Origin of the sequence: Pandoraea sp. NPDC090278, from assembly GCF_044772185.1 — a bacterium.
Lineage (GTDB): Bacteria > Pseudomonadota > Gammaproteobacteria > Burkholderiales > Burkholderiaceae > Pandoraea.
The window spans coordinates 230,497-288,167 of record NZ_JBIVYJ010000002.1 but is presented as its reverse complement, the minus strand read 5'-3'; the positions used below and the strand labels follow the sequence as shown (position 1 = coordinate 288,167).

The 57,671-nt window shown below is 62.3% G+C and carries 45 protein-coding genes (2 of these 45 only partly in view); 32 read left to right on the top strand and 13 right to left on the bottom strand.

Going from position 1 to position 57,671, the window contains the following annotated elements; genetic code table 11:
• The 4 genes from ACIQWO_RS09685 to ACIQWO_RS09670 form a co-directional block, all read left to right on the top strand.
• Positions 1–1,057, top strand: the 3' portion of a protein-coding gene (locus ACIQWO_RS09685; protein ID WP_402822524.1) for an MG2 domain-containing protein. 4,979 nt of this gene lie to the left of the window's left edge; 1,057 of the gene's 6,036 nt are visible here — the last part of the coding sequence; the start codon falls outside the window, past its left edge; the stop codon is at positions 1,055–1,057.
• A gap of 20 nt (positions 1,058–1,077) precedes the next feature.
• Positions 1,078–1,797: a lysoplasmalogenase gene (locus tag ACIQWO_RS09680; protein ID WP_402822521.1), complete on the top strand. Its 720-nt coding sequence runs from the start codon at positions 1,078–1,080 to the stop codon at positions 1,795–1,797.
• Between the two features lie 53 nt (positions 1,798–1,850).
• Complete coding sequence (pbpC, locus tag ACIQWO_RS09675) at positions 1,851–4,124, top strand: penicillin-binding protein 1C (RefSeq protein ID WP_402822518.1); 2,274 nt, start codon at positions 1,851–1,853, stop codon at positions 4,122–4,124.
• A gap of 208 nt (positions 4,125–4,332) precedes the next feature.
• Positions 4,333–5,304 carry a delta(1)-pyrroline-2-carboxylate reductase family protein gene (locus ACIQWO_RS09670; RefSeq protein WP_402822515.1) on the top strand — a complete coding sequence of 324 codons (972 nt, stop codon included), beginning with the start codon at positions 4,333–4,335 and terminating at the stop codon, positions 5,302–5,304.
• A 27-nt stretch (positions 5,305–5,331) separates the two neighbouring features.
• Here the strand turns inward: ACIQWO_RS09670 and ACIQWO_RS09665 are convergent, their stop codons facing one another.
• From ACIQWO_RS09665 to ACIQWO_RS09640, 6 genes are all read right to left on the bottom strand, one after another.
• The gene (locus tag ACIQWO_RS09665) at positions 5,332–6,171 is read right to left on the bottom strand and encodes a heme ABC transporter ATP-binding protein (protein WP_402823895.1); all 840 of its coding nucleotides are present in this window, start codon (positions 6,169–6,171) and stop codon (positions 5,332–5,334) included.
• A gap of 66 nt (positions 6,172–6,237) precedes the next feature.
• Entirely contained in the window at positions 6,238–7,380 is a 1,143-nt protein-coding gene (locus ACIQWO_RS09660) for a FecCD family ABC transporter permease (protein WP_402822512.1), read from the bottom strand.
• A 129-nt stretch (positions 7,381–7,509) separates the two neighbouring features.
• The gene (locus tag ACIQWO_RS09655) at positions 7,510–8,406 is read right to left on the bottom strand and encodes a hemin ABC transporter substrate-binding protein (RefSeq protein WP_402823892.1); all 897 of its coding nucleotides are present in this window, start codon (positions 8,404–8,406) and stop codon (positions 7,510–7,512) included.
• Positions 8,407–8,477: 71 nt separating this feature from the next.
• Positions 8,478–9,587 carry a hemin-degrading factor gene (locus ACIQWO_RS09650; RefSeq protein ID WP_402822509.1) on the bottom strand — a complete coding sequence of 370 codons (1,110 nt, stop codon included), beginning with the start codon at positions 9,585–9,587 and terminating at the stop codon, positions 8,478–8,480.
• Between the two features lie 120 nt (positions 9,588–9,707).
• The gene (locus ACIQWO_RS09645) at positions 9,708–12,080 is read right to left on the bottom strand and encodes a TonB-dependent hemoglobin/transferrin/lactoferrin family receptor (protein ID WP_402823889.1); all 2,373 of its coding nucleotides are present in this window, start codon (positions 12,078–12,080) and stop codon (positions 9,708–9,710) included.
• A gap of 371 nt (positions 12,081–12,451) precedes the next feature.
• On the bottom strand, positions 12,452–12,913 hold the full coding sequence (locus ACIQWO_RS09640) for an Lrp/AsnC family transcriptional regulator (RefSeq protein ID WP_039394177.1): 462 nt from the start codon (positions 12,911–12,913) through the stop codon (positions 12,452–12,454).
• A gap of 228 nt (positions 12,914–13,141) precedes the next feature.
• On the opposite strand from ACIQWO_RS09640, the gene ACIQWO_RS09635 reads away from it, so the two are divergent.
• Positions 13,142–16,759 (top strand): indolepyruvate ferredoxin oxidoreductase family protein, encoded by a 3,618-nt coding sequence (locus tag ACIQWO_RS09635; RefSeq protein WP_402822505.1) that lies wholly within the window; start codon positions 13,142–13,144, stop codon positions 16,757–16,759.
• A 155-nt stretch (positions 16,760–16,914) separates the two neighbouring features.
• Here the strand turns inward: ACIQWO_RS09635 and ACIQWO_RS09630 are convergent, their stop codons facing one another.
• Positions 16,915–18,111 (bottom strand): MFS transporter, encoded by a 1,197-nt coding sequence (locus ACIQWO_RS09630; RefSeq protein WP_402822502.1) that lies wholly within the window; start codon positions 18,109–18,111, stop codon positions 16,915–16,917.
• A gap of 342 nt (positions 18,112–18,453) precedes the next feature.
• Here ACIQWO_RS09630 and trpS point away from each other — a divergent pair, with 342 nt between their 5' ends.
• On the top strand, positions 18,454–19,494 hold the full coding sequence (gene trpS, locus ACIQWO_RS09625; protein WP_402822499.1) for a tryptophan--tRNA ligase: 1,041 nt from the start codon (positions 18,454–18,456) through the stop codon (positions 19,492–19,494).
• A 470-nt stretch (positions 19,495–19,964) separates the two neighbouring features.
• Here trpS and ACIQWO_RS09620 read toward each other — a convergent pair whose 3' ends face one another.
• The 6 genes from ACIQWO_RS09620 to ACIQWO_RS09595 form a co-directional block, all read right to left on the bottom strand.
• Positions 19,965–21,032, bottom strand: coding sequence for a hypothetical protein (locus ACIQWO_RS09620; RefSeq protein ID WP_402822496.1), 1,068 nt, complete (start codon positions 21,030–21,032; stop codon positions 19,965–19,967).
• A gap of 298 nt (positions 21,033–21,330) precedes the next feature.
• Positions 21,331–22,581 (bottom strand): amidohydrolase family protein, encoded by a 1,251-nt coding sequence (locus ACIQWO_RS09615; RefSeq protein WP_402822493.1) that lies wholly within the window; start codon positions 22,579–22,581, stop codon positions 21,331–21,333.
• Positions 22,582–22,646: 65 nt separating this feature from the next.
• Entirely contained in the window at positions 22,647–23,936 is a 1,290-nt protein-coding gene (locus ACIQWO_RS09610) for an MFS transporter (protein ID WP_402822490.1), read from the bottom strand.
• Between the two features lie 237 nt (positions 23,937–24,173).
• Positions 24,174–25,076: a LysR substrate-binding domain-containing protein gene (locus tag ACIQWO_RS09605; protein WP_402822487.1), complete on the bottom strand. Its 903-nt coding sequence runs from the start codon at positions 25,074–25,076 to the stop codon at positions 24,174–24,176.
• Between the two features lie 37 nt (positions 25,077–25,113).
• Positions 25,114–26,508 (bottom strand): class II fumarate hydratase, encoded by a 1,395-nt coding sequence (gene fumC / locus ACIQWO_RS09600; protein WP_402823886.1) that lies wholly within the window; start codon positions 26,506–26,508, stop codon positions 25,114–25,116.
• Positions 26,509–26,739: 231 nt separating this feature from the next.
• Positions 26,740–27,615, bottom strand: a complete 876-nt coding sequence (locus ACIQWO_RS09595; protein ID WP_402822484.1) for a LysR family transcriptional regulator — start codon at positions 27,613–27,615, stop codon at positions 26,740–26,742.
• A 171-nt stretch (positions 27,616–27,786) separates the two neighbouring features.
• Here ACIQWO_RS09595 and ACIQWO_RS09590 point away from each other — a divergent pair, with 171 nt between their 5' ends.
• From ACIQWO_RS09590 to atpG, 26 genes are all read left to right on the top strand, one after another.
• Positions 27,787–29,295: a CoA-acylating methylmalonate-semialdehyde dehydrogenase gene (locus ACIQWO_RS09590; RefSeq protein WP_402822481.1), complete on the top strand. Its 1,509-nt coding sequence runs from the start codon at positions 27,787–27,789 to the stop codon at positions 29,293–29,295.
• A gap of 135 nt (positions 29,296–29,430) precedes the next feature.
• Complete coding sequence (locus tag ACIQWO_RS09585) at positions 29,431–31,080, top strand: GMC family oxidoreductase (protein WP_402822478.1); 1,650 nt, start codon at positions 29,431–29,433, stop codon at positions 31,078–31,080.
• Between the two features lie 436 nt (positions 31,081–31,516).
• Entirely contained in the window at positions 31,517–32,296 is a 780-nt protein-coding gene (locus ACIQWO_RS09580; RefSeq protein WP_046290222.1) for an ABC transporter ATP-binding protein, read from the top strand.
• 8 nt (positions 32,297–32,304) lie between these two features.
• Positions 32,305–33,078, top strand: coding sequence for an ABC transporter ATP-binding protein (locus tag ACIQWO_RS09575; RefSeq protein WP_039394148.1), 774 nt, complete (start codon positions 32,305–32,307; stop codon positions 33,076–33,078).
• 76 nt (positions 33,079–33,154) lie between these two features.
• Positions 33,155–34,348, top strand: coding sequence for an ABC transporter substrate-binding protein (locus tag ACIQWO_RS09570; protein WP_402823883.1), 1,194 nt, complete (start codon positions 33,155–33,157; stop codon positions 34,346–34,348).
• Between the two features lie 128 nt (positions 34,349–34,476).
• The gene (locus tag ACIQWO_RS09565) at positions 34,477–35,361 is read left to right on the top strand and encodes a branched-chain amino acid ABC transporter permease (protein ID WP_402822473.1); all 885 of its coding nucleotides are present in this window, start codon (positions 34,477–34,479) and stop codon (positions 35,359–35,361) included.
• Positions 35,362–35,372: 11 nt separating this feature from the next.
• The gene (locus ACIQWO_RS09560) at positions 35,373–36,371 is read left to right on the top strand and encodes a branched-chain amino acid ABC transporter permease (RefSeq protein WP_402822471.1); all 999 of its coding nucleotides are present in this window, start codon (positions 35,373–35,375) and stop codon (positions 36,369–36,371) included.
• Between the two features lie 569 nt (positions 36,372–36,940).
• Positions 36,941–37,723: a sulfite exporter TauE/SafE family protein gene (locus tag ACIQWO_RS09555; protein WP_402822468.1), complete on the top strand. Its 783-nt coding sequence runs from the start codon at positions 36,941–36,943 to the stop codon at positions 37,721–37,723.
• Between the two features lie 160 nt (positions 37,724–37,883).
• Positions 37,884–39,029: an ABC transporter substrate-binding protein gene (locus tag ACIQWO_RS09550; protein ID WP_150574935.1), complete on the top strand. Its 1,146-nt coding sequence runs from the start codon at positions 37,884–37,886 to the stop codon at positions 39,027–39,029.
• Between the two features lie 257 nt (positions 39,030–39,286).
• Positions 39,287–39,784, top strand: coding sequence for a homoprotocatechuate degradation operon regulator HpaR (hpaR, locus tag ACIQWO_RS09545; RefSeq protein WP_039394138.1), 498 nt, complete (start codon positions 39,287–39,289; stop codon positions 39,782–39,784).
• A 201-nt stretch (positions 39,785–39,985) separates the two neighbouring features.
• The gene (locus tag ACIQWO_RS09540; protein ID WP_150663702.1) at positions 39,986–41,041 is read left to right on the top strand and encodes a branched-chain amino acid ABC transporter permease; all 1,056 of its coding nucleotides are present in this window, start codon (positions 39,986–39,988) and stop codon (positions 41,039–41,041) included.
• Between the two features lie 18 nt (positions 41,042–41,059).
• Positions 41,060–42,856, top strand: coding sequence for an ABC transporter permease subunit (locus ACIQWO_RS09535; protein ID WP_150660744.1), 1,797 nt, complete (start codon positions 41,060–41,062; stop codon positions 42,854–42,856).
• Positions 42,856–43,602, top strand: a complete 747-nt coding sequence (locus ACIQWO_RS09530) for an ABC transporter ATP-binding protein (RefSeq protein WP_402822461.1) — start codon at positions 42,856–42,858, stop codon at positions 43,600–43,602. Before ACIQWO_RS09535 ends, ACIQWO_RS09530 begins: the two co-directional genes overlap by 1 nt.
• Positions 43,603–46,301: 2,699 nt before the next feature.
• The gene (gene mnmG / locus ACIQWO_RS09525; protein WP_402822458.1) at positions 46,302–48,284 is read left to right on the top strand and encodes a tRNA uridine-5-carboxymethylaminomethyl(34) synthesis enzyme MnmG; all 1,983 of its coding nucleotides are present in this window, start codon (positions 46,302–46,304) and stop codon (positions 48,282–48,284) included.
• Positions 48,285–48,296: 12 nt separating this feature from the next.
• On the top strand, positions 48,297–48,974 hold the full coding sequence (rsmG, locus tag ACIQWO_RS09520) for a 16S rRNA (guanine(527)-N(7))-methyltransferase RsmG (protein ID WP_402822455.1): 678 nt from the start codon (positions 48,297–48,299) through the stop codon (positions 48,972–48,974).
• Positions 48,971–49,555 carry a lipocalin family protein gene (locus ACIQWO_RS09515; RefSeq protein WP_402822452.1) on the top strand — a complete coding sequence of 195 codons (585 nt, stop codon included), beginning with the start codon at positions 48,971–48,973 and terminating at the stop codon, positions 49,553–49,555. The genes rsmG and ACIQWO_RS09515 overlap by 4 nt, the downstream gene beginning before the upstream one ends.
• 153 nt (positions 49,556–49,708) lie before the next feature.
• A complete protein-coding gene (locus ACIQWO_RS09510) occupies positions 49,709–50,479 on the top strand; it encodes a ParA family protein (protein ID WP_150663697.1) in 771 nt (256 codons plus the stop codon).
• A 27-nt stretch (positions 50,480–50,506) separates the two neighbouring features.
• A complete protein-coding gene (locus ACIQWO_RS09505; protein WP_402822448.1) occupies positions 50,507–51,406 on the top strand; it encodes a ParB/RepB/Spo0J family partition protein in 900 nt (299 codons plus the stop codon).
• A 108-nt stretch (positions 51,407–51,514) separates the two neighbouring features.
• Positions 51,515–52,639, top strand: a complete 1,125-nt coding sequence (locus ACIQWO_RS09500; protein WP_402822445.1) for an SLC13 family permease — start codon at positions 51,515–51,517, stop codon at positions 52,637–52,639.
• A 243-nt stretch (positions 52,640–52,882) separates the two neighbouring features.
• Positions 52,883–53,383, top strand: coding sequence for an ATP synthase subunit I (locus ACIQWO_RS09495; RefSeq protein ID WP_150578086.1), 501 nt, complete (start codon positions 52,883–52,885; stop codon positions 53,381–53,383).
• A gap of 69 nt (positions 53,384–53,452) precedes the next feature.
• Positions 53,453–54,301, top strand: a complete 849-nt coding sequence (gene atpB, locus ACIQWO_RS09490; RefSeq protein WP_402822442.1) for a F0F1 ATP synthase subunit A — start codon at positions 53,453–53,455, stop codon at positions 54,299–54,301.
• Between the two features lie 83 nt (positions 54,302–54,384).
• Complete coding sequence (gene atpE / locus ACIQWO_RS09485) at positions 54,385–54,651, top strand: F0F1 ATP synthase subunit C (protein WP_010807762.1); 267 nt, start codon at positions 54,385–54,387, stop codon at positions 54,649–54,651.
• A gap of 124 nt (positions 54,652–54,775) precedes the next feature.
• A complete protein-coding gene (locus ACIQWO_RS09480; protein WP_402822437.1) occupies positions 54,776–55,246 on the top strand; it encodes a F0F1 ATP synthase subunit B in 471 nt (156 codons plus the stop codon).
• Between the two features lie 2 nt (positions 55,247–55,248).
• The gene (locus ACIQWO_RS09475; RefSeq protein ID WP_150578084.1) at positions 55,249–55,779 is read left to right on the top strand and encodes a F0F1 ATP synthase subunit delta; all 531 of its coding nucleotides are present in this window, start codon (positions 55,249–55,251) and stop codon (positions 55,777–55,779) included.
• Positions 55,780–55,824: 45 nt separating this feature from the next.
• Positions 55,825–57,366, top strand: a complete 1,542-nt coding sequence (atpA, locus tag ACIQWO_RS09470; RefSeq protein WP_039394102.1) for a F0F1 ATP synthase subunit alpha — start codon at positions 55,825–55,827, stop codon at positions 57,364–57,366.
• Between the two features lie 88 nt (positions 57,367–57,454).
• A protein-coding gene (gene atpG / locus ACIQWO_RS09465) for a F0F1 ATP synthase subunit gamma (RefSeq protein WP_402822433.1) crosses the window boundary here: on the top strand, positions 57,455–57,671 show its beginning. It continues 671 nt past the right edge of the window; the window shows 217 of its 888 coding nt (coding positions 1–217); its start codon is at positions 57,455–57,457; the stop codon falls past the right edge of the window.

Sequence of the window (57,671 nt, the reverse complement as noted above, 5' to 3'; positions counted from 1 at the left end):
GCCGACGTCGGCCGTGATCGACTGGTACGCGATCCTGCAACGACTGCCCGACGCACCGCAGCGTGCTGAGCGCATGGCGCAGGCCGAGCAGATTCTGCGGGCGCGCCTGTCGTATCAGGGCACGCGGGTGGGCTTCTCGACGCAGGGCACCGACGGGCTTTGGTGGCTCATGGTCGGTCCGGAGACCAACGCGGCGCGGCTGGCATTGCTGATGAACGCGAACCCGGCATGGCAGGACGACATGCCGCGTCTCGTGATCGGCTTGCTGGGTCTTCAGTCGCGCGGGGCATGGTCGACAACGACGGCCAACGTCTGGGGCGGATTGGCGGTGGACCGCTTCTCGGCGCGTTTCGAACGCGATACGCCGACGGGGCAGACCACGGTCCAGTGGCAGCGCGACAACCAGACGAGCGGCGGGGTGCAGAGCGTCGACTGGGACAAGCTCAAGGCAGGCACCGTGCCCCCGACCGTGTCGCTGCCGTGGCTGAGCAACGCGGCTGCCGGTACCGACAACGCGCGTGACGTGTTGCGGCTTGAGCAATCCGGCGTAGGCAAACCGTGGGCGACGATTCAGAGTGTCGCCGCAGTTCCGCTCAAAGCGCCGTTTGCGGCGGGTTATCGCGTCACGCGCAGCATTCAGGTGCAGGATGCGGCGGACAAGTCTGGCGACAGCTTCGTGCGGGGTGCCGTGTTGCGTGTGCGTCTCGATATCGACGCGCAGGCCGACATGCGCTGGGTCGTGGTGAGCGATCCGATTCCGGGCGGGGCGACGGTACTGGGTGGCGGGCTTGGACGCGACTCTGTCATTGCGACGCAGGGCCAAAATGGCGAAAAGAGCGAAGGCGCGATGCCTGCGTTCGAAGAGCGCGCGCAGGACGCCTATCGCGCGTACTACGACTATCTGCCGAAGGGGCAGCATCGTATCGAGTACACCGTGCGTCTGAACAACGTCGGTAAGTTCGCCACGCCGCCTACGCGCGTCGAAGCGATGTACGAACCTGCGATGTATGGCGAGACGCCGCACGCGCCGGTGCAAGTTGTACCGGCCAAGCAATGACGCATGGGGGACCGATTGCAATGACGTCGAACTTCTTTGCGCCTGCGGCGGCGCTGCCGCGCGAGGCACGCCGCTTCTGGTGGCTCGCGGCCGTGGCGGGGGCCGCCTACGCCGTCTCGTTGCGTGGCGCGCCGTATGCGGATCAGGCCATCGCGAAGGTGTTCCTGTGTGCGCTGCTGTTGTTCGCCGCGCTGTATCACCGGGTGCCGCGCGAGCGGGTCTGGCTCTGTGCGGCGATCATCTTCTCCGGAGCGGGCGATGTGCTGCTCGCGCTCCCGACGCTCGCGCAGGGCTTCGTGTTCGGACTGGGGGCGTTTCTGGTGGCGCACCTCGCGTACTTCATGCTGTTCTGGCGAGTGCGTCGGCCGTGGGCGCAGGTGCCGCGCTGGCATCGCGTCGCCATCGTTCTTGTGTGGATTGCGGCGGCGCTTCTGTATGCCCTGTACTGGTCCGGCATGGGGGCGTTGAAGGCGCCGGTCGCGTGCTACGTCGTCGTGCTCGCCATGATGGCCTCGGCGGCGCTACTGGCCGATGTCCCGGGCGAATGGGCGCCGGTCGGTGCGCTGCTCTTCACGGTATCGGATGCGCTCATCGGCACCACCCGCTTTGTGGGCTCGGTGCCCGCGCAGGAATACGCGATCTGGATTCTGTATGCGCTCGCGCAGTTGCTGCTCGTCGCGGGCGTCATGGCGATCCGTACGCCGGTGCAGGCACCGTCGCCGTTGAATGAGAAAGGATGAAGCCAATGTGCGCAGTGCCTGATGGGCGTCGTGGAGGCATTGTGCGTGGTGTCATGCGTCGAGTCGTGCTGAGTGTCGTGATGGCGCTCGGGCTGCTTCAGGCGCCGGTCGTCGCACACGCGGTGCCGTCGTTCGACGAGGTGCGCCAGGATTGGCGTGCGTCCGACTGGATTTTGCTGGATCGTCGTGGCGAGCCGCTGCAGCGCCTGCGCGCCGACATGCAAGCGCAACGCGGCGACTGGGTGACGCTGGCCGACGTGTCGCCTGCCTTCCGTGAGGCGCTGATCGTCTCGGAAGACAAGCGGTTCTACGAACATAGCGGGGTCGACTGGCGGGGTGTTGCCGCCGCCGCGTGGGGCAATCTCTGGCATTCGCGTACGCGTGGCGCGTCCACCCTGACGATGCAGTTAGCGGGCTTGCTAGACGACGATCTGCGTCCCAGTGCGCGCAACCGGTCGGTGACGCAGAAGATCGGACAGGCAGCGACGGCGCTCTGGCTGGAGCAGCGCTGGCGCAAGGACCAGATTCTCGAAGCGTATCTGAATCTCGTGCCGTTTCGCGGCGAACTCGTCGGCATCTCGGCCGTCTCGCAAACGCTGTTCGGCAAGCTGCCCGTCGGGCTCGACGCGCGTGAGGCGGCGATTGCCGTCGCGTTGCTGCGTGCCCCCAATGCGTCTGCCGGGCGCGTCTCCCAGCGCGCGTGCGGCATTCTGAAGGACATGGGACAAGGGGCCGATTGCAGCGGGTTGGAAGGTTATACGCAACTGGTGTTTTCGCGTCCCGCGAGCGTGATGGCGACGCGCGACGCCGTGAGTCTCGCGCCGCATTTCGCACGTCGCGTGTTCAGCGAAAGTCGTCCACCAGCGGGCACACGCATCACCAGCACGCTGGACGCGAATCTTCAGCGCATGGCGGTGAATACGCTGGGGCAGACGCTGCGCGAGTTGAGCACTCCGGGCCGTGCGCGCAACGTGCAGGACGGCGCGATTGTCGTGATCGACAACGCGAGCGGCGACATCCTTGCGTGGGTCGGATCGTCTGGGCCGTTGTCGTCTGCGGCGCAGGTGGATGGCGTGACGTCGCTGCGTCAGGCAGGCTCCACGCTCAAGCCGTTTCTCTACGCGCAGGCGATTGCCGAGCAGCGTCTGACGGCGGCGTCGCTCCTCGACGATTCGCCCATCGATCTGCCCACGGGCGGTGGCCTGTACATCCCCCAGAACTACGATCGTCACTTCAAAGGATGGGTCAGTGCGCGCACCGCGCTCGGCTCGTCGCTCAACGTGCCTGCTGTGCGAACGCTTGTGATGGTCACGCCGCGCCGGTTTGCGCAGACGCTCGTCTCGCTCGGTTTGCCGCTCACGCAAAGCGGGGATTACTACGGCTTCAGCCTGGCGCTTGGCAGCGCCGACGTGACGTTGCTGTCGCTCACAAATGCGTATCGCGCGCTGGCGAATGGCGGTACGGCGAGTGGCATTCGCCAGCGCATGCCTGAGCGTGTCGCGTCGACGTCGCGAGCGCGAACGGACGATAAGGCGGCGAGTAAGAAGGCTAAGGACGACAACCGCACGCATCCGGAGGGAGGTACCCCGGTCTTCTCGCCGCAGGTGAGCTTCATTGTGTCCGACATGATCGCGGACCGGCAGGCGAGAACGCGCACGTTCGGTCTCGACAGTCCGCTCTCGACACGTTACTGGACCGCTGTGAAGACAGGCACCAGCAAGGATATGCGCGACAACTGGGCGGTCGGATATTCGCGTCGCTATACCGTGGGTGTCTGGGTCGGTAACGCGGACGGCGCGCCGATGTGGGACGTCTCCGGTGTCTCCGGTGCCGCGCCGATCTGGCATCGCGTGATGGACTATCTGCATCGTCGAACCGCCAGCTTGCCGCCTGCGCCGCCACCCGGTGTGGAGCATGTCGCAGTGCAGTATGCCGAGCACGTCGAACCGGCACGCGAGGAGTGGTTTTTGCCCGGCACGTCGCAGAGCACGATTGCGTTGTCCGCACTCGCCACGAAGGCCCCGAGCGGCCCGCTCTGGCGCATTGCCGGGCCGACGGACGGCACCATCGTCGCACTCGATCCCGACATCCCGCCCGCCAACCAGCGACTGTGGTTTCAGGTGGCCGCAGCGTGGCCCAAAGGCGCGGCGTGGCGACTCGACGGCAAGCCGCTTTCGGGCACGTCGCGTGTGGGGTGGTTGCCGTGGCCGGGACGTCACACGCTTGAGCTGGTCGACGCATCTGGCACGGTGCGCGACAGTGTTCGCTTCGAGGTACGCGGTGCGACCGTCAACGACGACAAACGCATGCGCAATGCGAGCCGCTGAGCGCATGTGCGCGATGACGCATCGTTCGCACAGCGGTCTGAATCAGACGCGACGATACGAAATGTCACGATTAAATTTTGATGTGGCAGACGCGTTCACGCGATGCGCGCTACACTGAAATCAGACTTGGCAAAGCGTGACGCGATGCGACGACGACGAGTGCAAACTCCGCCGCCCGAAGGCGTACGCCCCGAAGCGGAGACAATCGATGATCACGCTGGATGCGCATCAAACCGCGCAGTTGTTGCCCTATCCTCAATTGGCCGACGGTATCGAGGCCATGCTCATGGAGATGCGCTCGGGCACCGCGCGCGCCCCGGAGCGTCTGCACTTTCCCCTGACCGAACCCGAACGCGGCCGCCGCACAGGCGTGCTGCTCGTGATGCCTGCTGTCAATCGGGATGTCGCGATGACCAAGCACATCACCGTGCATCCCGAGAATTGCCGTGCGGGCAAACCGTCGATCATCGGAGAGGTGATGGTGTTCGACCCAAACACCGGCGAGCGTCAGATGCTGCTCGACGGACCGACCGTCACCGGGCGTCGTACCGCTGCCGTCACGCTTTTTGCAGCGAGAAAGTTTGCGCCGCGTCCGAAGGGGCCGGTGCTGATCGTCGGTGCGGGTGTGCAGGCGAGGGCGCATCTGGAGGCCTTCGCGGCGGGCATGGGCACGCGTCATTTCATGATCTTCTCGCGTAGTCCGGAGCGCGCGCACGCGCTGGCCGATTACGCCGCGACGCTCGGTGTGGAAGCGACCGTGGTCGATGCCATCGAGCCCGTACTCAATACCGTCAGCATCGTGATCACGGCGACGACCAGCAGCGAACCGGTGTTGCCGGACAGCGACGTGACGCGTTGGCGCGACGACATCTTCGTTGCGGGCGTGGGCGCGTTTCGCCCGGACATGCGCGAGTTGCCGCCGCAACTATGCCGCGACGCCGCCGTGCGTGGCACGCTGGTGGTCGATACGTGGGAAGTGAAGCACGAGGCGGGCGATCTGCTGCACGCCGCCATCGATTGGGGACGCGCCGCACCCCTGATGGACGCCATCATCACACCCGACCGTTTCCGATCGAGCGGGCCGGTGCTCTTCAAGAGTGTGGGCTATGCGCTGTGGGATCTCGCGGCGGTGTTGTGCGCGCGCGCGAATCTTGCGAAGGATGGTGTGCCCGCCACCTGAGCAATTCGGCGGGCCGTTAGACGGACATTAGGCGGGCAACGCGAACGGCACGCCTGCGGATGCTCCCGTCGGCACTGGGTATCCCGATGCCGTGTCTGGCGTAATCACATGCACCGGCAGGCCCAGCGTCGTTTCGATCAGATCGGCACGCATCACTTCGCGTGGCGTGCCGGTGGCGAGAATGCGTCCGTCGGCAAGCAACGCCATACGGTCGGCGTGACGCGCCGCGAGGTTCACGTCATGCACGATGGCCATCGCACCAAATCCCCATGACTTTGCCAATGTGCGCGTGAGCGACAGCAGATGATGTTGATGGGCGAGGTCGAGCGCCGCCGTCGGTTCGTCGAGCAACAGATATCGCGGCACCGACGGGGCCGATGCGCTCTCGTCAGGCCACAACTGTGCAAGCACCCGCGCGAACTGCACGCGTGCCCATTCCCCGCCTGAGAGCGTCATCACGTCGCGATGGATCAGCGACAGCGCACCAGCCTGTTCGAGCGCGAGTGCGGCAATCTCCGTGTCGCTACGGCTCGCCTTCGGAAACGGCAGACGTCCCATCGTCACGATCTCCAGCGCACTGAACGGAAACGACAGCTGTGCCGTTTGCGGCAGCACGGCACGCAGGCGTGCGAGCGCCGCCGTCGAGTATTGCGAGAGCAGCGCACCGTTGAGCGTGATCGCGCCGCTCATGTGCGTGCGCGGCGGCAACGGTTCGCCCGCCAGCGCCTTGAGCAGGGTGCTTTTGCCCGCGCCGTTCCGGCCGAGCAACACAAGCAACTCGCCGGGACGAATGTCGAGCGAAAGCCCGTCGAGCACGGGTGAATCCGAGTGGGCGATGGTGAGGTCGTAGGCACTGAGCATGGCGATGTCCTGATGTTGGCCGGTGTCGTCAGTCGGCAGAGGCGGTGGTCGTCTGGCGAGCGCAAGCGCCCGTCACAGACCGAACTGCCCGCGGCGTCGCCACAGCAGCATGAGGAAGAAGGGCGCACCGAGCAGCGCCGTCAGAATGCCCAGCGGCAATTCGGCAGGCGCGACCCACGTGCGGGCAACGAGGTCCGCGAGCAGCGTCAGAATCGCGCCGAAGAGGGCCGCCGCAGGCAGCACGGCGCGCGGGTCGGGGCCGACCACCAGACGCACGATGTGCGGCGCGATCAGGCCGATGAAACCGATCATGCCGCTCGACGCCACCAACGCGCCCACGCACAACGCACACGCCACCATCACGCGTCGCTTGACCGATTGCACGGCCACGCCGAGGTGCAGCGCTTCGGCTTCCCCGAGCAACAACGCATTGAGTGAGCGGCACTGCGAGGCGAGGGCGACGATGCCCAGTGCGACCGGCCACACGATCACCGCGAGCATCGACCATTGCGCGCCGCCAAGACTGCCCAGCGTCCAGAAGGTGAGCGTGCGCAATTGCGTATCGTTCGCGAGATATGTCAGCAAGCCGATGGCGGCTCCGGAGACGGCATTGATGGCGATGCCTGCGAGCAGGAGCAATGGCAGGGCGAGACGGCCGCGTCCGGCGGCCAGACGATAGACGAGTGCCGTGACCCCCAGCGCACCCACGAACGCCGCCAGCGGCAGCATCCACAAGCCGAGTGACGCCGCGAGTGCAGCGGGCAGCAACACCCCGCCGAGCACGATCACGCCAGCGGCACCAAGCGCCGCGCCGCTCGCTACGCCGATCAGCCCTGGGTCGGCAAGCGGGTTGCGAAAGAGCGCCTGCAATGCGGCACCGGCCGCGCCGAAGCCTGCGCCGACAAGAACACCCAACACGATGCGCGGCAAACGGATCTGCAACATCACGTTGCGCGCCTGATCCTGCGCAAAGTCGCCCGTCGCGCCACGGAATAGGGCGGTGATGGCGTCGACGGGCGCGATGCGATATGCGCCGCCACACAACGCGGCCAGCACCGCGGCGGCGAGCAGGCCGACGAGTACCGTCATGACGATCCAGCGCGGCGGACGCCGACGTGCTGCGCCGGTATGGCGCGGCACATCAGGACGGTCGGTCGAGGCATTGGGCGTCGCGGTCCGGCTGCGGCTGGACGCGCTGGACGAACTTGACGACATGGGCTTCGGAATCGGAGGAGCGGCTGACATGGCAACGATGACTGGCGAGTGGCTGGCGAATGACGGGTTCGGGGCCGGAGGGAGGGGACGTCACGAAATTGCTCGTGACGTCACGCCTCGCAGCGGCCCTCAGGCGGTATGCACGCGCCTGGCAAGCTCGGCAACTGCTTGCGGCAGACGCGGGCCGAAGCCGAGCAGATACAGGGCATCGAAACTGACGACGCGTTTGGCGCGACCCGCCGGTGTGTTGGCGAGTCCCGGCTGCGCGAGCAACGTGGCGGCGGGGTCGGCGGGCGACGGTCCCGTCGTGGTCGTGAGCAGCACGTCGGGCTGCGCAGCGACAGCGGCCTCAGCGGTCAGCGGACGGTAGCCGTTGAACCCGCGCAGCGCGTTCTCGGCACCGGCGTAAGCCAGCATGGCATCGGCGGCGGTGTCCTGCCCCGCGACCATCACCTGATTGCCTGTGTGACCGAGGATGAACAGCACGCGCGGACGCTTCTGAATGCCGTACATCTCTTCGACCTTGCCACGCACCTGAATCCAGTCGGACATGAAACGTCCTGACACGCGCATGCCTTCGTCGTTCAGCTTCATCGCGTTCGCGACACCGCGAATGTTGTCGCGCACCAGCTCGGCCGTATAACCGTGCTTGAAGTGCTGCACGGTCACGCCTGCGGCCGCAATCTGCGACAGCACGTTGGGCGGCCCGGCTTCGGCGCCTGCGAGCAACAGATCGGGATGCAGCGAGAGCACACCCTCGGCCGAGAGCGTGCGCAGGTAGCCGATCTTGGGCAGCTTGGTCGCCGCTTCCGGATACAGGCTCGTCAGATCGTTGGCGATCACGCGATTCTGCGCGCCGAGTGCGTAGACGATTTCCGTCAGCGCGCCACCGGCGACGATCACGCGCTTCGGGCCGTCCTTGGCGACGGAGGCATCCGTTGCCGCATGCGCCGCGCCTACGAGGGCATGCGGGAACAGTGCGCCGAGCCATGCGCCTGCGGCGAGCGTCGCGCCACCGCCGAGCAGGGCGCGACGTGAAACGCGGGATGTCCCGCGTGCCTCGGATGCGTCGACCGGATTGTTCTCGTTGGGCTTGGTCACGCTGATGCCTCCGCGACCCCTTGCGAACCCTCCACACGCACCAGCGTCGCGCGCCAGTCTTCGCGTTCGGCCTGACCCGGCTTGCGCTCGCCGAAGAACATGGCGATCACCATGCCCGAGGCGTCGAGCAGTTCGAGCGACGAGACGATGCCGTCCGCCGTCGGCTTGCGCACGATCCATGCGGTGTCGACGAGGTCTTCGCGCAGATGCAGATTGAAGCCCGGATCGAGGATGTTGACCCACGGGCCCATCATGCGAATGTTCTTCACCGGGCCGGTGTGGATCTGGATCATGCCCGCATTGCCGACGAAGATCATGATCGGCAGATCGGTACCGGCAGCGTCTTCGAGCAGCGTACGGACGGAGGCGGACGACACGCGTTGCGCGTGACCGGCGGGCGCGAGACGCAATGCCTGCGCGCGCGACACACCGTGACGCTTGAGCATGTCGAAGAACTGGTGAGTGTCGGTCATCGCAAGCCAGTCGCGCTGGAAGGCGTCGGCGTCGATGTCGGCGTCGGGGGTCTCGGCCTTCGGGGCGTCGGCCGCGACAACGTGCTGACCCGGCGTCTGATCGTCGGCGCGGAAACGGGCGACGAGCGCTTCAAAGGCGGCGACGTCGCTGTGATCGCGCAGGAACATCTTGTGCACGGCGGTGCCGGACTTGTCGAAGAATTGCAGCGAGCGGCGCGGGCCGTTTTCCGCAGGTGTTTCGACGGCGTAACCGTAGGCCCACTGGTGATAGAAGATGCGCAGGTCGAGGTCCTTGCCCAGACCCAGACCGATGGTGCCCTGATGCGAGAGCTTTTCGTACTGACCGTCCTTCTCGTGGACGGCGGCGTTATTGCGCGTGAGCGCCATGACGCGTCCGAGCGCAGGCAGCGCTTCGACGATCTCGACGAATTCCGGACGCAGGCGCACGACGTGCTCGCCGACGAATGCTGCGACCGTCTCCCCTTCGGACACACCGAGTGCGGCGGCGGCGTCGCGATCGCGCAGGTTCTGTTCCGTCTTCACTCGTTGGAATTCGCTGCGCAGACGGGTGACGTCGGCGAGCGCGGGGAATGCCGGGCGGGCGGTGGAAGTGGCGTTTTGAGCGTTCATCATGGCAGTTCCTTGAATAGCGTGTTTGCTGGCGATAGCGGATGGCTGGCATGCGCCGACGGGGTGAAGCTCATACGTTGAGCTGTCCGCGTCGGCGCGGTTCTGACGACTGGTCCGGAAGGATCAGTACTGAAGCTTCAGGCTCACAGCCACGCTGCGGCCCGGTGCCGAATAGGCGTCCTTGACGTTGGAGTTGTCGGCGAGGTTGCGAACGTCCGACCAGTTCCAGTACTTGCGGTCGAACACGTTGTAGATCCCGGCGTACACCGTGGCGTGCTTGTTGATGTGATAGCCACCGGACAAGTCGAACACGATGGAGGTCGGCGGTGCCCAGCAGTTCTGGTTCTGCTGCGTACCGGCCGTGCAGGTCTTCGCGATCTGGCTTTGCGACTTGGCGGCCTGGAACATCAGGTCGGCCTGCGCGAACCAGGTGCTGTTCGGCTCGTAGCGCACACCCAGAACCATCGAGAACGGGTTGATGGTGTTGAGCGGCTGGCTCGCCGCGCCGTTGTCTTCGGTCGTGCCGTGCGTGTACGCCATGGCGGTGCGCAACGTAATGCCGCCCTTGAGCGCCCACGTCGCACGGCCTTCCCAACCCTGAATGTTGGCGCGGCTGAAGTTGACGTACTGGTAGATCAGCGGATCGTTCGGACGGCCTGAGCCGCTGATGTTCTGCTGCGAGATGAAGTTGCGGTACTTGCCCGCGAACACGGCGGTGCTGTACGTCACAGGGCCCAGCGTGGTGGCCAGACGGCCGCGCAGACCCAGCTCGATGGTGTCACTCGTCTCAGGCTTGAGGTTCGGATTCGCGATCGACATGTAGCCGAAGATCGGATTCGAGAAGCCGTTGTTGACCTGATCGGGCGTCGGCGTGCGGAAGCCGCGGGCGTATTGCACGTACGGAATCAGCGACGGTGCGATCTCGTACATCACGGCGATGCGCGGCGAGAAAGCGGAGTCGTTCGACGACGTCGGCTGCACGCGTGCGCCCGATGCCGTCTGCGAGACGTACAGCGGGTCGTTCTGCTTGGGCGTGAGCCAGTAGGCGTCGTAACGGATACCTGGCGTGACGGTCAGCGCGCCGTAACGGATTTCGTCCTGAAGGAACGCGCCGAAGAGCGTGTAGTTCGTGTCCGGGAAGGCCTTGTTCGGGAACGACTCGCCCACGCCCGGCACGGTGCCGTTACGGTAGCTGGTGATGTAGGCCAGGCTCGCGTCGGTGCCGTACACGAGCTTGTGCGCGAGCGGACCCGTCTCGAAGTTGCTCTCGGCTTGCAGCGAGCCGCCTACGGTGCGTTCCTTGTACGTGTTGTCGCGCGTGCGGTCGCCCGCCGTGCGTTTTTCGTACGAGTACTGGCTGTTCTTCGCGTCCTGGAAGTACACCAGCGCGTGTGCGTTCTGGATGTACGCCTGCGAGGCGTCGTTGAAGTCGTAATCGAGGCTGACGCGGTTGCGCTCCAGACGATCGCTCGTATGCAGGCCGAGCGTCGTGGGCGGATTGACGGCGGACAGCACGTCCGAATCCGTGCGGCGGCGCACGTTCTCGGCGGTGAGCTTGAACGTCGAGAAGGGCGTCGCCTTGAAGACGAGCTTACCGAGGATCGAGTCGCCGTTGGTGTCCTGCGGGTTCGCCGTCGTACGTGCGGTACTCGCGGAATTGTTGGAGCCCTTGCCGTCGAGTTCGTGGCCCTTGTTGCCGTCCACGATCAACATGCCTTGCCACTGTTCGCCACCCCACGCGGCCTGCGCGGTCGTGCCGAAGCTGCGGTCCATCGAGTTGTAGTACGGACGCAGCGAGAAGTAGGTGGACTTGCCGAACACGTCGAGCAGGTCCTGCGGATCTTTGGTGAGGAAGTTGACGACGCCGGTCAGACCGTCGCTGCCGTACAGCGACGACGCCGGGCCGCGCAGGATTTCGATGCGGCGCAGCAGATCCATGCCCATGTAGTCGCCACGACCGGCTTCGAGCGGACCGAACGAGTACGAGGAGGGCATGCGGATACCGTCTTCGAACAGCGCGACGCGATTACCTTCGAGACCGCGGATGTTGATGCTGGAGTTGCCATCGCGACCGCCACCGGCGGCAGCAGAGGCCGGACGATACGGCGCACGACGCACGGTTACACCCGGCTCATAGCGCAGCGCTTCCTTGATGTCCTGGGCCTGCTGTTCCTCGATGTCCTGATCGGTGATGACCGAGATCGAGGCCGGTGTGCGTTCGCTGGCTGTCGGTGTGCGCGTTGCCGTCACGTTCACTTCTCGCAGATTGGCTTCGGCGAGCTGGATCGGTGCGTTGGGCGATGCCTGCGCGAGTTGGATCGTCTGGGCGGACTGGACGGGTTTGGCAGGCTGCGCCGAACCGTCGGCCGGGGCCTGTTGCGCGAAAGCGGCAGGCAGCCAGAACGCGGCAAGCACCGCGCCTGCGAGCGGATGCAGACGCCGGCGTGACTCGGACGCCGGTTGGCGTCGCGAGGCTTCGGTTCGTGCGCCATGCATGGCGCTGGTTGAACCGTTGGCGCCGTGTTCCCGGCGCATGGACATGACAAAGGCGCGGCCCCCGCCGCTCGACGACTGCTTCACTGCTGGCTCCCAGTGCAAAAAACCCCGTTGCTGGCTGGCAAGCGCTCGTGGCAATCGGCGTGTGAGCGACGTCTCTCGACGCTTCACTACACGCTGGCAGGCGCGGCTGGCGAAAAAATCTCACGCCACCCGGCCGCAATGTTCGGCCTTGAGACGAAGAGCTTGGATAAAGACTTAAATGAGAATCATTTGCATTTTTAGCGAAGATTCCCCGGTCCGTCAAGTGGGGATGTTGCGCAATGTCAACGCATGGGAAGTTACGGAAAGCCTGCGGAAATCACCCGAAGTCAGATGGGCAAGCTCGTGTCGAACTTGATTTCACGCAGTACAACGCTGGTTTTAACGTTAGAAACAGCAGGAAGACGGAAGATGTGCTCATGCAGGAAGGCGTCGTACGCCTTGATGTCCGGCGCCACGATCTTGAGGATGTAATCCGCCTCGCCGGTGGTGCTGTAGCACTCGGTGACTTCAGGGCAGGTGCGGATCTCGCGTTCAAACTGCTCCGTGCCGCCTTCCGTGTGACGCGTGAGTTGCACGTGGGCGAGGGCGCACACATGCAGGCCGAGCTTTTCCCGGTCGAGCAGCACCGTGTAGCGCTGGATCACGCCACTTTGCTCCATGTCCTTGATGCGCCGCCAGCACGGCGTGGCCGACAGGCCAACGTTTTCAGACAGTTCCTGCGCTGAACGGCGCGAGTCGATCTGGAGCAGACGCAGGATTTGCCGCGCAAAGTTGTCGAGTAATTCCATTTCTCTAAATCGCCTTTTGCGAAATGAACGTTTCTTATTGTGCGCCGAAAGGAGTGAAATAGTAAAAATCTTTCTCGGGCCTCCCCATACACTGCTTCCATAACCGACGCGTTCACGCGCTATGCGCAAAGCCGTCGAGACGAACAGAACAAATGCCCCCGAAGCACCGCTGGCGCGTCGACATAGCGACGACGTTGCCCACCGGGCGCGGGGATCAGGAGATACCCGATGAATGCCCCCATGCGCGCCGCCCTTGCGTCGCCCACGGCCAACCCCCTGGCCCATCCCGATTACCAGCTCTCCGACGCGCTCACCGCGCGTAGCGGTCAGATTTTCCTGACCGGTACGCAGGCGCTGGTGCGCATCCTGCTGATGCAGCACCAGTTGGATGCCGCGCGCGGCCTGAACACGGCTGGCTTCATCAGCGGTTATCGCGGCTCGCCACTGGGCGGCGTGGACCAGCAGTTGTGGAAGGCGAAGAAGCTGCTCGATGCGGCGAGCGTCAAGTTCCTGCCTGCGATCAACGAGGAACTGGGCGGTACGGCCGTCATGGGCACGCAGCGCGTGGAAGCGGACCCCGAGCGCACCGTCGAGGGTGTGTTCGGCATGTGGTACGGCAAGGGCCCGGGCGTTGACCGCGCGGGCGATGCGCTCAAGCATGGCAACGCGTACGGCGCATCGCGTCATGGCGGCGTGCTGGTGGTGGCGGGTGACGATCACGGTTGCGTGTCGTCGTCGATGCCGCATCAGAGCGACTTCACGATGATGTCGTGGAGCATGCCGGTGCTCAATCCGGCCGATATCGGCGAACTGGTCGAGTTCGGTCTGTATGGCTACGCGCTGTCGCGTTTCTCCGGCGCATGGGCGGGCCTCAAGGCCATCTCCGAGACGGTCGAGTCGCGCGGCACCGTCGATCTCGACAAGATCCGTACCGACTGGGCCGAGCCGCTCGACTACGTGGCACCGGCGGGCGGTCTGCACAATCGCTGGCCCGATCTGCCGAGTCTGGCGCTCGAAGCGCGTCTGGCGGACAAGCTCGATGCCGTGCGCGCCTTCTCGCGCGTGAATAGCATCGACAAGTGGATTGCTCCGGCGCCCGAGGCCGACATCGGCATCGTGACGTGCGGCAAGGCGCATCTGGATCTGATGGAGACGTTGCGCCGTCTGGACATCACCGTCGACGACCTCGCGGCGGCCGGTGTGCGCATCTACAAGGTGGGGCTGTCGTTCCCGCTGGACATGTCGCGTCTGAACACTTTCGTCGCCGGGCTGAAGGAAATCCTCGTCATCGAGGAGAAGGGACCGGTCGTCGAGCAGCAGATCAAGCAGTACCTGTACAACCGCACCACGGGCACGCGTCCCGTCGTGCTCGGCAAGACCGACGCCGAAGGCCGTACGCTGCTCTCCGCGCTGGGCGAGCTGCGTCCGTCGCGCGTGCTGCCGGTGTTTGCCGACTGGCTGGCGAAGCATCGTCCGGCGCTGGATCGTCGTGAGCGCGTGGTCGATCTCGTGGCGCACGACATCCTGTCGAATGCGGCCGACGGCGTGCGTCGCGTGCCGTACTTCTGCTCGGGCTGTCCGCACAACACGTCGACGAAGGTGCCCGAGGGGTCCATCGCGCAGGCGGGCATCGGCTGTCACTTCATGGCGTCGTGGATGGATCGCGACACGACCGGGCTGATCCAGATGGGCGGCGAGGGCGTGGACTGGGCGGCGCATTCGCACTTCACGAAGCGTCCGCATGTCTTCCAGAATCTGGGCGACGGCACGTACTTCCACTCGGGGCTGCTGGCGATTCGTCAGGCGGTCGCGTCGAAGGCGAACATCACGTACAAGATCCTCTACAACGACGCCGTGGCGATGACGGGCGGACAGCCGGTCGACGGTTCCATCTCGGTGCCGCAGATCGCACGTCAGGTGGAGGCCGAAGGCATCGCCAAGCTGGTCGTGGTGAGCGACGAGCCGGAGAAGTACATCGGCCACGAAGGGCAATTCCCGAAGGGCACGACGTTCCATCACCGCAGCGAACTCGACGCCGTGCAGCGCGAATTGCGCGAGATTCCCGGCGCGACGGTGCTGATCTACGATCAGACGTGTGCCGCCGAGAAGCGTCGCCGTCGCAAGAAAAACGAATTCCCGAATCCGGATCGACGTCTGTTCATCAACGAAGCCGTTTGCGAAGGCTGCGGCGATTGTGGCGTGGCGTCGAACTGCCTGTCGGTCGAACCGGTGGAAACGGCGATGGGACGCAAGCGTCGCATCGATCAGTCGTCGTGCAACAAGGACTTCTCCTGCGTGGACGGCTTCTGCCCGAGCTTCGTGTCGGTCAAGGGCGCACAGTTGAAGAAGGCGCTGGCCGCAGCATTCGATCAGGCCGCTTTCGAGGGACGTCTGAACGCGCTGCCGCAGCCGGTGGCGCTCGCAGGCGATGCACCGTTCGACATCATGGTCACGGGCGTGGGCGGCACGGGCGTGGTGACGATCGGCGCGCTGATCACGATGGCTGCGCATCTGGAAGGCAAGAGCGCGTCGGTGCTCGACTTCATGGGCTTCGCGCAAAAGGGCGGTGCCGTGCTGTCGTTCGTGCGATTCGCGAACACGCCGCAAGCGCTCAATCAGGTGCGTATCGACACGCAGCAGGCCGACGTGCTGCTCGCGTGCGACATGGTGGTGGGCGCGAGTGCCGATGCGTTGCAGACGGTGCGCCGCGACCGCACGCGCGTGGTCGTCAACACGCACGCCATTCCGAACGCGACCTTCGTGCAGAACCCGGATGCGAATCTGCACGCGGGTGCGCTGCTGGAGAAGATGCGTCACGCGGCGGGCAACGACAAGCTCGACGCCTGCGATGCACAAGCCCTCGCACAGCGCTTCCTCGGCGACACGATGGGCTCGAACATCATCATGCTGGGCTACGCGTGGCAGTTGGGTCTGGTGCCGGTCTCGCTACATGCGCTGCAACGCGCCATCGAGTTGAACAACGTGGCCGTACCGATGAATCATCTCGCGCTGGCGATTGGTCGTCTTGCCGCAGGCGATCCTACTGCGCTGACGGAAACGACTGCGAAGGCGACGCATGCACCGATGCATGCGCCGGTCGCCGACGACATGACGTTCGACGCGCTCGTGGCACATCGTGTGGACTTGCTGACGCAGTACCAGAGCGCGGCATACGCATCACAATTCACGGCGTTCGTGAAGCAGGTGGTCGATGCGGAAACGCGTGTGGCTGGTTCGGCGGGACGTCTGTCGCGCGCAGTGGCGCAACAGCTCTCGCGTCTGATGGCTTACAAGGACGAGTACGAAGTGGCGCGTCTGTACGCGGCCACGACGTTTACCGATGCGTTGGGTGAGACGTTCGAAGGCAAGCCGGGCAGCGACTTCCGTCTGGAGTTCCACATGGCGCCGCCGCTCATCGCCCGTGGCAAGGACGGCGGTGTGCCGAAGAAAGTGACGATCGGACCGTGGCTGTGGCCGGTGCTGCGCGGTATGGCGAAGCTGCGTGGTCTGCGTGGCGGTGCGCTCGACGTCTTCGGTTATACGCTGGAGCGCCGCATGGAGCGTCAGCTGATCGCCGACTACCGCACGACGATCGAGCGAGTGCTGGCCGGTCTCTCGGCCGACACGCTGGCCGACGCGATTGCGCTGGCCGAAGCCCCGGCGAAGATCCGTGGCTACGGGCACGTGAAGCTGGCGAACCTGGCGATGGCCAAGCGCGTGGAAGTGACGATTGCGGGCCGTCTGGGCGTGACCCCGGCCACTGGCGACGCCGTCGAACAGGCCCTCGCTCACGCCCGCAGCAGCGGCAAGTCGCTCAAAGGCATTCCGGTGGTGACGTCGCGGTAAGTACCAGAATCATTTTCGCTGTTCGCAGCAGGAATGATTTGCTTTGAGAAGAGAACGGCGGTGGCGCAAGCGATACGAGTCGCTGTTCCACCGTCGTTTTTTTGTTGGTCGCGCCGCTCACTCTAGTGACACCTGACGGGTGTAGGGACGGGGGCTTAGTGGGCCGATGGAGTGCGTGAGATCGGGACCATTCGGGCAAATATCCCAAGGCCGATGGCGGTCATGCCTGAGCACAAGAAAACAAACTCAATGCTAGTCACGTTTGATAGAGCGCCCCCGAGCAGAGGCGCGACTATCATCAGAAGCAATTGTAGGCTTCTGCCCGTGGACGTGACCGTTCCCAATACTTCGCGCGGACAATATTGTTGGAACATGAGCATCACCAACATGACCCCCAGCCCGTACCCGAATCCGTTGCCGATCCACAATGAGAGCATTGCGAAGACAGGCACTTCGGTTTGTGCGAACACCATTGCTGCGGGCGTCAGTACGGTTAAGCCGAAGAGTATCGATGACACAGTTAGCAGGGTGGTCGGAGAGCATCGTTTGATTGCACTTTTGAAGGCTAGTGAGCCAATGATGGCACCCGCTGCGGTACATCCAACGATGCTGCCAAATGTGCCGTCGGGATAGCCTCTCGCCTTGAGAAACAGGGCTAACAATGCGTCGTAAAAGCCCAAAACGAATGCCTGGCAAAGCGTAATGGTGAATACGCGTCGTAGAAGGGGGTGGTCCCGCAGTACGGTATGGAACACTGCCCACACAGGACGTCTGTGGACGTTGGCTCTGACCTGCTTCGTGGACACTTCGCGTCCAGGAAGTAGAACGACACCCGCAAGTCCAAGTGCGGCAGACACTGCGAATCCTGGCAAATGCCATGCCGCTAGCATCGCGGCGATGAGTGGCGCGACGAGCTTGGCCACCTGGTCGATCAAGGTAACTTTGCTAGCGTTTCCGGCAAGCGCGTCATTGGAAAGCAGGCGGCGAAACAACTGCTGTTCGGCTGGGCCAGGAATCAGATTGGCCAGTCCTTTCATCGCCACACAAATCAGGAATAGCTGAAGCGTAGGCGCGAGCAAAAGGGCTATCGCGGCGACTGCGCGAATGACGTAGCTCCAACGAAGCATGACCCAGGGACAATGACGGTCAACGAAGGCACCGATCCATGGGCCAGCGAGAACGCCAGGAACTCCGTAGAACGTCATGGCTAGTCCAATGACTACAGCATCGGCATCCCAACGAAATGCGAGACTTTCGAAAATCAATGTGAAGTCTATCCAAAGGATCGACGCTCCAACCGCGCGGGACGCCAGCAGACGCGAATAGTCTTGTGTGCGAAAGGTGTGTGTCAAGGTTGATCTCGGGGGTGTCGATTTCGCGTCTTGCTTTCGCATGTAAGTGAGTTTTCCCGGCGCACATGTCATCCGGGAGCCGAATCTTGATATCCCGTGCCTGACGGCGCTATTCGATTTGAACGCTTCTTTTCGGTGCTAGCGACGGTGCCCGGTTAGGCTCCTATGCCCGGGGGAAAGAACAATGTTTTCTCTCGTTTTCGGGGCTTCGGCCCCCGTTTTTCATGGTGCGGTCAGCGTCGGCTTGGTCGTGCCGTCAACGTGTTGCGGGAAGGGGTTTCTGTACCGTCATCGGGCCGACGCGCTACCATTCGGAAACGACGCTTGATTACGGAGAGGAAAATGAGTGTTTCGAAGGCGCCTGCGGATCGCAAGGTGATCCTCACGGGTGACCGTCCGACGGGCCCGCTGCATCTGGGCCACTATGTCGGTAGTCTCAAGAACCGTGTTGCGTATCAGCACGAGTACAAGCAATTCATTCTGGTCGCCGACGCTCAGGCGCTGACCGATAACACCGACGACGAAGGCAAGGGCCGCGACAAGGTCCACCGCAACGTCTCCGAGGTGGCGCTCGACTATCTGGCCGTCGGCATCGAACCGGACGTCACGACCATCTGCGTGCAGACCTGGCTGCCCGAACTGACCGAACTCACGTTCTACTACCTGAATCTGGTCACGGTGGCGCGTCTGGAGCGCAACCCGACCGTGAAGCAGGAAATCTCATTGCGCAACTTCGAGCGCGACATTCCGGCCGGTTTCCTCACGTATCCCGTGAGCCAGGCGGCGGACATCACCGCGTTCCGCGCCACGCTCGTCCCCGTGGGCGAAGACCAGTTGCCAATGATCGAGCAGACGAACGAAATCGCACGTCGCCTCAATCGCATGGCAGGTCGCGAGATCCTCACCGAAGCAAAGGCGCTCGTGCCGCCGATCGGGCGTCTGCCGGGCATCGACGGCAAGGCGAAGATGAGCAAGTCGCTCGGCAACGTCATCAACATTTCCTCCTCGCCGGACGAGATCCGCGCGGCCGTGAAGAAGTGCTACACGGACCCGCTGCACCTGAAGGTCGAAGACCCGGGGCATCTGGAAGGCAACGTCGCGTTCGCCTATCTCGACGCCTTCGACGAAGACAAGGCAGGCCTGCAAGCGCTCAAGGACCACTACGTGCGCGGCGGTCTGGCCGACTCGAAGGTGAAGGCGCGTCTGGAAGAGCGTCTGCAGGAAATGCTGCGTCCGATGCGCGAGCGTCGCGAGGAATACGCGAAGAATCCCGACTACGTGTGGGACATGCTGCGCGCAGGCACCGAACGCGCCCGCGAGACGGTGTCGCAAACGCTCGACGACGTCCGCTCGGTATTCGTCACGCCGGGCTGGAAGAAGTAAATCACGCGTTACGCGTCGATAACTGACGCGTGACGCGTCGGCCCCCCGAAGGACTGGCGCTATCCCCAGTGCCCGGGGGCCGTTGTCCGGTCTCCATACCCAACGCTGTCTGGCAGCGCTCGATCTCCGCCCGAAAGTCTGCGCGGGATGTCGTGCGCGGGCTTTCCGATTGTGACGAGGCGCGTTGACGCATCAGTTGCTCAACCTGGGCTTCGAGTCGGTCAAGCATCTGCCGCGCGTAGTCCTGGCTCGCGAGAAGCTGCTTGACCTGTGCCATGTGCATCCGCAATTGATTGTTGCGGTACAACAGCGTCGCACGTCTGACGAACGGGTCCGCTGCCGGTCCTACTGTGCCTGGCAGCGAACACGTTGGGTACTGATGTGGAGGCGGGTTCTGATTGGAAATCTCTCGCATGACGTCGCTTATCCAAAAAGTAAAACGGTGAGTGAAACGGACGGCAGCACTGCGATCAAATTGATGCGTGTGCCATCGCGTCGTTAAGACGATCGATCTCGCTCATGAGGTCCTCGTGTTTGCCTGTGGCAAGCCCAATCTGGGTGCCGCAATATCTGATCCTTCGATTCATCATTTCCTCTTCGCGCTCGCACACGGCGTCCTGTTGTTCTCTAATTCGCAAGTTCATCGATCCGTAGAGATTCCGCACTTTCACGATGCACGACGACATATCGTCCCAACCCGGATTACGTGGGTAGGCGACAAGGGTGAACACGCTGTTGACGAGACTGAGACCGCTGAGAAGCCCCGATGCGATTTTCAGCGCGACACCGATGATCACGAGTGCCGGAAACATCTGCGGCAGCAATATCGTCGCGACGATGAGCGTGGCCGACAGCATGAAAAGGCCGACAAGAATGGCGATTCTTAGCTTCCATCGACGTCGTTCCGGGGGCATGGCGGCCGAGGCCTGAACTAGCGCGTTGTCGATGATCGGTCGCATCTGGTTCAGCGCGCGTCCCGCCCTTCGGGTGGCAACGGCGAGCTGTTGCGCGTTGATCAGATCCTCGTCTTTCGGCACATCGCCAGGCGCCGTGTCGTTGTTGTACTGCAGTGGCTCCAACGGAATGGGGGCGCTTCGCGCTTCCACACACTGAACGGCGAGTAATGTCGCCAGGATGTCATCCACCGCATGTTCGAAGTGATAGAAGACTGTGAACGCAGCGGTGGCATTGGGGGTGAGTCCATCGCACGCCGGAAGGGTCTTTTGTGAGCCGATCGTCCGCCATGAGCCCCACGGTAACTGACGCGAGCGGTAGATGCGCGCGATGGCTTTTTCCAGACCTCCGATCAGAGGTTCGATGGCGACGAGACCGTCACCGTAATGGCGTGAGGCCGCGCTCACGCGCTCGACGAGATCGTTGATCGGCGCAAATTCCTTCGACAGCGGTATGTCGTCGGCATCGATCTTCACCGTGCTCTCGATCTCGTTCCACGCGTTGCTTATCGCACGTAGCCCGTCGGTAATGGACGTTCGGAGCGTCTCCAGCGAATGCACTTCACAGGCCTCCTTCAGTGACATGACGTTTTGCTGCTTGACGCTAACGATCCAGTCACCGACGACGGACCGCGAGGCGTTGCTTTTCGCGCTGGACGTTGAAAGCTGGGGCGCGAAAGGTAGTGATGGGGGCGTCAGAACGATTGTCATCGGGGGGACCTTGTTCTCTACGTTTATGAGATGAGCCTAGTCCCCCAACTTGCGTATCGCTTTTACTTTTTGCTCTGAAGTCGGGGCTAGCGAGCGCGCGCGCCAAAAGCAAAAACGCCGCGACGTCATGCCCGTCGCGGCGTTTTCTTGTGCTTACGAAGCGGTAAAGCGATTACGGTTGCTTGGCGACCTTGCCGTCCTTGAAGACCCAGCGAATGGCCTCGCCCTGACCCGTCAGCACATCGATCGATTCGAGCGGATTCCCATCGACGACCAGCACGTCGGCGAGTGCGCCCGGGGCGATTACGCCCAGCTCACCCACGCGGTTCAGAATCTCCGCGCCGATCACCGTCGCCGAACGCAGCGTGTCGGCCGCGCCCAGCACGTCGGCGCGAATCGTCAGTTCGTCGGACTGATACTTGTGCATGTCGCCGAGCAGGTCCGAGCCGAAGCCCATCTTCACGCCAGCATCGCGGTAGATCGCGAGCGATTCACGACCGGCGCGTTGCACGCTTTCCACCTTGGCGACGGATTCCGGCGGCAGGCCCAGCGATTCACCGTCTTTGGCGAGCGCGTCGTAGGTCACGAGCGTCGGCACTACGTAAGCGCCTTTCTCGGCCATGAGCTTCGCCGTCTCGGCGTCGCACAGATTACCGTGCTCGATGGTGCGCACGCCGCAACGCACGGCACGCGCGATGGCCTTCGGCGTGTACGCGTGGGCCATCACATAAGTCTGTGCCGCTTCGGCTTCCGCCACGGCTGCGCGGATTTCGTCTTCCGAGTACTGCGTGTTGGCGATGGGATCGACCGGCGATGCCACGCCGCCCGACGCCATCAGCTTGATCTGCGTCGCGCCCTTCTGAATCTCTTCGCGCACGGCGAGACGAATCGGGTCGACGCCGTCGACCACACGGCCGATGGCACCCGCACGGAACGCGCACGAGCAGGGCTCAAGCACGTCGCTGCGTGGACGGAAGTCGCCGTGACCGCCGGTTTGCGACAGCGCCTTGCCCGACGGGAAAATGCGCGGACCCGGGATCACGCCTTGTTCGATGGCTTGTTGCAGCGCCCAGTCGGCACCGCCTGCGTCGCGCACGGTGGTGAAACCGCGGTTAAGCATGCCTTGCATGATCGGCAGCGACTTGAGCACGGTCAGCACGTTCGGCTGGCTGGCGTTGGTGCCGAGGTTCGGATGCGAGGCGAGCACGTGCACGTGGCAGTCGATCATGCCGGGCATGACGGTCTTGCCGGTGACGTTGATCACCGTGGCGTCCGCGATGTCGAGCGGCGTGGCGCTCACCGCCGTAATGCGATTGCCAACAATGGCCACATCGTGACGTTCGAGCAGGCGTCCGGCGGCTGCGTCGAGCACGTTGCCGCCGCGAAGCAAAGTCACGGTCGTAGGTGCGGTCGTGGAGGACATGGGGGAATTCCTTGGAAAAAAGCACAAGGCGCGCCGGGTCAGGGCGCGCCTTGTTTAGGGGAAACTCAGACCTTGCCGGTCTTTGGCAGCGGCTTGACGAAGCACGTGCCGACCAGACTGATGGCCGCCGCGACGATCACGTAGATCGCCGGAGCCATGTTGCTGCCCGTGCGGGCAATCAGCCACGTGATGATCAGCGCAGCGAAGCCGCCGAAGATCGTGACCGCGAAGTTGTACGCCACCGACAGGCCGGTCGAGAGCACCTTCGCCGGGAACAACTCGGCGAACGCGGCGAGGATCGGGCCGGTGTAGCAGGCGATCAGCAGACCGAACACGATCTGGAACGTGAGCAGCGATTGCAGACCCGGCGACACGTTCAGGTACGTGAACATCGGCCAGGCGAGCACCAGAATCAGCAGCGCCGAACCCGTCAGGAAAGGGCGACGGCCAAGACGGTCCGCCAGACGTCCCACGACCGGGGCGAACACGAGGATCATGGCGCCGCCGACCATACCGGCGGTGAAGCCGTTCGACGCGGGCAGATGCAGCACGCGCTGGGCATACGTCGGCATGTAGAACAGCAGCACGTAGGTGCAGATCGTCCACAGCACGACCATGGAGAAGCTCGCGAGCGTTTCCTTGGGGTATTGCGAGAAGACGTCGCGCAGCGGCGTGTCGGACTTCTCTGCGTTCTGGAACGTCGGCGTTTCGTCGATCTTGTTACGGATGTAGAAACCGACCGGGCCGATCAGCATGCCGACGATGAACGGCACACGCCAGCCCCACGATTCGAGCGACGCCTTGTCGAGTTCGGTCGTCACGAACGTGCCCACGGCAGCACCCAGCAGCACGGCAAAGCCGATGCTCGATTGAATCCATGCGGAGTAGTAAGCGCGTTGATTGGGCGGTGCGTATTCCGTCAGGAAGGCGGTTGCGCCGCCCATTTCGCCGCCAGCAGAGAAGCCTTGCAGCAAACGGGCCAGCACGATGATGAGCGGTGCGGCGAGTCCGATCTGGTCGTACGTCGGCGCCAGACCGATCATGGCCGTGCCCGCTGCCATCAACAGGATGGTGAGCGAGAGGGCAGCCTTGCGGCCCACGCGGTCGGAATAGATGCCGAGCACGATGCCGCCGACGGGGCGCATGAAGAAGCCCACGCCGAAGGTGGCCACGGCCAGCAGGAACGACGAGAGGTCGTCGCCCGTGGGGAAGAACTGCTTCGCGATGATCGCGGCGAAGAAGCTATAGACGGTGAAGTCGAACCATTCAAGCCCGTTGCCGATCACCGTCGCCACGATCGCGTGACGGCGCTGACGGGCCATGTTGTCTTGAGGCACTGCGTAGGTCGCCTGCATCTGGGTCTCCCGGAGGATGGGTGGCGTCCGTTGCGTGTCTTGCTGTCACGTCATGCCGGTAATACGCCTGCTTTTTTGTCGGATCACGTTCGTTCGCAGGCAATGGGAATCCAAGGCAGCAACCGGACGTGCGCGGATAAGACAGAAAGTAGTTCAGACAAAATGACAGGCAAAACGATAATTCCGCATGTTGCCATGCGTGTAGCGCATGGCAACTTCTGGAAAATCACGTAACCCCTATGATGGGAAACGAGTTTCCGAGTAGATCCAGTTGCGGAAAATTCGCGCTGCAGCATGCTCATGGCGCTCGGCAGGCCAGACAAGGTAGTAGCCGCCGCCGAGACTCGCCGACGCGTTGCACGCGGGCACGAGCAGACCAGCGTCGAGACACGGGTCGATCATGTGACGCCAGCCCATCACCAGTCCGCCGCCTTCGATGGCCATCTGCACGAGCAGCGGGTAGTAATTGGCGCTCACCATGCGCGGGAATTTCGGCGCGCTCACGCCTTGCAGCTCGAACCAGTCGGGCCACGACATCCACTTGCGCTGACCGTCTTCGATGAAGAGCAGCGTTTCGCTCACGAGATCGGCGGGGGTGAGCTGACGTCCGTCGAGATAGCTGGGGGAGCAGACGGGGAAGACTTCCTCGTCGAACAGACGGCGTCCGGCGAAATCGGGCGGCAGGTCGTTACGCACGTAGTACACGCCGAGATCGAATTCGGATGCGGAGAGCGACGTGATGCCGTCCTTCACGATCACGCGAATCTTGATGTCGGGGTGTGCAGCGCGAAAGCGCATGAGTTGCGGCGTCATCCAGAGCACGGCCACTCCGGACGAGCATGCGACCGTGAGTTCCAGATCGCCGCGTCGTTTCATGAGGTCGGCCGTGGCTTCGGCGCATTCGCCGAGCAGACGCTGAATCTGCTCGGCGTAGCGTTGTCCGGCCACCGTCAGCCGCAGCGTGCGATGTTCGCGTGTGAAGAGCGCGCGCCCGAGAAACTCTTCGAGCTGCGCGATCTGCCGACTCACGGCGCTTTGCGTGAGGTTGAGTTCCGCCGCGGCCCGGGTGAAGTTCGCATGCCGCACGGCGGCATCGAACGCAATCAGGCAGTGCAGCGGCGGCAGGGGCGAAATCGGCATGCGCGGTGACGGTTAATGCAGGGTACGCGTCAGGTGTTTAACGCTTGCCGACCATTTGCTCCGGGCGAACCCAGGCGTCGAACTGCTCGGCCGTGACGTGGCCTAGCGCCAGGGCGGATGCCTTGAGCGTCGTGCCTTCCTTGTGTGCCTTCTTTGCGATCTGCGCGGCCTTGTCGTAACCGATGTGCGGGTTGAGCGCGGTCACGAGCATGAGCGACTCTTCGAGCAGCGTGCCGATGCGTTCACGATTCGGCTCGATCCCGATCGCGCAGTTGTCGTTGAAGCTGACCGCGCCGTCTGCGAGCACGCGCACGCTTTGCAGGAAGTTGTGGATGAGCATCGGCTTGAACACGTTCAGCTCGAAGTTACCCATCGAACCGCCGATGTTGATCGCGACGTCGTTACCCAGCACCTGACAGCACAGCATCGTCATGGCTTCGCATTGGGTCGGGTTGACCTTGCCCGGCATGATCGAGCTGCCCGGTTCGTTTTCCGGAATCTGCAACTCGCCGATGCCGCAACGCGGGCCGCTGGCCAGCCAGCGCACGTCGTTGGCGATCTTCATGAAGCTGGCGGCGAGCGTCTTGAGCGTACCGTGAGCGTTGACGATGGCGTCGTTGGCCGCGAGCGCTTCGAACTTGTTCGGTGCGGTGACGAACGGCAGGCCGGTGTCGCGGGCGAGCGCGTCGGCCACCTTCTTCGCGAATTCGGGGTGCGCGTTCAGACCGGTGCCGACGGCCGTGCCGCCGAGGGCGAGTTCGGCGACGTGGGGCAGCGCGTTGTCGACGTGCTTCAGGCCGTGGTCGATCTGCGCCACCCAGCCGGAGATTTCCTGACCGAGCGTGAGCGGCGTGGCGTCCTGCAAGTGCGTGCGGCCGATCTTGACGATGTCGTCGTAGGCGCGCGCTTTCGCATGCAGCGTGTCGCGCAGCTGACCGACGCTGGGCTTGAGGTGGTTCACGAGGGCGTCGAGTGCGGCCACGCTCATGGCGGTCGGGAAGACGTCGTTCGACGACTGGCCCTTGTTCACGTCGTCGTTCGGATGCACGAGGCGCTCTTCGCCACGCACGCCGCCGAGCAGTTCGCTGGCGCGGTTTGCGAGCACTTCGTTCATGTTCATGTTCGACTGCGTGCCCGAACCGGTCTGCCACACGGCGAGCGGGAATTCGTCGTCATGCTTGCCGTCGACGACTTCGTCGGCGGCCTTGACGATCGCGTCGGCCTTCTTTGCGTCCAGCACGCCCAGATCCTTGTTGACCTCGGCCGCTGCGCGCTTCACACGAGCGAGCGCGCGCACGAGTTCACGCGGCATTTTCTCGGTGGAAATCTTGAAGTTTTGCAGCGAGCGCTGGGTTTGCGCACCCCACAGACGGTCGGCAGGCACGGCAATTTCGCCGAAGGTATCGCGTTCCATTCGCACATCAGACATGATCGACTCCTCGAAGAGAGAATTAAATTCTAGAGCTTTAGAAAGGATCCGGCATGGCAGGCCATTGGGGGACGTGCCATGTCGTGGGAATGAATTGCGGGGAGATGGGCCTTTTCGAATGTCTTGAGCGTGAAGGCCTGAGCAGGCATGGATTATGCGCCGGAATTGCGATGCGAGGGTGTCGCGAGACGGGGTGAAATGCCTGCGTCCTACCCTGAACTCGGCTCAGGCCACTCACGCCCAAACGGCGGTGACCAGTTGCAGTGCGGCGGCAATAGCGGGCTCCTCGCGCCGGGAGGCGAGGGTGACGAACGCGAGTTCCGTGGGCACCGACACGCTGTCGGCGATCACCAGACCGTGCGCACGCGCCTCGCGCAGCGCAATCGAGTCGCGCACCAGCGACAGACCGATGCCCGACTTCACGAGATCGAGCATCGACGGCTCCTGATCCACTTCCGCCACCTTGACGGGCGATGCCCCGGCTTCACCGAAGACCGCCGACAGCAGACGGTTGTGCGCCGATTCGGGCGGTGTCCAGATCCACGGCAGGGCGGCCAGTTCGCGCCAGCCGCGCCGGGACACGCGCTCGCGCCAGCCAGCGGGTGCCAGCACCTGATAGGAGAAGGGCGTGAGGGTAATCGCGTGAAAGCGCGTCGGGTCGGGACTGCCGATATAGAAGCCGACGTCCAGCTCGCTGCGCGCAAGCCGTTGCAGCACGTCGCCCGACATGCTGTGACGCAGGGCCGTCTCGATCTGCGGATACGACTCCACGAGACGCTTGAGAAACGCCCCCAGACGCGTGAACTCGGGATCGAGGATGGTGCCGATGCGCAGGCGTCCGCGCACGGTATCCCGTAATGCCCCGGCGGCCTGCTGAAGGTCGGTCAGTGCGGCCAGCATGCGCTCGGCGAGCGGCAGCAGCGCCTGACCGTCCCGCGTGAGCGCCAGCCCTTGCGCGGTGCGCGTGAAGAGCGTAAGCCGCAGCGTCTCCTGCAAGGCCTTCACCTGAAGGCTCACGGCGGGTTGCGTCAGATGCAGACGTTGGGCGGCACGCGTGAGATTGCCCTCACGGGCGATGGCAACGAAGGCGCGAAGATGAGCGAGTTCCATGGACGACGGACGAAAGCAGGCGTTTCACCGGAGCAATATAAGCGAATCTTATATTGCTTTTGATTTTTTCTCATTGGATTGCCGCCCGTCGCGGCAGTACGCTTGGGGCTACTCGTGGCGCTGAGCGTGACAATGCCGGTGCCGATGCCTCGAAATCCACAGGAAACGAACATGAGCAACGCTGATATTCCGACCGTCCAGCACTTCATCGGTGGCCAACGTGTGGCCGGTGAGGGCGAGCGCTTCGCCGACGTCTTCAATCCGGCCGAGGGGGCCGTGAGCGCCCGCGTGGCGCTGGCCAGCGTGAAGGATGTGAATGCAGCGGTCGCGGCGGCGAAAGCGGCGCTGCCGTCGTGGTCGGAGACGGCCCCGCTCAAGCGCGCCCGTGTGCTGTTCAAGTTCAAGGCGCTGCTCGACGAGCATCAGGACGAACTCGCCCGCATCATCACCCGCGAACACGGCAAGGTGTTCTCCGACGCACGCGGCGAAGTCACGCGCGGCATCGAGATCGTCGAGTATGCGTGCGGTGCGCCGAATCTGTTGATGGGCAAGCACAGCGACAACATTGGCGGCGGCATCGATAACTGGCATCTGCGTCAGCCGGTCGGCGTCTGCGCGGGGATCACGCCGTTCAACTTCCCGGTGATGGTGCCGATGTGGATGTTCCCGATTGCGCTCGCCTGCGGCAATACGTTCGTGCTCAAGCCGTCCGAGCGCGATCCGTCGGCGAGTCTGCTGATTGCCGATCTGCTGCGCGAAGCCGGGCTGCCGGACGGCGTGTTCAACGTGGTGCAGGGCGACAAGGTCGCCGTGGATGCGCTGCTCGATCACCCGGACGTCGAGGCCCTGTCGTTCGTCGGCTCGACGCCGATTGCCGAGTACATCTACACGGAAGGCACGCGACGCGGCAAGCGCGTGCAGGCGCTCGGCGGTGCGAAGAATCATCTCGTGGTGATGCCCGATGCGAATCTCGATCAGGCCGTCGATGCCCTGATCGGCGCGGCCTACGGCTCGGCTGGCGAGCGCTGCATGGCGATCTCGGTGGCGGTCGCCGTGGGGCAGGTGGCGGATCGTCTGGTCGACGCACTGGTGCCGCGCGTGAAGGCGCTGCGCGTCGGGCCGGGCGTGGACGACGCCTCGGAGATGGGACCGGTCGTGACCGCCGCCCACAAGGCGAAGATCGAGGGCTATATTGCGGAAGGCGTGAGCGCCGGGGCGACGCTGCTCGTCGACGGTCGCGGCCTGCAAGTCCCGGGGCACGAGCAAGGGTTCTTCCTCGGCGGCACGCTGTTCGATCACGTGACGACCGAGATGACGATCTATCGCGACGAAATCTTCGGGCCGGTACTGGCCGTTGTGCGTGTGCCCGATCTGGCGTCGGCCATCGAGCTGATCAACGCCCACGAGTTCGGCAACGGCGTATCGTGTTTCACGAGCGACGGCGGTGTGGCGCGTGCGTTCTCGCGTCAGGTGAAGATCGGCATGGTGGGCATCAACGTGCCGATACCGGTGCCGATGGCATGGCAGTCGTTCGGCGGATGGAAGCGTTCGCTGTTCGGCGATCATCACGCCTATGGCGAAGAGGGCATTCGCTTCTACACGCGCTTCAAGAGCGTGATGCAGCGCTGGCCCGACAGCATCGGCAAGGGGGCGGAGTTCACGATGCCGGTGGCGAAGTAAATCGCGACGCGGCAAGCACTACAACGACAAAAATGAACCCGGTGAGGGTGGCGACAGTCCACCTCACTCGGGTGCCGCACCAGCGTCGGCACCGCACTATGGCGAGTGCCGCGCCATCGACGGAGACATGCGGGAATGAGCAAGCAGACGGACAAACATAGCGACAAGCAAGAGCGCTTCGATTACATCATCGTCGGGGCCGGGTCAGCGGGCTGTGTGCTGGCGAACCGTCTCACGCAAGACCCGGACGTTTCCGTGCTGCTGCTCGAAGCGGGCGGCAAGGACGACTATCACTGGATTCACATCCCCGTCGGCTATCTCTACTGCATCGGCAACCCGCGCACGGACTGGCTGTATCGCACGCAAGCGGAAGCCGGGCTGAACGGACGCTCGCTCGCGTATCCGCGCGGACGGGTGCTGGGCGGCAGTTCGTCGATCAACGGCATGATCTACATGCGCGGTCAGCGCGAGGATTACGACGTGTGGGCCGACGCGACCGGCGACGACGGTTGGCGCTGGGATAACGTGCTGCCGCTGTTCAAGCGCAGCGAAGATCACTACAACGGAAGCTCCGAGTTTCACGGCAGCGGTGGCGAATGGCGCGTCGAGAAACAGCGGCTGTCGTGGCGCGTGCTCGATTCGTTTGCCGACGCTGCCGAGCAGGTCGGCATCCCCAAAACCGACGACTTCAATCGTGGCGATAACTTCGGCATCGGTTACTTCGAAGTGAATCAGCGGCGCGGTGTGCGCTGGAGTGCGGCGAAGGGCTTCTTGCGACCGGCGTCGCAACGTCCGAATCTGACGGTGATTACCGGCGCGAGCGTGAGTCGTCTGACTTTCGACGGCACGCGCTGTACAGGCGTTGCGTATCGCGGCGGTAACGAAGACTTCGTGGCGCTCGCGAACATCGAGACGATTCTTGCAGCGGGCGCGGTTAATTCACCACATCTGCTCGAAGTGTCCGGTATTGGCGATGGCGAGCGGTTGCGCAATCTCGGCATCGATGTCGTGTCGCATGTGCCCGCTGTCGGCGAGAACTTGCAGGACCATTTGCAATTGCGCACGGTGTACAAACTGCGCGGCGCGAAGACGCTCAACCTCACTGCGAACAGTCTGCTTGGCAAGCTGTCGATCGGCATGCAATATGCGTTCACACAGCGCGGACCGATGAGCATGGCGCCGTCGCAGCTCGGGGCGTTTGCGCGCAGTCGCGATGACATGGCGCGTCCCGATCTGGAATATCACGTGCAGCCGCTGTCGCTGGAGAAGTTCGGCGAGCCGCTGCACAAGTTCAACGCGTTCACGGCGTCGGTGTGCAACCTGCGACCGACGTCGCGCGGTCATGTGCATCTCGCGTCTCCCGATGCGCGCGTGGCACCGAACATCGCGCCGCACTATCTGTCGACGGAAGAAGACTTGCGCGTGGCCGCAGACGCCATCAAACTCACGCGCCGCATCGTGGGCGCACCGGCGTTCGCGCGTTACGAGCCGCGCGAGTATTTGCCGGGGCCGTCGTATCAGAGCGACGACGACCTGAAGCGCGCGGCAGGTGACATCGGCACGACGATCTTCCATCCGGTCGGTACGTGCCGCATGGGACGTCACGACGACCCCGATGCGGTCGTCGATCCGCAGTTGCGTGTGCGTGGTGTTCAGGGGTTGCGCGTGGTGGATGCGTCCGTCATGCCGATGATCACTTCTGGCAACACCAACTCGCCGACGATCATGATCGCGGAGCGCGCCAGCGACATGATTCGCGCTGCGCGTAAGGTTCGCGTCAGCTAACGACCTACCGCCGCTTTCTCAAAACTTACGTAGTAATACCTAATGTCGCGCAAGATCGATGAGTGCCCGGTGCGGTATCTCATCGATATTCGCTATCGCCCGCCCATTTGCATGTGCCGCAAAAGCCTTGTCGCACAAGGGCGGTGCATCGTCGCGTGCTATGTGACCGAACGTTCTGCAACGCGTGTGAGCATGCGCGTTTCGAGGGGTGCGAAGCCTAGTGCAAATCCCAATGATCGCGTTGCAGCAAACCACACACAATAACGTTTCCCTATGAGTGATCGAACCAAGAATTCGGCGCTTCCTTTGGGACGCGGGGCACTTTGCGGACGACGCCAACCATAGCGTCACCCGCCTGCCTTGCGGTTGTCACAGACGATGGTGTTTGAAGCGCACACGACGCTTCGCACCGCCAACCAGGAATGTGGCAGGAGACATGGCGAACAACGATTACATTCTCGAAACCCGCGGGCTCACCAAAGAGTTCCGTGGCTTCACCGCCGTGAACGGGGTCGACCTGCGCGTCGCGCGCGGCACCATTCATGCGCTGATCGGGCCGAACGGTGCGGGCAAGACCACCTGCTTCAACCTGCTCACGAAATTCCTCGTGCCCAGTGCAGGCTCCATCACCTTCAACGGGGAAGACATCACCCGTGAAGCGCCTGCACAAATCGCACGACGCGGCATCATCCGCTCGTTCCAGATATCTGCCGTGTTTCCGCACCTCACCGTGCTCGAGAACGTGCGCATCGGTCTGCAACGCAATCTCGGCACGGCGTTCCACTTCTGGAGCAGCAGTCGCACGCTGCGTCAGCTCGACGCGCGCGCCATGGAGTTGCTCGCGGAAGTCGGCCTCACCGAATTCGCCCATACGCTCACCGTGGAGTTGCCGTACGGCCGCAAACGCGCGCTGGAAATCGCCACCACACTTGCTATGGAACCCGAACTAATGTTGCTCGACGAACCCACGCAAGGCATGGGTCACGAAGACGTTGATCGCGTCACGGCACTCATCAAGAAGGTGTCGGCGGGACGCACGATTCTGATGGTCGAGCACAACATGAACGTGATCGCCGGTATCTCCGACACCATCACCGTGCTTCAGCGCGGCGAGGTGCTCGCCGAAGGGCCGTATCACGAAGTCTCGAAGAATCCGCAGGTGATGGAAGCCTATATGGGCACGGCGGACGGCGAAATGCAGGGAGCCCACGGGTGAGGACGGCTATGTACGGTAACGGCGGCAACAACCAGGGTGGCAAGAACGGCGGCAACGTGCCCGCGCTGGAAGTCGAAGGGCTTCAGGCGTGGTACGGCGAGTCGCACATCCTGCACGGCGTGGACCTGACGGTCGGGCGTGGCGAAGTCGTCACGCTGCTCGGCCGCAACGGGGCCGGGCGCACCACGACGCTGCGCGCGATCATGGGCCTGACCGGTCAGCGTCAGGGATCGATTCGCATTGCCGGTGAAGAAACGATTCATCTGCCGACGTATAAGGTCGCTCATCACGGCGTGGGGTATTGCCCTGAGGAGCGCGGCATTTTCGCGAGCCTGTCGTGCGAGGAAAACCTGCTGCTGCCGCCGTATATCGGCATGAGCGGCAATCGTCGCGAAGACGGCGGGCGCGGCATGTCGCTCGACGAGATCTACGACATGTTCCCGAACCTGAAAGAGCGCCGCCACAGTCAGGGCACGCGCCTGTCGGGTGGCGAACAACAGATGCTCGCCGTAGCGCGAATTCTGCGCACGGGCGCAAATCTGCTGTTGCTCGACGAAATTTCCGAAGGCCTCGCGCCGGTGATCGTGCAGACGCTTGCGCGCATGATCACCACGCTCAAAGCGCGTGGCTACACCATCGTGATGGTGGAACAGAATTTCCGTTTTGCGGCTCCGCTGGCCGATCGCTTCTATGTCATGGAGCACGGCAAGATCGTGGAGCGCTTCGGTGCTCCGGAGCTGGAGACGAAGATGCCGGTGCTGCACGAGTTGTTAGGCGTATGAGGTGAGCTACCCGGCGTGCACGCGTGCCGGGCGATGGACCCAGGCGATCAAATCCACGAAGGAGACGAAGATGACGATGCGGATGAAGGCGTTGGCCGTTGCGGCTGCGTTTGGTTTTGCGGCAATGGCCTCGCAGGCCCACGCCGATGGCAACACGGTGAAGATCGGTTTCATTACCGATATGTCGGGTCTGTACACCGACATCGACGGACAGGGCGGCGCAGAAGCCATCAAGATGGCCATCGCCGACTTCGGCGGCAAGGTCCTCGGCAAGCCGGTCGAACTGGTCACGGCCGATCACCAGAACAAGGCGGACGTCGCGGCGTCGAAGGCGCGCGAATGGTTTGACCGTGGCGGTGTAGACATGCTCATCGGCGGTACCAACTCGGGCACCGGCCTGGCGATGAACAAGGTCTCCGCCGAGAAGAAGAAGGTCTACATCAACGTGGGCGCAGGCTCCGACGCGCTGACCAACGACCAGTGCCAGCCGTACGGCGTGCACTACGCGTACGACACCGTCGCGCTCGCACGCGGTACGGGCTCGGCCGTGGTGAAGGCGGGCGGCAAGTCGTGGTTCTTCCTGACCGCCGACTATGCGTTCGGTCACGCGCTGGAGAAGTCGACCTCCGACGTGGTCAAGGCCAACGGCGGCACGGTGGTGGGGCAGGTGCGTCACCCGCTGTCCGCATCCGACTTCTCGTCGTACCTGCTGCAAGCGCAGGCGTCGAAGGCGCAAGTGCTGGGTCTGGCCAACGCCGGTGGCGACACGATCAACGCGATCAAGGCAGCGAAGGAATTCGGTATCAAGGGCAAGATGCAGATCGCCGGTCTGCTCGTGTTCATCAACGATATTCACTCGCTCGGTCTGGATAACACGGAAGGCATGTACCTGACCGACAGCTGGTACTGGGACAAGGACAAGGACTCCCGCGCCTTCGCCACGCGTTACTTCGGCAAGATGAAGAAGATGCCGTCGAGCCTGCAAGCGGGTGACTACTCGGCCACGATGACGTACCTCAAGGCCGTGCAGGCTGCGGGTTCGACAGACGCCGACAAGGTCATGGAGCAGCTGCACAAGATCAAGATCGACGACATGTTTGCCAAGGGCTACATCCGTAAGGACGGCACGATGGTCCACGACATGTACCTGATGCAAGTGAAGTCGAAGAAGGAATCGAAGGAGCCGTGGGACTACTACAAGGTGGTCGCAACGATTCCGGGCGACAAGGCTTTCACGACCGAAGCCGAATCGACCTGCAAGCTGAAGTAAGCGCAGCACTTCGTTAGCGTAAGTCGGTGGCACCGCAGGGTGCCGCAAACAAGCGATGCACGGATAGCGACGGGACGCGTGTCCCGTCGCGACCTTTCTCCAAGGTTTCTCCCAGAGAATCGATTTCGATGGACTTTCTAGGCATCCCCCTGCCGGCGCTGTTGAGCCAACTGCTGCTGGGACTGGTGAACGGCTCGTTCTACGCCATGCTGAGCCTCGGCCTGGCGGTGATTTTCGGTCTGCTCAACGTGATCAACTTCGCGCACGGCGCGTTGTTCATGCTGGGCGCCATGCTCGCCTGGATGGGCGGCAATTATCTCGGCCTCAATTACTGGGTCATGCTGATCCTCGCCCCCGTTGCGGTGGGCATCATCGGCATCGTGATCGAGCGCACCATGCTGCGCTGGATCTACAAGCTCGATCATCTTTACGGACTGCTGCTGACGTTCGGTATCACGCTCGTGCTCGAAGGCGTGTTCCGCTCGATCTACGGCGTGTCCGGTCAGCCGTTCGACGCGCCCGACGCGCTGTCCGGTGCGACCAACCTCGGCTTCATGTTCATGCCGAACTATCGCGCGTGGGTGGTGGTGGCATCGCTCATCGTCTGCTTCGCGACGTGGTTCATCATCGAGAAGACGAAGATCGGCGCGTATCTGCGCGCTGGCACGGAGAACCCGAAGCTCGTGGAAGCGTTCGGTGTGAACGTGCCCCTCATGATCACGCTGACGTACGGCTTCGGCGTAGCGCTGGCGGCATTCGCCGGTGTGCTCGCTGCGCCCGTGATTCAGATCTCTCCGCTTATGGGCCAGTCGATGATCATCACCGTGTTCGCGGTGGTCGTGATCGGTGGCATGGGCTCCATCATGGGCTCGATCGTCACCGGGCTGATGCTCGGCGTAATCGAAGGCTTCACCAAGGTGTTCTACCCGGAAGCGTCGGCGACCGTGGTGTTCTTCATCATGGTGATCGTGTTGCTGCTGCGCCCTGCCGGGCTGTTCGGCAAACAAAAGTAAGGGACGAAACCATGCAACAACAGATGCAACAACGCGTGCTGTATTCCCTGCTGCTGTTGGCGCTGATCGCCGCGCCGTTTGTCGGCGCGTATCCGGTCTTCGTGATGAAGGTGCTGTGCTTCGCACTGTTCGCTGCCGCCTTCAACTTGCTGCTCGGCTTCACGGGCCTGCTGTCGTTCGGTCACGCTGCGTTCTTCGGTAGCGCCGGTTATGTGACGGGCTATGCGATCCGCAATCTCGGCTTCACGCCGGAGGTCGGCATTCTCGCCGGCGTGGTTGCGGGGGCGGTGCTGGGGCTGGTGATCGGCTTGCTCGCGATCCGGCGTCAGGGTATCTACTTCGCCATGATCACGCTGGCGCTCGCGCAGATGCTGTACTTCTTCTGTCTGCAAGCACCGTTCACCGGCGGGGAAGACGGTCTGCAAGGCGTGCCACGTGGCTCGCTCTTCGGTCTGCTGCCGCTCGACTCGGATCTCACGCTGTACTACGTGGTGCTCGCGATCTGCGCGCTGGGTTTCCTGCTGATCATGCGCATCGTGCATTCGCCGTTCGGTCAGGTGCTCAAGGCGATCAAGGAGAACGAGCCGCGCGCGATCTCGTTGGGTTATGACGTCGACCGCTTCAAGCTGCTGGCGTTTGTGCTGTCGGCCACGCTCGCTGCGCTCGCCGGTTCGACCAAGACGGTGGTGCTAGGCTTCGAGACCCTCACCGACGTTCACTGGACGATGTCGGGCATGGTGATTCTGATGACGCTTGTGGGCGGTCTCGGCACGATGCTCGGGCCGGTGGTAGGCGCGGTGGTGATCATCGTGCTCGAGAACAAGCTGGGCGATATCGGTAACTGGCTCGCGACGGCGACCGGCGTGACGTGGTTCCAGACGCTCGGCGAATCCGTGACCATCGTGATCGGTGCGATCTTCATCATCTGCGTGCTGGCGTTCCGACGCGGTCTCGTGGGCGAGTTCATTGCGCGCAGCCGGTTTTTCCGGTCGATGTCGCAGGCGTCGTAAGGGTGTGAATTGAGCGATTCGTGGAAGCCGGAATGTCGACGGATGCACCTGTGTGGCGCGTCCGCTCGTCACTCTGGCGCACGAATGTCAGAAAAAACCTAATTCGTAGGGGTAAATGCTGACTTGTGGTGCATTGGGTGCTCCTTTATTCTCTCCCTCAGTTCGCGTCACAGCAGGATATAGGGGCGAGGAACGAGGAGACAACAAGCGCGATAACGCGCACCGCCAAAAAAGAAAGCGCTGTCGGAGAAGACTCCGACAGCGCTTTTTATATTGTGCTTCACCTTCCGCATGGCGTCGCATTGCGCTGTGCCAGGCCTTCGTCAGCCATGCCATATTCAGCGGTCATGACGCTTCCTTGCGCGGTTCTCGCGCATCGTATTTCTAATTTCATCAGTTTCTCCGCATTTCATTCGCAATTTCAGCTGTCTTTACGCCACATTGCGAGAATTACACCGATTTCTACCGCAATAAGTACGCGCAATGCGGAATAAAGACGCTATGCTCGGCGTTTTCGTCTGGCTGGCTTCCAGTTGCGCAGCGACTGAGGTGTTGTGTATGGGGAATGTATGTTGATGGGTTGGTCGCTGACCGATTTGCTGATGCTCGCTGGCGGGGCGTTTCTCGCCGGGCTGGTCGATGCCGTGGTCGGTGGCGGCGGCCTGATCTCCGTGCCTACGCTCTTTGCCGTCTTCCCCAATGCTGCGCCGCCGCTGCTGTTCGGCACCAACAAGATGGCCAACATCTGGGGCACGGCCTCGGCAGCAATGCGTTACTCGCGCGGTATTCAGTTGCGCTGGGCGCTCGTACTGCCTGCCACCGTCGCGGCGTTCGTCTTCTCATTCTGCGGTGCGTACGCCGTCACCCATGTCCCGGCCGACATCCTGCGCAAGGTCCTGCCGTTCGTGCTGGTCGCTGTTGCGATCTACACCCTGCGCAAGAAGGATTTCGGGACGGTCCACGCCCCTGTGAAGGGCGGGGCAGGGGTGACGCTCATGGCGATCGCCGTGGGCAGCGTGATCGGCTTCTACGACGGTTTCTTCGGCCCCGGTGCGGGCAGCTTTCTGGTGTTTCTGTTTGTGCGGCTGTTCGGTCAGGACTTCGTGAATGCGTCGGCGTCCTCGAAGATCGTGAACGTCGCGACGAATTTGGCCGCGCTGTTGCTGTTCGGCATGAGCGGGCATGTACTGTGGCTGGTCGGCGCGGGCATGGCGATCATGAACGTGGTGGGCAGTCTGGTGGGCAGCCGTCTCGCGCTCAAGCACGGTGTGGGTTTCGTGCGGCGCATGTTTCTGGGCGTGCTTGCGGTGCTGATCGTGAAAACGGGCTACGACGCGTTTTTGCGCGGCTAGTGGCAAAACCGCTGTGGCAGATGCCACAGGTGGGGAAACCGCACTTTACGAAACGGCATCCGTGCCCGTAAGATGGGCGACAATTTACCGACTGCGCGGTCGGTTAATGTCAAAAAAATGCGTCAAAAATCGAATTCGAAATTTTTGTGAGGAGACCCAAATGAAACTGAAGTTGCTGTGCATGGCATCGGCCATGATGCTCGTCGCGGGCGTGGCGAACGCTCAAGTGAAGATTGGCGTGTCGCTGTCGGCGACCGGTCCGGCCGCTTCGCTGGGCATTCCCGAGAAGAACACGATCGCCCTGATGCCCAAGACGATTGCGGGCCAGACGGTGCAGTACATCGTGCTCGACGATGCGACCGACACCACGACCGCCGTCAAGAACATGCGCAAGCTGATCAGCGAAGATCACGTCGACGCCGTGCTCGGCTCGACCGTCACGCCGAACTCGCTGGCCATGGTCGACGTTGCTGCCGAAACGCAGACGCCGGTGATCTCGATGGCCGCAGGCGCTGCCATCGTCGAGCCGGTCGACGCGAAGCGCACGTGGGCCTTCAAGACCCCGCAGAACGACATTCTGATGGCCACCGCTATCGCCAAGCACATGGCCGACAACGGTGTGAAGACCGCGGCGTTCATCGGTTTCGCCGATGCGTACGGCGAAGGCTGGTACAAGGAATTCCAGAAGGCTGCCGATCTGAACAAGATCAAGGTCGTGGCGAACGAGCGCTTCAACCGTGCCGACACGTCGGTGACCGGTCAGGCCCTCAAGGTCATGGGCGCGAACCCGGATGCCGTGCTGATCGCCGGTTCGGGCACCCCGGCAGCACTGCCGCAGCGCACGCTCAAGGAGCGCGGCTACAAGGGCAAGCTGTATCAGACGCACGGCGTGGCGAACAACGACTTCCTGCGCGTTTGCGGCAAGGACTGCGAAGGCACCTATCTGCCTGCTGGCCCGCTGCTCGTCGTCGAGCAACTGCCGAACGACAACCCGGTGAAGAAGTCGGCTGCTGCGTACAAGGCCGCTTATGAGAAGGCCTATGGCGCCGGTTCGATCTCGACCTTCGGCGGTCACGCCTGGGACGGTGGCCTGCTGCTGCAAGCCACGATTCCGGTGGCACTGAAGAAGGCCAAGCCGGGCACGCCGGAGTTCCGCGCAGCGCTGCGCGAAGCGCTGGAGAACGTCAAAGACATGCCGGGCACGGCAGGCATCTTCAACATGAGCAAGAACGACCACAACGGTCTGGATCAGCGCTCGCGTGTGATGGTGCAAATCGTCGACGGCAAGTGGAAATTGGCGAACTGATGCGCGTCGGGGCTGCCTATAGCATGCAGGCATGCCCCGCTGTTCCATCGGAAACATCTGCGGTAAAAGCGCCCGGTTCGACCAGCCGGGCCTAAAGAACGGGCGTTCGCGCCCGTTTTTTTTGAGCGTGGTAGTTTCGCGCATCGCAAAGAGACGGCAGGACATGCATTTGCGAGCGGCACATGAGAGGCCGCATTGTCCCAACCTGATCGCCGCAGCCGGGGGGCTGAACGGCCGATCCTTTCGAGCGTAAATCCATGACGGGTGAATTCGAACACCGCAACCTATCCCTGTTGTTGCTGCAATCGCGTGAAGCGGTGATGGGCCTGTTTCGGCCGTTACTCAATTGCTACGACATCACGGAACAACAATGGCGTGTCATACGCGCCGTCAACGATAGCGAATCCGGGGAAATGGAGATCGGGCAGGTGGCGCGCGAGTGCTGCATTCTCAGCCCCAGCCTGTCGGGCATGCTCGAACGTATGGAGGCGTCGGGTCTGATCATGCGTCGGCGCGTGGCGGCGGACCAGCGTCGCGTGATGGTGTCTCTGACGCCGTCGAGCCGGGCGCTGTGCAAGAAGCTCGGTCCGCTGGTCGAGGAGCGCTACCGCTATCTGGAAGACAAAGTGGGACGCGACACGCTCGCCGAGATCTACCGGCTGATGGATGTCGTGCGCGAAGCCCTGCCGCCGGAGGTGCTGGCCGACGCACCGTCGTTGCCGACCAAGCCCCGCCGTCGTCGAAAAACGGGTTGAGATGTCGTCATCTCAGTAGTCACCCGGGTTTTACCAATGCATAACGGTTTATACAATTCATAATTCGCTGCGCTGCGACACGGGGATCGTGCGGGGTGCGCCGAAGTTGAAGGGGAACGGGGTGGCAGCGCGCTGCACCGTGCATCACACCGGCTGTCTCGCCAGCCGGTTCAAGAAGTACTCAAACGAAGTGAGAGGAGCATGGATCTTTCGATTGCAGCCATCCTGGCGCAGGACGGCATCACCACGGGTGCGATTTATGCCTTGCTGGCATTGGCGCTCGTGTTGGTGTTCTCCGTCACCCGCGTCATCTTCATTCCGCAGGGCGAGTTCGTGTCGTATGGCGCGCTCACGCTCGCGGCTATCCAGACCCAGAAGTTTCCGCTGACGAGCTGGCTGCTCGTGGCCATGGGCATTTGCACGTTCATTGTGGAGACGGCAAGCGTCTTGCGTCACAGTGAGCGACGCAAGCTGGCGGGCCGCCTGGTGCCGGTGTTCGCGGGTAAATATCTCGTGTTTCCGATTGCCGTGTTCTTCGTGGTCAAGGCGATCTCGCCGATGACCTTGCCGATGCTCGTGCAGATTGCCGTCACGCTGTTGCTGGTCGTGCCGATGGGGCCGATGCTCTATCGCCTGGCCTATCAGCCGCTGGCGGAGGCGAGCACGCTGTTGCTGCTGATCGTCTCGGTCGGCGTGCACTTCGCGCTCACGGGCCTTGGGCTGGTGATGTTCGGTGCCGAGGGTTCGCGCACGCAGGCGTTCTCGGACGCGAGCTTCAATATCGGCTCGGTGATGGTGTCCGGACAGAGTCTGTGGGTGGTGGGCGTGTCGGTCGTGATGATTCTGGCGTTGTACTTCTACTTCGATCGTTCGCTCTCGGGCAAGGCGTTGCGCGCGACGGCCGTGAACCGTCTGGGTGCGCGTCTGGTGGGCATCGGCACGGTGCAGGCCGGTCGGCTGGCGTTCACGCTGGCGGCGGTGCTGGGCGTGCTGTGCGGCATTCTGATCGCACCGATCACGACCATCTATTACGAATCGGGCTTCCTGATCGGCCTGAAGGGCTTCGTGGGTGCGATTATCGGCGGTCTGGTGAGTTACCCGGTCGCGGCGCTCGGTGCCATTCTCGTGGGCCTGCTGGAGTCGTATTCGTCGTTCTGGGCGAGTGCGTACAAAGAGGTCATCGTCTTCACGCTGATTCTTCCGGTGCTGCTGTGGCTGTCGCTCACGAGCAAGCACGTTGAAGAAGACGAGGAATAAGCCGGGGCGGACCACAGAATGAAAAACAAATACTTCCTGATTTTCCTGGTGCTGCTGGCGGTGTTGCCGGTACTGCCAGCGCCGGTGCGTTTGCCTGAATACTGGGTGACGCTGCTCAACTACATCGGCTTGTACAGCATTGTCGCCATCGGTCTCGTGTTGCTCACGGGCGTGGCGGGCATGACCTCGTTCGGACAGGCGGCGTTCGTCGGTCTGGGCGCCTATGCGACGGCGTATCTGACGACGGCTTACGGCGCATCGCCGTGGCTCGGTCTGATCGTCGGTGTGGCGATTACGGCGGGTGCGGCGCTGATCATCGGTGCGATCACGATGCGTCTGTCGGGCCACTTCCTGCCGCTGGGCACGATTGCGTGGGGTCTGGCGCTGTATTACCTGTTCGGCAACCTGGAGTTCCTGGGCAAGTACGACGGCCTGAACGACATTCCGACGATCAACCTGTTCGGCCTGGAGTTGGCGAGCGGGCGTCAGATGTACTACCTGATCTGGATCGTGGTGGTGCTGGCGGTGGTGTCGATCAAGAACCTGCTGGATTCGCGTCCGGGCCGTGCGATTCGCGCGCTCAAGGGCGGCGGCGTGATGGCCGAAGCGATGGGCGTGAACACGGCGTGGATGAAGGTGGTCGTGTTCGTCTACGCGGCGGTGCTCGCTGCGATTTCGGGTTGGTTGTACGCGCACTTGCAGCGTGCCGTGAACCCGACGCCGTTCAACCTGAATCACGGCATCGAGTATCTGTTCATGGCGGTGGTCGGTGGCGTGTCCCACGTGTGGGGTGCGGTGCTGGGTGCAGCGATTCTGACGGTGCTCAAGGACTACCTGCAGAACATTCTGCCGGTGCTGTTGGGTGCGAACGGCAACTTCGAAACCATCGTCTTCGGCATCTTGCTGGTGCTGTTGTTGCAATATGCGCGCGATGGCGTGTGGCCGTTCTTCGGCAAGATCTTCCCGGCGCGACGTGTGGCGAAGGCACCTGAGCAGGCCGAGCCGTTGGGACACCGTCCCAAGCCAGCGGTGGGCGAGGTGGTGCTCAAGCTTGAGAAGGCACGCAAGGAGTTCGGTGGACTGGTTGCGGTGAATGACGTGTCGTTCGAAGTGAAGGCGGGTGAGATCGTCGGCCTGATCGGTCCGAACGGTGCGGGCAAGTCGACGACGTTCAACCTGGTGACCGGTGTGTTGCAGGCAACGCGCGGCGAGATTTCGTTCCTCGGCGAGCGCATCGACCGTCTGCCGTCGCGTGAGATCGTCAAGCGCGGCATCGGCCGGACCTTCCAGCACGTGCGTCTGATGCCGCACATGAGCGTGCTTGAGAACGTCGCCATCGGTGCGTATCTGCGCGACAAGAACGGTCTGCGTCGTCGTCCGCAGGGTGGCGTGTGGTCGAGCGTGCTGCGTCTGGATCGTCACGAAGAAGCGATGCTGTTGCACGAAGCCAAGCAGCAGATCGAGCGTGTGGGCCTTGGCGCGCACATGTATGACGAGGCGGGCAGTCTGGCGCTGGGTCAGCAACGTATTCTGGAAATCGCGCGTGCACTGGCGTGCGATCCGACGCTGCTGTTGCTCGACGAACCGGCCGCAGGCTTGCGTTATAAGGAAAAGCAGGCGCTGGGCGATCTGCTCAAGAAGCTCAAGGACGAGGGCATGAGCGTGTTGCTGGTCGAGCACGACATGGACTTCGTGATGAATCTGACCGATCACCTGGTGGTGATGGAGTTCGGCACCAAGATCGCCGAGGGGCTGCCGGAAGACGTGCAGAAGAACCCGGCGGTGCTCGAAGCGTACCTGGGAGGAGTGGAGTGATGGTCGACGCAATTCTGGAGGTCAAGGACCTCGCCGTCGCCTACGGCAAAGTCGAGGCGGTGCATGGTGCACATCTGCGGGTTGGGGCTGGGCAGATCGTCACCGTGATCGGACCGAACGGTGCGGGCAAGTCGTCGATGCTCAACGCGATCATGGGCGCGCTGCCGCACAACGGGTCGAGCAAGGGCAGCGTGGCTTATCTCGGTCAGGAGATGTCGGCGCTGACGATTGAGGCCCGTGTGTCGCGCGGCATGTGTCTGGTGCCGGAGAAGCGTGAGCTGTTCTCGACGATGACCGTTGAGGACAATTTGCTGCTCGGCGCTTATCGTCGCAAGAAGGCGGGGGAGAAGAACTTCCTCGATCAGATGGAAGTGGTCTATGAGCTCTTCCCGCGCCTGAAGGAGCGTCGTGTGCAGCAGGCGGGGACGCTGTCGGGCGGGGAGCGTCAGATGCTTGCGGTGGGTCGTGCGTTGATGGCGAAGCCGCAGTTGCTGATGCTGGACGAGCCTAGCCTGGGTCTGGCGCCGCTGATCGTGAAGGAAATCTTCCACATCATCAACGACTTGCGTAAGACGGGCGTTGCCACGCTGCTGATTGAGCAGAACGCCCGTGCGGCGTTGCAGGTCGCCGATTACGCCTACGTGATCGAGACGGGCGAGCTTGCCCTTGAAGGCCCGGCACAGGAGTTGGCCACCAATCCCAAGGTCATTGAGACGTATCTGGGGCTGGCTAAGAAGGCTGCCTGACGGCCCTTGGCTGTCGGTACATAGTTGGACGTAGGTTGAGAAGGCCCGCCGGTTTGGCGGGCCTTTTTTCGTTTCTGGTGCAGGCGGTGGGGCACTCGCTTTAGCCGATGATGCGATCCGAACGGTCGTTCGGTAAGGATATCCGTCCCTAATTCTTTGGACCGATGCGGGGGCTTCGCGTCAAAGTATGCCAAGTCACTTATTCACAGTTGCTTGTGGATATGTGTGGGTAACTCAAATCTATGGCGCACCGCCGCAATAAGGGGTTGCGAGATTTCCTCGAAATTCTTGTGGAATTCGTTGTCGAGGTTATCCACAGAAAAGCAAATTCCTGCGGCGGATTTTTGTGTTCAGCTCGTGGATGTGGATAACGCAGGTGGATGATCGCTGCGGAGATGGCGGCGGTGTTTGCTTTCGGCTTTGTTTGGTCGTTTTCGTTTCTTGGTTTCACGTGGAACGGAGGTGGGTTTTGTGGGGGTTTTTCTTAACACCACATCCCGTTATCACGGTGCCGTTCTCCCTCACTTCCGGGTAGTGGGGATCGACGGTACTCGGCTGTGCTCCACTTGAAAGTCGCTTCGCCAGAGTACCGTCGATCCCCACCCCTCATATTCCCGGAGACTTCGTCTCGGTTCGACCTCGGTCGGCTAAATGTGGCGAAGTGGGGTGACGCGTGGAGTTGGCTCCATACAAGTGGGATGCATGCCTTCTTTTAAAACCATCTTGTGCTACCGCGGCATTGTTCTCCTTGGCTTCCGGGCAGTGGGGATCGGGGGCACTCGGCTGTGCTCCACCTGAAAGTCGCTTCGCCAGAGTGCCCCCGATCCCCACGCCTCAAACTTCCGATCATTCTTCGCCTACGGTTGTCGCTGACGCTAGCTTGGCGGCGTAATCTCTTCGCTTCCGATCTGGATGTTGTGCTCGCCACCGTTAGACGAACCACTTGGTGCCATGACCGTGTCGCCCTCACACGCTTCCGGGCAGTGGGGATTGGTGGCACTCGGCTGTGCTCCACTTGAAAGTCGCTTCGCCAGAGTGCCCCCAATCCCCACCCCTCAATTGCCCGATTCAACCCTGAGGCGTTCGTGCGAAGTGGGTTTCACGTGAAACGGTGTTGCTTTGGATGCGGGACGTCAGTTGTCTGGTTTGATCGCTACCGGGCAAATGTCATTCGTCGGCTAACCGGAACAGCGTGGAGGCGAGAGAGGGCAGAGGTGCTGATTCGGCGCGACTCGGGAAGATCCACGCGTTGGGCTTCCCTGTTTGCGAAGGGGAGCCGGGTGAAGTTGCTCAAGCACCGGCGACCTCCGGGGAGGAACAAGGTGTGGGCTTCTTGCTCTGTGCGATGACGTCTCTCGCCGTTTCACGTGAAACATTCCCGCAAAGTTGCCCACGGCCAGTCCTCGGTGGCTGTCCCAGCGGCAGTCGCATCTCCCGACCAGCGGCACTCAGAAGTGCCGAGGTTGAGGTGCTAACGATCTGCTCTGCACTGGTGACGAGGAGCGGAGTCGGCAGAAGGAATGGCGATGCAGTAAGCGGGGGACGGATGACTTCGATATGCAGGCGACCAGCACGTTAACGTTTCACGTGAAACCAGTATCGCCAATTTCACGCTCGGAATGCCCCGGGCAATTGAGTGGTGGGGATCGGGGGCACTCTGGCGAAGCGACTTTCAAGTGGAGCACAGCCGAGTGCCTCCGATCTCCACTGCCCGGATGCTTGTGAGGGCGACACGATGTTGGCACCGAGTGTTTGGCGTGCCGCGACATGGCAGGGTGGGGCGGAAATGGGACGTCTATCGGAGCGATGAATCGTCGGCGTAAATCCGTGGACCGGCTTCGATGTTTCACGTGAAACAAGTGCACTAGCCGTCGACAGATCACCGTTCCCCGCACGCGGAAGGACGGTTAGGGCGCAGGCAGCTAAACCCTCCAGCCAATAGCGACCGTGTTTCACGTGAAACAGATACCGCGGCCATCGCGCGGACGGCTGGCCCCGGGCAATTGAGTGGTGGGGATCGGGGGCACTCTGGCGAAGCGACTTTCAAGTGGAGCACAGCCGAGTACCGTCGATCCCCACTACCCGGATGCTTGTGAGGGCGACACGATGTTGGCACCGGGTGTTTGGCGTGCCGCGACCGAGGCAGGGCGGGGCGGAGATAGGACGTCTATCGGAGCGATGAATCGTCGGCGTAAATCCGTGGACCGGCTTCGATGTTTCACGTGAAACAAGTGCACTAGCCGTCGACAGATCACCGTTCCCCGCATGCGGAAGGACGGTTAGGGCGCAGGCAGCTAAACCCTCCAGCCAATAGCGACCGTGTCGCACGTGAAACAGATACCGCGACGATCGCGCGAGCGGCTGGCCCTGGGCAATTGAGTGGTGGGGATTGGGGGCACTCTGGCGAAGCGACTTTCAAGTGGAGCATAGCCGAGTGCCCCCAATCTCCACTGCCCGGATGTCTGTGAGTGCGACTAAGTGCTCGCACCGAAGGGTTCGTTCTAGACTGAAACACGGCTGATGCCACTGTCAAAGCATCAAAAGACATCAACGTTCCACGTGAAACATCCCTCGAAATTGTCCCATTCCCCTAACGTTCCACGTGAAACACGAGTGCAGTTACAAATGATGCATCGCAATACCGCTATAATTCCGCAATTACCGAATCCAGAGAGTTTGCCGTCAGCGGCAATATTGCGATGCTTTATCCGACCGAGTTTGACGTGATCGTGGTGGGTGGCGGCCATGCCGGTACCGAGGCTGCGCTCGCCTCGGCCCGCATGGGCTGTAAGACACTTCTGCTCACCCACAATATCGAGACGCTCGGCCAGATGAGCTGCAATCCCTCCATCGGTGGGATCGGCAAAGGCCACCTCGTCAAAGAGGTGGATGCGCTTGGCGGTGCCATGGCCGCCGCTACCGACGAGGGCGGGATTCAGTTTCGTATTCTGAATTCGTCCAAAGGGCCCGCTGTCCGTGCCACTCGCGCTCAGGCCGACCGGCTGCTTTATAAGCAAGCCATCCGTCATCGCCTCGAGAATCAGCCGAATTTATGGCTCTTCCAACAAGCTGTGGAAGATCTTATTGTCGAAGGCGACCGCGTTGTCGGGGCGATCACGCAAGTCGGGCTGCGCTTCCGCGCCCGTGCCGTGGTGCTCACCGCTGGGACTTTCCTCGATGGCAAGATCCACGTGGGGCTGAACAACTATGTCGGCGGCCGTGCTGGCGATCCCGCGGCCATCAGCCTTTCCGCACGTTTGAAAGAGTTGAAGCTGCCGCAAGGTCGGTTGAAGACGGGTACCCCGCCGCGTATCGACGGGCGATCGATCGATTTCTCCGTCCTGGAAGAACAGCCGGGTGACCTGGATCCGGTGCCGGTTTTCTCGTTCCTCGGACGCCCCGAACAGCACCCGCACCAAGTGCCATGCTGGGTTACGCATACCAACGAGCGCACGCACGACATCATCCGTGGCGGCCTCGACCGCTCGCCGATGTACACGGGCGTCATCGAAGGCGTGGGGCCGCGCTATTGCCCGTCCATCGAAGATAAGATCCATCGCTTCGCCGATAAGTCGTCCCATCAGATCTACCTCGAACCGGAAGGTCTGACGACCAACGAGTACTACCCGAACGGCATCTCCACCAGCCTGCCTTTCGACGTGCAGCTGGAACTCGTCCGCTCGATGAAGGGCATGGAGAACGCCTATATTCTGCGTCCGGGCTACGCCATCGAGTACGACTACTTCGATCCGCGCGGTCTGCGCAGTTCGCTGGAAACCCGCGTGATTTCGGGACTGTTCTTCGCCGGACAGATCAATGGCACGACCGGCTACGAAGAAGCCGCCGCTCAGGGGCTGCTCGCCGGTATCAACGCCGCGCTGCAAGTGCAGGGCCGCGAAGCCTGGTGCCCGCGTCGCGATCAAGCTTACCTGGGTGTGCTGGTCGACGACCTGATCACTCGCGGTGTGTCCGAACCGTATCGTATGTTCACCAGCCGGGCGGAATATCGCCTGTCGCTGCGTGAAGACAACGCAGATATGCGTCTGACGGAAGTCGGCCGTGAACTAGGCGTTGTCGACGATATTCGTTGGGAAGCGTTCTGCCGCAAGCGTGACGCTGTTTCACGTGAAACAGAACGTCTCAAATCGACGTGGGTGAATCCGAAGACGTTCCCGGCGGAAGATGCGGTACCGTTGCTCGGTAAAGCCATCGACCATGAGTATTCGTTGGCCGACCTGTTGCGTCGACCGGAAGTCGGGTACGACGCGCTGATGGCAGTGCAGGGCGGTCGTCTCGCGCCTGAGGCCGCGCTGTCGGAAGACGTGCTGCAAGCGAATCAGATTCGCGAGCAGATCGAAATCGCGGTCAAGTATCAGGGTTACATCGACCGTCAGGCCGACGAGATCGTGCGCAAGGAAGCCAACGAGAACACGGCGTTGCCTGCTAGCATCGATTACAACGACGTTCGCGGGCTGTCGATCGAGGTGCGTCAGAAGTTGAACGCTCAACGGCCGGAAACGCTGGGGCAGGCCTCGCGCATCTCCGGTGTGACGCCCGCCGCGATCTCGCTGTTGATGATCCACCTGAAGAAGGGACTCGGACGCCGTCGTGCGTCAGGGGAAGCGACGGCGGACACCGATGTTGCCACTGATGGCGACACCGGCGGTCAGCACGCTGCCTGACGCGGAGACCTCATGACTGCTCCGCGTAATGCCGCACAAGGCGGCAACGAACTCGCTGCTTTGTTGGCTGACGGCATCGAACAGCTCGGTCTGACGATTGACGCCGAGCAACAGGCACGCCTGCTCGACTATCAGATGCTGCTGGCGAAGTGGAACGCTTCGCTGCAAATGACCTCCATCCGCGATCCGCGACAGATGGTCGTCAAGCACCTGCTCGATTCGCTCTCGATTCTGCCGCGACTGGATCGAGAGCTGATTTCACGTGTACTGGACGTCGGTTCGGGCGGTGGCCTGCCCGGTGTGGTGCTGGCGATTGTGCGCCCGGACTGGCAGGTGACGGTGAACGACATCGTCCACAAGAAGACCGCCTTTCTGACGCAAGCCCGCGCCACGTTCAAGCTGACCAATCTGACGGTCGTGACCGGCCGCGTGGAGTCGCTCGTCGTCGGCAAAGAAGTGCCCGCAGCATTCGACGCTATCGTCTCGCGCGCATTCGCCGAATTGAACGATTTCGTGACGCTCGGCCGTAACTTGCTGGCCCCCGGCGGTAGCTTCTGGGCGATGAAGGGCGTGGCGGCCGAAAGCGAACTGGCGCTGCCCGACGGCTGCGAACTGGTCGAGCGGCTAGCCCTGAACGTGCCATTTCTTGACGCCGAGCGTCATTTGCTCCGCGTGAAGGTGACGGCATGACCCGTATGACACGCTGGACCGGCGCCGTGATGGTCGGATTGTCGGTAATGGCCGCCGTCGCCTGGGCACAATCCGGGCAAGAATCGCTCACGACGCGCGTGCGTCCCGTGCAAAAGATCGATAAAGCGCGCTATGTCGGCACCTGGTACGAAATAGCACGCTATCCGAATTTCTTCGAGCGAAAATGTGTGTCGGACGTGACCGCGGAATACGTGGCGCGTCCGGACGGGAAGATCGAAGTCACTAACAAGTGCCGTAAGGAAGACGGCTCCTGGGCGAGCGATACCGGTCTGGCACGTACCGACGGGCAGGGCACCGGCACCGCACGCTTCAAAGTGACGTTCGCACCGGACTGGTTGCGCTGGATTCCCTGGCTTTGGGCCAACTACTGGGTTATCGTGCTCGACGGTGACTATCAGTATGCCGCTGTCGGAGAGCCGGGCCGCGAGTATCTCTGGATCCTCTCGCGCTCGCCGAAGATCGACGACGACACACTGAATCAAATGCGTGCCCAGCTGCGCAAGCAGGGCTACGACACCGACAAACTGGTGTTGACGCCGCAAAAGGCCAGTGCACCCTGAGCACCTTCGGCAATAACTGAGCTTTGCTCAGGTAATCGAATTAGCGGGATGCATCCGCTACGGGCAGCATGAAGTGTTCGCGCCCGGACTCGCATCCCGGCACCATCTGCATCAATCGCATCAACACGGCAGCAATCGGAGGACTACATCGGCATGGCGAAAATTTTCTGCGTGGCCAATCAGAAGGGCGGCGTCGGCAAGACGACCACCACGGTGAACCTCGCTGCCGGACTGGCGTCGCACGGGCAGCGTGTCTTGTTGGTCGATCTGGACCCTCAGGGCAATGCGACGATGGGCAGCGGTATCGACAAGGCCGCGCTCGAGACGAGTATCTATGAAGTGCTGGTCGACGGCATCGATGTCAGCGCGAGCTGCCAGCGCTCGGAGTCCGGCAACTACGATGTCGTGCCTGCGAACCGCGAACTGGCCGGTGCCGACGTGGAACTCGTGTCGCTGGAGAATCGCGATACGCGTCTGAAGCAGGCGCTTGAGAAGGTCGACGACGCCTACGATTTCGTCCTCATCGACTGCCCGCCCACGCTCTCGCTACTCACGTTGAACGGCCTGTGCGCCGCGCACGGCGTGATCATTCCGATGCAGTGCGAATATTTCGCGCTCGAAGGACTGTCCGATCTCGTCAACACGATCAAGCAGGTGCACGCGAATCTGAACCGCGACCTGAAGGTGATCGGCCTTTTGCGCGTGATGTTCGATCCGCGTATTACGCTTCAGCAACAAGTCTCGGAGCAGCTCAAAGAGCACTTCGGCGACAAGGTTTTCAACGCGATCATCCCGCGCAATGTGCGACTCGCCGAAGCGCCGAGTTATGGCATGCCGGGCGTCGTCTTCGATCCCGCTTCGCGCGGCGCGAAGGCGTATCTGCAATTCGGCGCGGAAATGATCGCGCGCATTCAAACTATGTAAGGCGCATTCGCGCAGGAACGCATTGTCATGGCGACCAAGACCAACGCACTGAAAAAAAAGGGCCTGGGCCGCGGCCTCGAAGCGCTGCTGGGCGCTCACGCCGATAACCATAACGGCGCGACCGAGGCGAGTGCCGAAGGCGCGCCGTCGGTGATGGCGCTCGATCGCCTTCAGGCGGGCAAGTATCAACCGCGAACACGCATGGACGAAGGCGCGTTGCAGGAACTCGCCGCGAGCATTCGCGCGCAAGGTCTGATGCAGCCGATTCTGGTGCGACCGGTCGATAGTGAGAAGTACGAAATTATTGCGGGCGAGCGACGTTTTCGCGCTGCACGTCTCGCGGGTCTTTCCGAAGTGCCGGTGCTCGTTCGCGATGTCCCCGATGAAGCCGCCGCGGCAATGGCGCTCATCGAGAACATTCAACGCGAAGATCTGAACCCGCTCGAAGAAGCGCAGGGCATTCAACGCCTGCTCGGCGAATTCAATTACACGCACGAGCAAGCCGCCGAATCGCTGGGACGTTCGCGCAGCGCAGTGTCGAACCTGCTGCGTTTGCTGAATCTCGCGAATCCCGTGCAGACGATGCTGCTCGCAGGCGATCTCGACATGGGCCATGCGCGCGCGCTACTCGCCGTCGACGCAGCCACGCAGATCACGCTCGCGAACCAGGTGGTGAACAAACGTCTGTCGGTGCGCGACACAGAACGCATCGTCAACGCATCGCTCAAGCCGCAGGGCGACGGCATTCGTCGCCGCTCGGCAGAAGAGGGCGGTCGCGATGTGACCCGCCTCGAAGAGGAGCTCTCGGATCTGCTCGCGTCGAACGTCAAGATCAAGGTCGGCCGTAAAGGTGCCGGTCAGCTGACGATCGAGTTCGGCAGCCTCGATGCGCTCGATGGTATCCTCGCGCGCATTCGCGCCGAGTAATTTCGGTATCCTGATTATCATCTCGTGAGCGATCCGTCCGATGATCCGTTAGGGACGTCGGAGAGGGCGTCGAATGCGGCACCGCACCGGCGTGTCGCATCGAACGCCATGCGAATCAAGCATGTTTTGCGCGCGACGTTTGCGCGCGTGCGCAGCGATCGCGAGCTGCTCATCCTGCTGATCGCTTTCGTCGTGCTTCAGATCGCGAAGCCCGCAAGCGCAGGTGAGCTGTTCGCACGCATCGACCAGCACACGATTCTGACGCTCGCCGGTTTGCTGATGCTCACGCGGGCCATCGATCAAAGCGGGTTTCTCGATTGGCTCGCACAACGATTGCTGCGCGCCTTTCGGACCGAGCGACGTCTTGCGCTGTTGATGGTCACATTCGCCGCAGCGCTCTCGACGCTGCTGACCAACGACGTCGCACTCTTTGCCGTGGTGCCGCTCGCGCAATCGCTCGCACGGATTGCCCCTGTGCGCATCGAGCGACTGATCATTTTCCTCGCGCTGGCCGTCAACGCCGGTTCAAGTCTCACACCGCTCGGCAATCCGCAGAACCTCTTCCTCTGGCAACACAGCGGTATGGGCTTCGGGGCCTACGTCGTCATGATGACGCCGGTGACGCTCGGGCTCATGGCCGTGTTGCTCGTCGTTTGCGCCTTCGCCTTCGATTCGCGTGCGCTGCATTTTCAACGACGTGGTCCCGCACACGATGTGCGCTGGCCGTTGCTGTGGATCGCGCTCGCGTTGTTCGTCGCCTTCGTGACGATGGCCGATCACGGATTCGCGGCCTGGGCATGCGCGGGCGTCGCGGCGGTGCTGTTGATTGCGCGTCGCAATGCCGTGCTGGGCATCGACTGGCTGCTGCTGGCGATCTTCGTGTTGATGTTCGTGGTGCTGCGCGGCGTCGCCGGTTTGCCGGAAGTGCGTACGGCACTCGGCCATTTCGATTTCACGGGCAATGCGATGGCCTACGGCGGGGCTGCGGTGTTGTCACAATTCATCAGTAACGTGCCTGCAGCGATTCTGCTCGCCGAGTACACCCAGAACTGGCCTGCGCTGGCTCATGGTGTCGCGGTCGGTGGTTTTGGACTCGCCGTGGGATCACTGGCGAATCTGATTGCATTGCGCATGGCGAAATCGCAGAAGATCTGGTGGCACTTTCATTACCTTTCGATACCGTTTTATCTGGTGGCACTCCTGATCGGCTTTGTTGCACTGAAATGGGTCTGAACGCGCACGGAACGTAGCCCAGTTGCGGGGATTGTGCGGCGTTTGCGCGTAATGCCGCGCTGCACCATGAGGAAAATCGCGCTCCGTGAGAGTTGCCGCCAAATCGAAGCATGCACTGTGCAGTTTCGGCGAATTTGTTGCGCGTTTAGATTGACTGGCCTTCGTAATTTCCCGTAAAATCTCGCGGGTTTAACTGCTTGAAGAGCCCATTCGTTTGCACGAGTCGGGCGGGGAGGCTACGAGATGACCGATCAAAACCGGTCGAACTTGGAACCGAAACCGCAAGCGCCGGCGCATGCAACAGAGGCTTGGGACGACGAGCAGGAGCAAGAAACTATCGTTCCGCTCACGCGTGCGCAGGCCGAGCGCCTGTTCGGTCCCGATGTGGGGCGCGCATCCCGTGTGACTCCATTCAGGGTGGTGGGAGCCCAGGTGCTGTTGTCGCTGATAGCGACACTGGCCTGGTGGTTGCTCTCGGCATCGCCACGAGACGCGGCGGTGTCTGCATGGCTGGGCGGAATGATTGGATGGATACCGGGCGCATTGTTTGCGCTGCGGTTAAGAATGTCAGGTGATCGCCTCTCCGTCGGTTCGTTAGTGATGGGAGAAGCGGTCAAGGTAGTCACGACGATCGCGTTGTTGGTGGCAGTAGCGTTCGGTTACCCCGGTGTGCATTGGGTAGCGTTCCTGGTCACCTTCGTGCTTACGCTCAAGGCCTATTGGCTGGCGATGGCACTGAAGTAGCGGTGAGAAACCGCTCACGCGTCGACACGCTACCGTGTGCGGATTTTCATAATTGGGTGTTTGATCGCTATGTCAGTAGAAGCCGGCCACGCTCCGAACCCGTCGGAGTACATTTCGCACCACCTGCAGAATCTCGCGAGCTCGCATCAGACTAGCATCGTCGACTTTTCGATCATCAACTGGGACACCATGTTCTGGTCGATCGCGATGGGCGTTCTGGGCTGCTTCATTCTGTGGATGGCCGCCCGCAAGGCAACCTCGGGTGTGCCGGGCCGTTTCCAGGCTGCGGTCGAAATGCTCGTCGAAATGGTCGAAGACCAGTCGAAGAGCATCGTGCACGGCAATCGTGCCTTCATCGCCCCGCTCGCGCTGACCGTGTTCGTCTGGGTCGCGCTCATGAACTCGCTGGACTTGCTGCCGGTCGATCTGCCGTCGAAGGTGATCGGCTGGGTCGGTCTGGGTTCCATCATCACGCATCACCGTATCGTTCCGACGGCCGACCTTAACGGCACGCTCGGTATCTCGGTCGGCGTGCTCATTCTGATGCTGTTCTACAGCTTCAAGATCAAGGGCGCCGGCGGCTTCATGCACGAGCTGTTCACCGCACCGTTCGGTAACCACTTCCTCCTGTGGATCCCGAACCTGCTGCTCAACATCATCGAATTCTGTGCCAAGACCGTGTCGCTCGGTATGCGACTGTTCGGCAATATGTACGCCGGCGAACTGGTGTTCCTGCTGATCGCTCTGCTGGGCGGTATCTGGAGCTTTGGCGCAGATGCGTCGGTGCTGGGTTTTGTCGGTCACATCATTGCCGGCACCGCATGGGCGATTTTCCACATCCTGATCGTGTTGCTCCAGGCGTTCATCATGATGATGTTGACGTTGGTGTATATCGGCCAGGCGCACGACCATCACTGATCGGTCGATGCGGTAGTTACGAGTTTTCCAAGTTTAGTTTTTCAAATTTTCAAGTTTTAAGTCTCTATCCATAAGGAGTAATCATGCAAGCTTTCATCGCCAACATCCAGGGTCTGACCGCTATCGGTATCGGTATCATCATCGGTCTGGGTGCTATCGGTGCCTGCCTGGGTATCGCACTGATGGGCGGCAAGTACATCGAAGCATGCGCACGTCAGCCTGAACTGATGAACCCGCTGCAAACGAAGATGTTCCTGCTGGCCGGCCTGATCGACGCTGCATTCCTGATCGGCGTGGGCGTTGCCATGCTGTTCGCCTTCGCGAACCCGCTGCTGTCGAAGCTCGCTTAAGTTACTTTCGGCCGGTCGCGCATGACCCGCGCGGCCAACTGGACATGAACGGCGCGCCCAAGCCAGCAGGCACAATGGGGCGCGCTGTTTTGCCAATCGATTCGCATCACCGAAAGGAAACACCGTGAACATTAACGCAACTCTGTTCGCGCAAACCGTCGTGTTTCTGATCCTGGCGTGGTTCACGATGAAGTTCGTGTGGCCGCCGCTGATCAAGGCTATCGACGATCGCGCGAAGAAAATCGCTGACGGTCTGGCCGCTGCCGATAAGGGCAAGGCTGAACTGGAAGCCGCCAACAAGCGCTCCACGCAAGCCCTCGCGGAAGCTCGCGACGAAGGCGCGAAGCGTATTGCCGACGCCGAGAAGCGCGCTCAGGCCGTGGCCGAAGAGATCAAGACGCAGGCGCAAGCCGAAGCGGCTCGTATCATCGCCAACGCCAAAGCAGAAGCCGAGAATCAGGCCGTCAAGGTCCGTGAATCGCTGCGCGAAGACGTGGCTGGTCTGGCAGTGAAGGGCGCCGAGCAGATTCTGAAGCGTGAAGTCGACGCCAAGGCACACGCCGACCTGCTGAACCAACTCAAGGCAGAGCTCTGATCATGGCCGAACTCGCAACCATCGCTCGTCCGTATGCCGAAGCGTTGTTCCGCGTGGCCAAGTCCGGCGATCTGAATCGCTGGGCGCAGCTCGTGCGTGAACTGTCGCAAGTGGCAGCGCTGCCCGAAGTGGCCAATCTGGCCGACGATCCGAAAGTGACGCCGTCGCAAGTTGTCGACGTGCTGACCACCGCCGTGAAATCGACCGACGCCGAAGTGCGTAACTTCGTCGCCGCTGTGGTCGAAAACGGTCGTCTGGTTGCCATGCCGGAAATCGCCGAACAGTTCGAAGCGTTGAAGAACGCTGCTGCCGGTTCGGCAGACGCCACGATCGAAAGCGCCTTCCCGCTCGAAGGTGAGCAATTGACCTCGCTGGTCAAGGGCCTCGAGCACAAGTTCGGCTGCAAGCTCAACCCGAGCGTGACGGTAGACCCGTCGCTGATCGGCGGCGTGCGTGTGGTGGTTGGCGACGAGGTGCTGGACACTTCGGTGCGCGCCCGCCTGGCGGCTATGCGGACGTCGCTGACGGCCTGAGGCCGGCGCGAAACGCCTGCGAAGAATTGAATATCAGGAGCACATATGCAACTCAATCCCTCTGAAATCAGCGAACTGATCAAGAGCCGGATTCAAGGTCTCGATAGCGGCGCCGAAGTCCGTAACGAAGGCACCGTGATCTCGGTGACTGACGGCATCTGCCGCATCCACGGCCTGTCGGACGTGATGCAGGGCGAAATGCTGGAATTCCCGGGCAATACGTTCGGTCTGGCACTGAACCTCGAGCGCGACTCCGTCGGCGCCGTGATTCTGGGCGAATACGAGCACATCTCGGAAGGCGACACCGTCAAGTGCACGGGCCGCATTCTGGAAGTGCCGGTCGGCCCGGAACTGAAGGGCCGCGTCGTTGACGCACTGGGCCTGCCGATCGACGGCAAGGGTCCGATCAACGCGAAGGAAACCGACGCAATCGAAAAGATTGCCCCGGGCGTGATCTGGCGTAAGTCGGTCTCGCAGCCGCTGCAAACCGGTACGAAGGCGATCGACGCCATGGTGCCGATCGGCCGCGGCCAGCGTGAGCTGATCATTGGTGACCGTCAGACGGGTAAGACCGCTGTCGCCATCGACACGATCATTTCGCAGAAGGGCAAGGGCGTGACCTGCGTCTACGTCGCGATCGGCCAGAAGGCTTCGTCGATCATGAACGTGGTGCGCAAGCTCGAAGAGCACGGCGCGATGGAATACACGATCATCGTGACCGCCACCGCTTCGGACTCGGCCGCCATGCAGTTCATCGCACCGTACGCCGGTTGCACGATGGGCGAATACTTCCGCGATCGCGGCGAAGACGCGCTGATCATTTATGACGACTTGACCAAGCAAGCCTGGGCCTATCGTCAGATCTCGCTGCTGCTGCGCCGCCCGCCGGGCCGCGAAGCTTACCCGGGTGACGTGTTCTATCTCCACTCGCGTCTGCTTGAGCGTGCTGCCCGCGTGTCGGAAGAGTACGTCGAGAAGTTCACGAACGGCGCAGTCAAGGGCCAGAGCGGCTCGCTGACGGCACTGCCGATCATTGAAACGCAAGCCGGTGACGTGACCGCATTCGTTCCGACGAACGTGATCTCGATTACCGACGGCCAGATCTTCTTGGAAACCGACCTGTTCAACGCCGGTATCCGCCCCGCAATCAACGCCGGTATCTCGGTGTCGCGTGTGGGTGGTGCTGCTCAGACGAAGGTCATCAAGAAGCTGTCGGGCGGTATCCGTACCGACCTCGCACAGTACCGTGAGCTGGCTGCGTTCGCGCAGTTCGCTTCGGACCTGGACGAAGCTACCCGCAAGCAGCTCGAGCGCGGCCGCCGCGTGACGGAACTGCTCAAGCAGCCGCAATACGCGCCGCTGCAAGTGTGGGAACTGGCTGTGTCGCTGTTCGCCGCCAACAACGGCTATCTGGACGATCTCGACATCGCTCAGGTTCTGCCGTTCGAAAAGGGTCTGCGCGAAGTTCTGAAGACGAGCCACGGCGCGCTCATCGGCCGCATCGAAGAGACCAAAGATCTCTCGAAGGACGACGACGCTGCTCTGCACGCTGCGATCAAGGACTTCAAGAAGACCGGCGCTTACTAATCCGGTTGAATCGGCAACTATTCAACGGACCCGGGAAGGCGCGATGTTCAGGCAGCAACGAACGTCGCGCCGAGACAAGGAGTAAGCAATGGCTGGAATGAAGGAAATTCGCGGCAAGATCAAGAGCGTGCAAAACACGCGCAAGATCACCAAGGCCATGGAAATGGTGGCCGCGTCGAAGATGCGCAAGGCGCAGGAACGCATGCGTCATGCCCGGCCGTACGCTGACAAGGTGCGCCAGATCGCCGCGCATATGGGCCAGGCGAATCCGGAATACCACCACCCGTTCATGGTGAAGCATGCGG

What these genes read in the sequence shown, in the direction of transcription:
- ACIQWO_RS09510 (WP_150663697.1), top strand. Translation starts at nt 49,709, where the DNA reads ATGGCGAAAATTTTCTGCGTGGCCAATCAGAAGGGCGGCGTCGGCAAG.
- ACIQWO_RS09610 (WP_402822490.1), bottom strand. Translation starts at nt 23,936, where the DNA reads ATGCAGGCGACCTACGCAGTGCCTCAAGACAACATGGCCCGTCAGCGC.
- ACIQWO_RS09535 (WP_150660744.1), top strand. Translation starts at nt 41,060, where the DNA reads ATGAAAAACAAATACTTCCTGATTTTCCTGGTGCTGCTGGCGGTGTTG.
- pbpC (WP_402822518.1), top strand. Translation starts at nt 1,851, where the DNA reads ATGCGTCGAGTCGTGCTGAGTGTCGTGATGGCGCTCGGGCTGCTTCAG.
- rsmG (WP_402822455.1), top strand. Translation starts at nt 48,297, where the DNA reads ATGACTGCTCCGCGTAATGCCGCACAAGGCGGCAACGAACTCGCTGCT.
- ACIQWO_RS09590 (WP_402822481.1), top strand. Translation starts at nt 27,787, where the DNA reads ATGAGCAACGCTGATATTCCGACCGTCCAGCACTTCATCGGTGGCCAA.
- ACIQWO_RS09565 (WP_402822473.1), top strand. Translation starts at nt 34,477, where the DNA reads ATGGACTTTCTAGGCATCCCCCTGCCGGCGCTGTTGAGCCAACTGCTG.
- ACIQWO_RS09570 (WP_402823883.1), top strand. Translation starts at nt 33,155, where the DNA reads ATGCGGATGAAGGCGTTGGCCGTTGCGGCTGCGTTTGGTTTTGCGGCA.
- ACIQWO_RS09645 (WP_402823889.1), bottom strand. Translation starts at nt 12,080, where the DNA reads ATGCATGGCGCACGAACCGAAGCCTCGCGACGCCAACCGGCGTCCGAG.
- ACIQWO_RS09580 (WP_046290222.1), top strand. Translation starts at nt 31,517, where the DNA reads ATGGCGAACAACGATTACATTCTCGAAACCCGCGGGCTCACCAAAGAG.
- ACIQWO_RS09575 (WP_039394148.1), top strand. Translation starts at nt 32,305, where the DNA reads ATGTACGGTAACGGCGGCAACAACCAGGGTGGCAAGAACGGCGGCAAC.
- atpE (WP_010807762.1), top strand. Translation starts at nt 54,385, where the DNA reads ATGCAAGCTTTCATCGCCAACATCCAGGGTCTGACCGCTATCGGTATC.
- ACIQWO_RS09680 (WP_402822521.1), top strand. Translation starts at nt 1,078, where the DNA reads ATGACGTCGAACTTCTTTGCGCCTGCGGCGGCGCTGCCGCGCGAGGCA.
- ACIQWO_RS09550 (WP_150574935.1), top strand. Translation starts at nt 37,884, where the DNA reads ATGAAACTGAAGTTGCTGTGCATGGCATCGGCCATGATGCTCGTCGCG.
- ACIQWO_RS09555 (WP_402822468.1), top strand. Translation starts at nt 36,941, where the DNA reads ATGTTGATGGGTTGGTCGCTGACCGATTTGCTGATGCTCGCTGGCGGG.
- trpS (WP_402822499.1), top strand. Translation starts at nt 18,454, where the DNA reads ATGAGTGTTTCGAAGGCGCCTGCGGATCGCAAGGTGATCCTCACGGGT.
- ACIQWO_RS09495 (WP_150578086.1), top strand. Translation starts at nt 52,883, where the DNA reads ATGACCGATCAAAACCGGTCGAACTTGGAACCGAAACCGCAAGCGCCG.
- ACIQWO_RS09505 (WP_402822448.1), top strand. Translation starts at nt 50,507, where the DNA reads ATGGCGACCAAGACCAACGCACTGAAAAAAAAGGGCCTGGGCCGCGGC.
- ACIQWO_RS09585 (WP_402822478.1), top strand. Translation starts at nt 29,431, where the DNA reads ATGAGCAAGCAGACGGACAAACATAGCGACAAGCAAGAGCGCTTCGAT.
- atpB (WP_402822442.1), top strand. Translation starts at nt 53,453, where the DNA reads ATGTCAGTAGAAGCCGGCCACGCTCCGAACCCGTCGGAGTACATTTCG.
- ACIQWO_RS09670 (WP_402822515.1), top strand. Translation starts at nt 4,333, where the DNA reads ATGATCACGCTGGATGCGCATCAAACCGCGCAGTTGTTGCCCTATCCT.
- ACIQWO_RS09540 (WP_150663702.1), top strand. Translation starts at nt 39,986, where the DNA reads ATGGATCTTTCGATTGCAGCCATCCTGGCGCAGGACGGCATCACCACG.
- mnmG (WP_402822458.1), top strand. Translation starts at nt 46,302, where the DNA reads ATGCTTTATCCGACCGAGTTTGACGTGATCGTGGTGGGTGGCGGCCAT.
- ACIQWO_RS09605 (WP_402822487.1), bottom strand. Translation starts at nt 25,076, where the DNA reads ATGCCGATTTCGCCCCTGCCGCCGCTGCACTGCCTGATTGCGTTCGAT.
- ACIQWO_RS09635 (WP_402822505.1), top strand. Translation starts at nt 13,142, where the DNA reads ATGAATGCCCCCATGCGCGCCGCCCTTGCGTCGCCCACGGCCAACCCC.
- ACIQWO_RS09615 (WP_402822493.1), bottom strand. Translation starts at nt 22,581, where the DNA reads ATGTCCTCCACGACCGCACCTACGACCGTGACTTTGCTTCGCGGCGGC.
- ACIQWO_RS09650 (WP_402822509.1), bottom strand. Translation starts at nt 9,587, where the DNA reads ATGATGAACGCTCAAAACGCCACTTCCACCGCCCGCCCGGCATTCCCC.
- atpA (WP_039394102.1), top strand. Translation starts at nt 55,825, where the DNA reads ATGCAACTCAATCCCTCTGAAATCAGCGAACTGATCAAGAGCCGGATT.
- ACIQWO_RS09595 (WP_402822484.1), bottom strand. Translation starts at nt 27,615, where the DNA reads ATGGAACTCGCTCATCTTCGCGCCTTCGTTGCCATCGCCCGTGAGGGC.
- ACIQWO_RS09560 (WP_402822471.1), top strand. Translation starts at nt 35,373, where the DNA reads ATGCAACAACAGATGCAACAACGCGTGCTGTATTCCCTGCTGCTGTTG.
- ACIQWO_RS09500 (WP_402822445.1), top strand. Translation starts at nt 51,515, where the DNA reads ATGCGAATCAAGCATGTTTTGCGCGCGACGTTTGCGCGCGTGCGCAGC.
- ACIQWO_RS09515 (WP_402822452.1), top strand. Translation starts at nt 48,971, where the DNA reads ATGACCCGTATGACACGCTGGACCGGCGCCGTGATGGTCGGATTGTCG.
- ACIQWO_RS09640 (WP_039394177.1), bottom strand. Translation starts at nt 12,913, where the DNA reads ATGGAATTACTCGACAACTTTGCGCGGCAAATCCTGCGTCTGCTCCAG.
- ACIQWO_RS09660 (WP_402822512.1), bottom strand. Translation starts at nt 7,380, where the DNA reads ATGTCGTCAAGTTCGTCCAGCGCGTCCAGCCGCAGCCGGACCGCGACG.
- hpaR (WP_039394138.1), top strand. Translation starts at nt 39,287, where the DNA reads ATGACGGGTGAATTCGAACACCGCAACCTATCCCTGTTGTTGCTGCAA.
- ACIQWO_RS09620 (WP_402822496.1), bottom strand. Translation starts at nt 21,032, where the DNA reads ATGTCACTGAAGGAGGCCTGTGAAGTGCATTCGCTGGAGACGCTCCGA.
- ACIQWO_RS09475 (WP_150578084.1), top strand. Translation starts at nt 55,249, where the DNA reads ATGGCCGAACTCGCAACCATCGCTCGTCCGTATGCCGAAGCGTTGTTC.
- ACIQWO_RS09530 (WP_402822461.1), top strand. Translation starts at nt 42,856, where the DNA reads ATGGTCGACGCAATTCTGGAGGTCAAGGACCTCGCCGTCGCCTACGGC.